Origin of the sequence: Paenibacillus allorhizosphaerae (assembly GCF_042659105.1) — a bacterium.
Lineage (GTDB): Bacteria > Bacillota > Bacilli > Paenibacillales > NBRC-103111 > Paenibacillus_G > Paenibacillus_G allorhizosphaerae.
Map to the genome: position 1 here is coordinate 1 of NZ_JBHSRV010000007.1, position 57671 is coordinate 57671.

At 52.5% G+C, this 57671-nt stretch carries 56 protein-coding genes, 1 rRNA gene and 1 riboswitch (1 of these 58 running past the window's edge); of the genes, 10 read left to right on the plus strand and 47 right to left on the minus strand.

Annotated features, from left to right (window positions below; genetic code table 11):
• The 4 genes from ACFQI7_RS23185 to ACFQI7_RS23200 form a co-directional block, all read right to left on the minus strand.
• Positions 1-124: ribosomal RNA gene (locus ACFQI7_RS23185) — 16S ribosomal RNA — on the minus strand; the annotation flags it as partial.
• Between the two features lie 469 nt (positions 125-593).
• On the minus strand, positions 594-1367 hold the full coding sequence (locus ACFQI7_RS23190; RefSeq protein WP_218099946.1) for a thiazole synthase: 774 nt from the start codon (positions 1365-1367) through the stop codon (positions 594-596).
• Between the two features lie 30 nt (positions 1368-1397).
• Complete coding sequence (thiS, locus tag ACFQI7_RS23195) at positions 1398-1598, minus strand: sulfur carrier protein ThiS (RefSeq protein WP_218099947.1); 201 nt, start codon at positions 1596-1598, stop codon at positions 1398-1400.
• Positions 1599-1831: 233 nt separating this feature from the next.
• Positions 1832-2719: a nucleotidyltransferase-like protein gene (locus ACFQI7_RS23200; RefSeq protein ID WP_230415112.1), complete on the minus strand. Its 888-nt coding sequence runs from the start codon at positions 2717-2719 to the stop codon at positions 1832-1834.
• Positions 2720-2850: 131 nt separating this feature from the next.
• Between ACFQI7_RS23200 and ACFQI7_RS23205 the strand changes: the two genes are divergently transcribed.
• Positions 2851-3231: a DUF2614 family zinc ribbon-containing protein gene (locus ACFQI7_RS23205; protein ID WP_218099948.1), complete on the plus strand. Its 381-nt coding sequence runs from the start codon at positions 2851-2853 to the stop codon at positions 3229-3231.
• Positions 3232-3294: 63 nt separating this feature from the next.
• Here the strand turns inward: ACFQI7_RS23205 and ACFQI7_RS23210 are convergent, their stop codons facing one another.
• The 7 genes from ACFQI7_RS23210 to ACFQI7_RS23240 form a co-directional block, all read right to left on the minus strand.
• Positions 3295-5043 carry a glycosyl hydrolase family 18 protein gene (locus ACFQI7_RS23210; RefSeq protein WP_218099949.1) on the minus strand — a complete coding sequence of 583 codons (1749 nt, stop codon included), beginning with the start codon at positions 5041-5043 and terminating at the stop codon, positions 3295-3297.
• A gap of 121 nt (positions 5044-5164) precedes the next feature.
• Entirely contained in the window at positions 5165-5599 is a 435-nt protein-coding gene (locus tag ACFQI7_RS23215; protein ID WP_218099950.1) for a Fur family transcriptional regulator, read from the minus strand.
• A gap of 64 nt (positions 5600-5663) precedes the next feature.
• Complete coding sequence (locus ACFQI7_RS23220; RefSeq protein WP_218099951.1) at positions 5664-6908, minus strand: DUF4097 family beta strand repeat-containing protein; 1245 nt, start codon at positions 6906-6908, stop codon at positions 5664-5666.
• Between the two features lie 13 nt (positions 6909-6921).
• Positions 6922-7548 carry a hypothetical protein gene (locus ACFQI7_RS23225; RefSeq protein WP_218099952.1) on the minus strand — a complete coding sequence of 209 codons (627 nt, stop codon included), beginning with the start codon at positions 7546-7548 and terminating at the stop codon, positions 6922-6924.
• 14 nt (positions 7549-7562) lie between these two features.
• A complete protein-coding gene (locus tag ACFQI7_RS23230) occupies positions 7563-8024 on the minus strand; it encodes a cupin domain-containing protein (RefSeq protein WP_218099953.1) in 462 nt (153 codons plus the stop codon).
• Complete coding sequence (locus ACFQI7_RS23235) at positions 7975-8586, minus strand: RNA polymerase sigma factor (RefSeq protein ID WP_377517676.1); 612 nt, start codon at positions 8584-8586, stop codon at positions 7975-7977. The genes ACFQI7_RS23230 and ACFQI7_RS23235 overlap by 50 nt, the downstream gene beginning before the upstream one ends.
• Before the next feature lie 72 nt (positions 8587-8658).
• Complete coding sequence (locus ACFQI7_RS23240; protein ID WP_218099954.1) at positions 8659-9360, minus strand: MgtC/SapB family protein; 702 nt, start codon at positions 9358-9360, stop codon at positions 8659-8661.
• A 158-nt stretch (positions 9361-9518) separates the two neighbouring features.
• On the opposite strand from ACFQI7_RS23240, the gene ACFQI7_RS23245 reads away from it, so the two are divergent.
• Positions 9519-11216 carry a hypothetical protein gene (locus ACFQI7_RS23245; RefSeq protein ID WP_218099955.1) on the plus strand — a complete coding sequence of 566 codons (1698 nt, stop codon included), beginning with the start codon at positions 9519-9521 and terminating at the stop codon, positions 11214-11216.
• On the opposite strand, the gene ACFQI7_RS23250 is transcribed toward ACFQI7_RS23245, so the two are convergent.
• The 5 genes from ACFQI7_RS23250 to ACFQI7_RS23270 all read right to left on the minus strand — a co-directional run bounded on the left by ACFQI7_RS23250 (position 11201) and on the right by ACFQI7_RS23270 (position 15959).
• On the minus strand, positions 11201-11674 hold the full coding sequence (locus ACFQI7_RS23250) for a GNAT family N-acetyltransferase (RefSeq protein WP_218099956.1): 474 nt from the start codon (positions 11672-11674) through the stop codon (positions 11201-11203). The genes ACFQI7_RS23245 and ACFQI7_RS23250 overlap by 16 nt on opposite strands.
• Before the next feature lie 129 nt (positions 11675-11803).
• The gene (gatB, locus tag ACFQI7_RS23255) at positions 11804-13252 is read right to left on the minus strand and encodes an Asp-tRNA(Asn)/Glu-tRNA(Gln) amidotransferase subunit GatB (RefSeq protein ID WP_218099957.1); all 1449 of its coding nucleotides are present in this window, start codon (positions 13250-13252) and stop codon (positions 11804-11806) included.
• Positions 13253-13383: 131 nt separating this feature from the next.
• Positions 13384-14838 carry an Asp-tRNA(Asn)/Glu-tRNA(Gln) amidotransferase subunit GatA gene (gatA, locus tag ACFQI7_RS23260; protein WP_218099958.1) on the minus strand — a complete coding sequence of 485 codons (1455 nt, stop codon included), beginning with the start codon at positions 14836-14838 and terminating at the stop codon, positions 13384-13386.
• Positions 14839-14876: 38 nt separating this feature from the next.
• Positions 14877-15164, minus strand: a complete 288-nt coding sequence (gene gatC / locus ACFQI7_RS23265; RefSeq protein ID WP_218099959.1) for an Asp-tRNA(Asn)/Glu-tRNA(Gln) amidotransferase subunit GatC — start codon at positions 15162-15164, stop codon at positions 14877-14879.
• Between the two features lie 411 nt (positions 15165-15575).
• A complete protein-coding gene (locus ACFQI7_RS23270; protein ID WP_218099960.1) occupies positions 15576-15959 on the minus strand; it encodes an ATPase in 384 nt (127 codons plus the stop codon).
• Between the two features lie 224 nt (positions 15960-16183).
• Between ACFQI7_RS23270 and ACFQI7_RS23275 the strand changes: the two genes are divergently transcribed.
• Together ACFQI7_RS23275 and ACFQI7_RS23280 are read left to right on the plus strand one after the other, a co-directional pair.
• Positions 16184-17158 carry a HupE/UreJ family protein gene (locus tag ACFQI7_RS23275; RefSeq protein ID WP_218099961.1) on the plus strand — a complete coding sequence of 325 codons (975 nt, stop codon included), beginning with the start codon at positions 16184-16186 and terminating at the stop codon, positions 17156-17158.
• An 80-nt stretch (positions 17159-17238) separates the two neighbouring features.
• Positions 17239-17754: a YfiT family bacillithiol transferase gene (locus ACFQI7_RS23280; protein ID WP_218099962.1), complete on the plus strand. Its 516-nt coding sequence runs from the start codon at positions 17239-17241 to the stop codon at positions 17752-17754.
• Here the strand turns inward: ACFQI7_RS23280 and ACFQI7_RS23285 are convergent.
• From ACFQI7_RS23285 to ACFQI7_RS23350, 14 genes are all read right to left on the minus strand, one after another.
• A complete protein-coding gene (locus ACFQI7_RS23285; protein WP_218099963.1) occupies positions 17741-18946 on the minus strand; it encodes a M24 family metallopeptidase in 1206 nt (401 codons plus the stop codon). The genes ACFQI7_RS23280 and ACFQI7_RS23285 overlap by 14 nt on opposite strands.
• A 217-nt stretch (positions 18947-19163) precedes the next feature.
• Positions 19164-26120, minus strand: a complete 6957-nt coding sequence (locus tag ACFQI7_RS23290) for a glycoside hydrolase family 78 protein (protein WP_218099964.1) — start codon at positions 26118-26120, stop codon at positions 19164-19166.
• Between the two features lie 54 nt (positions 26121-26174).
• The gene (locus ACFQI7_RS23295) at positions 26175-27266 is read right to left on the minus strand and encodes an S-layer homology domain-containing protein (RefSeq protein WP_230415114.1); all 1092 of its coding nucleotides are present in this window, start codon (positions 27264-27266) and stop codon (positions 26175-26177) included.
• Positions 27267-27365: 99 nt separating this feature from the next.
• On the minus strand, positions 27366-27926 hold the full coding sequence (locus ACFQI7_RS23300) for a hypothetical protein (RefSeq protein WP_230415116.1): 561 nt from the start codon (positions 27924-27926) through the stop codon (positions 27366-27368).
• Positions 27927-27971: 45 nt separating this feature from the next.
• Entirely contained in the window at positions 27972-28436 is a 465-nt protein-coding gene (locus ACFQI7_RS23305; RefSeq protein WP_218099967.1) for a hypothetical protein, read from the minus strand.
• 11 nt (positions 28437-28447) lie between these two features.
• Positions 28448-28609: a hypothetical protein gene (locus ACFQI7_RS23310; RefSeq protein WP_218099968.1), complete on the minus strand. Its 162-nt coding sequence runs from the start codon at positions 28607-28609 to the stop codon at positions 28448-28450.
• Positions 28610-28620: 11 nt separating this feature from the next.
• The gene (locus ACFQI7_RS23315; protein ID WP_218099969.1) at positions 28621-28797 is read right to left on the minus strand and encodes a hypothetical protein; all 177 of its coding nucleotides are present in this window, start codon (positions 28795-28797) and stop codon (positions 28621-28623) included.
• A gap of 30 nt (positions 28798-28827) precedes the next feature.
• On the minus strand, positions 28828-28968 hold the full coding sequence (locus ACFQI7_RS23320) for a hypothetical protein (RefSeq protein WP_218099970.1): 141 nt from the start codon (positions 28966-28968) through the stop codon (positions 28828-28830).
• A gap of 22 nt (positions 28969-28990) precedes the next feature.
• Entirely contained in the window at positions 28991-29869 is an 879-nt protein-coding gene (locus tag ACFQI7_RS23325; protein WP_218099971.1) for a hypothetical protein, read from the minus strand.
• 27 nt (positions 29870-29896) lie between these two features.
• Positions 29897-30883, minus strand: a complete 987-nt coding sequence (locus ACFQI7_RS23330) for a type II secretion system F family protein (RefSeq protein WP_230415118.1) — start codon at positions 30881-30883, stop codon at positions 29897-29899.
• Between the two features lie 2 nt (positions 30884-30885).
• Positions 30886-32298, minus strand: coding sequence for an ATPase, T2SS/T4P/T4SS family (locus ACFQI7_RS23335; protein WP_230415143.1), 1413 nt, complete (start codon positions 32296-32298; stop codon positions 30886-30888).
• Between the two features lie 25 nt (positions 32299-32323).
• Entirely contained in the window at positions 32324-33331 is a 1008-nt protein-coding gene (locus ACFQI7_RS23340) for an AAA family ATPase (RefSeq protein WP_218099973.1), read from the minus strand.
• Between the two features lie 240 nt (positions 33332-33571).
• Positions 33572-34462 carry a CpaB family protein gene (locus tag ACFQI7_RS23345; RefSeq protein ID WP_218099974.1) on the minus strand — a complete coding sequence of 297 codons (891 nt, stop codon included), beginning with the start codon at positions 34460-34462 and terminating at the stop codon, positions 33572-33574.
• 279 nt (positions 34463-34741) lie between these two features.
• Complete coding sequence (locus tag ACFQI7_RS23350) at positions 34742-36463, minus strand: serine/threonine-protein kinase (RefSeq protein WP_218099975.1); 1722 nt, start codon at positions 36461-36463, stop codon at positions 34742-34744.
• Positions 36464-37037: 574 nt separating this feature from the next.
• On the opposite strand from ACFQI7_RS23350, the gene ACFQI7_RS23355 reads away from it, so the two are divergent.
• Complete coding sequence (locus tag ACFQI7_RS23355) at positions 37038-38324, plus strand: LysM peptidoglycan-binding domain-containing protein (protein WP_218099976.1); 1287 nt, start codon at positions 37038-37040, stop codon at positions 38322-38324.
• 131 nt (positions 38325-38455) lie between these two features.
• Here ACFQI7_RS23355 and ACFQI7_RS23360 read toward each other — a convergent pair whose 3' ends face one another.
• The 12 genes from ACFQI7_RS23360 to ACFQI7_RS23415 all read right to left on the minus strand — a co-directional run bounded on the left by ACFQI7_RS23360 (position 38456) and on the right by ACFQI7_RS23415 (position 50276).
• Positions 38456-38908 (minus strand): GyrI-like domain-containing protein, encoded by a 453-nt coding sequence (locus tag ACFQI7_RS23360; RefSeq protein WP_218099977.1) that lies wholly within the window; start codon positions 38906-38908, stop codon positions 38456-38458.
• 307 nt (positions 38909-39215) lie between these two features.
• A complete protein-coding gene (locus ACFQI7_RS23365; protein ID WP_218099978.1) occupies positions 39216-40001 on the minus strand; it encodes an alpha/beta hydrolase in 786 nt (261 codons plus the stop codon).
• A gap of 235 nt (positions 40002-40236) precedes the next feature.
• Complete coding sequence (locus tag ACFQI7_RS23370; protein ID WP_218099979.1) at positions 40237-41574, minus strand: UbiD family decarboxylase; 1338 nt, start codon at positions 41572-41574, stop codon at positions 40237-40239.
• Between the two features lie 54 nt (positions 41575-41628).
• On the minus strand, positions 41629-42462 hold the full coding sequence (locus ACFQI7_RS23375; protein WP_230415145.1) for an ABC transporter permease: 834 nt from the start codon (positions 42460-42462) through the stop codon (positions 41629-41631).
• A 3-nt stretch (positions 42463-42465) separates the two neighbouring features.
• A complete protein-coding gene (locus ACFQI7_RS23380; RefSeq protein ID WP_218099981.1) occupies positions 42466-43290 on the minus strand; it encodes an ABC transporter ATP-binding protein in 825 nt (274 codons plus the stop codon).
• Positions 43291-43308: 18 nt separating this feature from the next.
• On the minus strand, positions 43309-44361 hold the full coding sequence (locus tag ACFQI7_RS23385; protein ID WP_218099982.1) for an ABC transporter substrate-binding protein: 1053 nt from the start codon (positions 44359-44361) through the stop codon (positions 43309-43311).
• Positions 44362-44412: 51 nt separating this feature from the next.
• Positions 44413-46512, minus strand: coding sequence for a methyl-accepting chemotaxis protein (locus ACFQI7_RS23390; RefSeq protein ID WP_218099983.1), 2100 nt, complete (start codon positions 46510-46512; stop codon positions 44413-44415).
• 417 nt (positions 46513-46929) lie between these two features.
• Positions 46930-47017, minus strand: a riboswitch (cyclic di-GMP riboswitch).
• A gap of 321 nt (positions 47018-47338) precedes the next feature.
• Positions 47339-47608, minus strand: a complete 270-nt coding sequence (locus ACFQI7_RS23395; protein ID WP_218099984.1) for a hypothetical protein — start codon at positions 47606-47608, stop codon at positions 47339-47341.
• Between the two features lie 87 nt (positions 47609-47695).
• Complete coding sequence (locus ACFQI7_RS23400) at positions 47696-48295, minus strand: TetR family transcriptional regulator (RefSeq protein ID WP_218099985.1); 600 nt, start codon at positions 48293-48295, stop codon at positions 47696-47698.
• A 169-nt stretch (positions 48296-48464) separates the two neighbouring features.
• Positions 48465-48605 carry a hypothetical protein gene (locus ACFQI7_RS23405; RefSeq protein ID WP_218099986.1) on the minus strand — a complete coding sequence of 47 codons (141 nt, stop codon included), beginning with the start codon at positions 48603-48605 and terminating at the stop codon, positions 48465-48467.
• A 260-nt stretch (positions 48606-48865) separates the two neighbouring features.
• Positions 48866-49144, minus strand: coding sequence for a hypothetical protein (locus ACFQI7_RS23410; protein WP_218100194.1), 279 nt, complete (start codon positions 49142-49144; stop codon positions 48866-48868).
• 235 nt (positions 49145-49379) lie between these two features.
• A complete protein-coding gene (locus tag ACFQI7_RS23415) occupies positions 49380-50276 on the minus strand; it encodes an AraC family transcriptional regulator (protein WP_218099987.1) in 897 nt (298 codons plus the stop codon).
• A gap of 214 nt (positions 50277-50490) precedes the next feature.
• On the opposite strand from ACFQI7_RS23415, the gene ACFQI7_RS23420 reads away from it, so the two are divergent.
• Positions 50491-51813, plus strand: a complete 1323-nt coding sequence (locus tag ACFQI7_RS23420; protein WP_218099988.1) for an ABC transporter substrate-binding protein — start codon at positions 50491-50493, stop codon at positions 51811-51813.
• 226 nt (positions 51814-52039) lie between these two features.
• Here ACFQI7_RS23420 and ACFQI7_RS23425 read toward each other — a convergent pair whose 3' ends face one another.
• The 4 genes from ACFQI7_RS23425 to ACFQI7_RS23440 all read right to left on the minus strand — a co-directional run bounded on the left by ACFQI7_RS23425 (position 52040) and on the right by ACFQI7_RS23440 (position 55029).
• Positions 52040-52678, minus strand: coding sequence for an MBL fold metallo-hydrolase (locus tag ACFQI7_RS23425; protein WP_218099989.1), 639 nt, complete (start codon positions 52676-52678; stop codon positions 52040-52042).
• Positions 52679-52719: 41 nt separating this feature from the next.
• Positions 52720-53286, minus strand: coding sequence for a thioredoxin family protein (locus ACFQI7_RS23430; protein ID WP_218099990.1), 567 nt, complete (start codon positions 53284-53286; stop codon positions 52720-52722).
• A 147-nt stretch (positions 53287-53433) separates the two neighbouring features.
• Entirely contained in the window at positions 53434-54048 is a 615-nt protein-coding gene (locus ACFQI7_RS23435) for a DedA family protein (protein ID WP_218100178.1), read from the minus strand.
• Positions 54049-54108: 60 nt separating this feature from the next.
• A complete protein-coding gene (locus tag ACFQI7_RS23440; protein ID WP_230415121.1) occupies positions 54109-55029 on the minus strand; it encodes a LysR family transcriptional regulator in 921 nt (306 codons plus the stop codon).
• A 176-nt stretch (positions 55030-55205) separates the two neighbouring features.
• On the opposite strand from ACFQI7_RS23440, the gene ACFQI7_RS23445 reads away from it, so the two are divergent.
• The 4 genes from ACFQI7_RS23445 to ACFQI7_RS23460 all read left to right on the plus strand — a co-directional run bounded on the left by ACFQI7_RS23445 (position 55206) and on the right by ACFQI7_RS23460 (position 57400).
• Positions 55206-55682 carry an HPP family protein gene (locus ACFQI7_RS23445; protein ID WP_230415123.1) on the plus strand — a complete coding sequence of 159 codons (477 nt, stop codon included), beginning with the start codon at positions 55206-55208 and terminating at the stop codon, positions 55680-55682.
• Positions 55683-55773: 91 nt separating this feature from the next.
• Entirely contained in the window at positions 55774-56235 is a 462-nt protein-coding gene (locus tag ACFQI7_RS23450; RefSeq protein ID WP_218099992.1) for a cupredoxin domain-containing protein, read from the plus strand.
• 72 nt (positions 56236-56307) lie between these two features.
• A complete protein-coding gene (locus ACFQI7_RS23455; protein WP_218099993.1) occupies positions 56308-56622 on the plus strand; it encodes a dehydrogenase in 315 nt (104 codons plus the stop codon).
• A gap of 82 nt (positions 56623-56704) precedes the next feature.
• The gene (locus ACFQI7_RS23460) at positions 56705-57400 is read left to right on the plus strand and encodes a class I SAM-dependent methyltransferase (RefSeq protein ID WP_218099994.1); all 696 of its coding nucleotides are present in this window, start codon (positions 56705-56707) and stop codon (positions 57398-57400) included.
• A gap of 86 nt (positions 57401-57486) precedes the next feature.
• On the opposite strand, the gene ACFQI7_RS23465 is transcribed toward ACFQI7_RS23460, so the two are convergent.
• Positions 57487-57671, minus strand: the 3' portion of a protein-coding gene (locus tag ACFQI7_RS23465) for a hypothetical protein (protein WP_218099995.1). Its footprint extends 40 nt past the window's final position; the window shows 185 of its 225 coding nt (coding positions 41-225); its start codon lies beyond the right edge, outside the window; it ends in the stop codon at positions 57487-57489.

The window sequence follows — 57671 nt, forward strand, 5'->3', positions numbered from 1 at the left end:
ACAGGCAGGTTGCCTACGTGTTACTCACCCGTCCGCCGCTAGGGTCCGAAGACCCTCGCTCGACTTGCATGTATTAGGCACGCCGCCAGCGTTCGTCCTGAGCCAGGATCAAACTCTCCATTAAAGTATCATTTTCGGACCGAAGACCGAAATTGATACAAATCGCTCCCATCACCCGAGGGCAATGCTCGCTATAATGTAAGTTGATTAGCTCAAAAATTCATCGTTGACAACTGACGCCGGCGAAAAATCGCCGTAACAGTTGCAACATGCTGACGAGAATTTTCATTCTCTAATTCACTCACTCGTTGTTCAGTTTTCAAAGGGCAATTACAATCGACACAATCTTCTGTCGTTTGTTGTCATCCGTTTTAGCGGCGACTTTTTTAATATACCACATTCGCCTATCTCAATGCAAGCATTATTTTTATCAAAACTCGCAACGCCTGCTTATTAAGCTTTCGGAATGGACATGCCGTCTTAGCGGCGAAGACTAATTTATCACATCCTTCGAGCGAAAGTCAAGCCTCGGATTTTATAAAAAAAGAAAAAGGAGCGGAGCCCCTATAAAGCCCGCTCCATTGCACATCAATTTACTCAATCATCCCTTCAGTCGGGCTGCTCGCGGAAGCGAACCGCTTCTTCGGGATGCGCCCTGCCAGAAAACCTTTGCGTCCCGCCTCTACTGCAAGCTTGAACGCTTCCGCCATAAGTGCAGGATCATTTGCACCTGCCACCGCCGTATTAAGCAGCACTCCGTCTGCCCCAAGCTCCATGGCAAGCGCAGCATCGGCCGGACCCCCAATCCCGGCGTCGACGATAATCGGCACCTTCGCCTCTTCAATGATGAATCGCAAATTCCCTTGATTTACGATGCCTTGACCTGATCCAATCGGAGAAGCCCCAGGCATGACAGCCGCCGCGCCGGCCTCTTGCAGCTTCCGAGCCAGAATCGGGTCATCGGACGTATAAGGCAGAACGATAAAGCCTTCTTCAACAAGAATCTTCGTCGCTTCCAACGTCCCTACCGGGTCCGGGAGCAATGTCCGGGGATCGCCGATGACTTCTACTTTAATCATGTCGCATAACCCGGAAGCTTTGGCCAGGCGCGCAATGCGGACCGCTTCCTCTACCGTGTAGGCTCCCGCCGTGTTGGGAAGCAGGGTAAATTTCTTCAGGTCCAGAGACTCCAGAAAATTAGGGGCGTCCGGATTGTCGATCGGCAGTCTGCGAATCGCAAAGGTCAATACTTCCGCGGCCGAGGCTTTCACAGCTTGTTCCTGTACATCGAGTGCCGAAAATTTGCCTGTTCCGAGCAGCAGGCGGGATTGAAATTCATATGGCCCGATTTTTAACGTATCACTCATTATAATATCTCCTTCTGTTGCGAGAATAGGTCAGCCGCCGCCGACAAAATGCACAATTTCCACCCGATCGCCATCGTTCAAACGGGTCTGATCATAAACGCTGCGATCAATGATCTCCCGATTCAATTCCACTACCAAAATTTTGTTCTGCAGCTTAAACGCCGCCAGCATCTCGGCAACCGTAGATACGAGCTCCAGTTCCCTTGTCTCTCCGTTTACGACCAACTGCATAAGGTCACCTCCTCTAGTCGCGGACAACAAAAAAAGCCAACCCGTATAGGTTGACATGAACGAAAGTAGATCCGATCCGAAATTCGTCCACTTTCCTACGCTGGTATAATCCAGACACGCCTCCATGATGAAGACGCCGTCAACAGGTTCCAAGGGTCAAAGATCCGCTTCTTTTTCTCAGCCCAGCACGGCAGGGCTCCCCTAGTGGCTATGTAATTATCGATGCAAGTATATCATAATTTGCTTCTTTTGGCATCCGTGTATCGCAGTTCAAGGACGGATAATTCGGTATCGTCCGTAAAAACAATTTCCTTCACAAGCGACTTTTTAACCAGCTTGCTCATCAAGAGCGGAAGCTCCATGCGAATATCCGCCAGCTTCGGCTCCTGCTGCAGCTCCTGCAAAGTCCAAGCTTCTTCCCGGCTGCCGAGTACGTCAAGCAGAGGCGTACAGCACCGCTCCATCTTGGACATGACGGAAAATTCGCAAGCCAGGAGCACGAGCTGCACGCGCTGCTTGACCGTTTCCACGCTGAGCGTCAATTCTTCATACAACTTGTAGACTCCCGGATTGATCGACTTGATTTGACGCCATACCGTTACTTCGGGATGATGGCCCGACTCGATGATGACGATTCGCGCCCAGTGGCGCAGCGCCTCCAGTACGTTATGGTATGCATCCAGCGTATGGTCGTCGAGCAAGTACTCTTTACTTTGCAAATAGCTTCTCAAAAACTTGGAAAACTCAATGAGCAGCTTATGCTCCCTAAGATCGTCGGGGAACTCGAGCACCTTATGCCGCAAGCTTTCCAAATACATATTACGATCCAAAAGTATCTCTCCCTTTAAGATCCAATAAATAATGCTCCGCTGCTCCCCGTGTAAAATAAAGCCGTTCAGCGCATCCGGACTAATCCATCTTTCTTGTATACGACGGTTCTCTTTTATATAATGATACTGTTGATGGGCTCGTTCGGTGTCGCTGCTTATAACCAGCAGCAGCAAATCAAAACCGTCGGTAACGGCGGAAAACAGCGAAGGATTGTCAACAGCCGCCACACTGATAACGGCATCGTCCCGACGGAGCTCTTCCACCCGGTATGCTTTTAACGATTCCAACATGAAAAGAAGCCTCCTGTCATAGGGACACTTAAATCGATGCAATCATCTATTTCTACATCCCACAGCCTGTTTCCTGCAACAGGTTGTGACAAAAAGTACAATTCTTACGCGAAAGAAGTGAATATTCCATCATGAGACTAAGATCCAGCAAAGTGAATGAATTCCGGTTATGGGGGCTGCTGCTGACGATGGGCGGCATGCTATTGATGATTTTGGGACTGGCCGGGATCGTGTTTGATTGGGGGACGACCGGTCGTTGGGTCGCCGTCATCAGCATGCTGGTCGGTGCAATCGCGATGCTGGTCAGTATGGGGGTTTATTTTGCCGCGGGCATGATGTCCACAAGCGCGACGGTAGTAACGTGCCCGGAGTGCGGGAAACTGACGAAAATTCTCGGCAAAACGGACCGGTGCATGTATTGCAAAACGATATTGTCCTTGGATCCTCAGCACGCGCCTAACGAAGGCGCTGAAGATCATCCCGTGGCCGGCACGACCAAACCGACCCCTTAAGCTATTCCTTAAACTTAAAAGGATCGCCTTCAAAGTTCGAAGGCGATCCTTTTTGGTATGGCGTTACGGCGCATCGAGTACCGATTGAATCCATTTCCAGGCCTCCGGATTTTCATAACCGCGGGTCCACGAGGCAACGCCGGCCAAATCGTACTTGCGGACAAGCGCAATCCGCGCTCTTACCGACGTTTCGTCTTCAATCCAGATTCGTTTCAAATTGCCGTCTTCTTTGTATTCCACATAATTTTGTCCTGTTTCCGGGGAAAAGACCGGGGTCAACTTCATTTCTTTGATGACCCGCTGCGGCATATCCATGTATACCGACCTCGCGCTGACCTTCGTTTTGCCGTCCTTTTGAAGCTCCTCGGTCCACACCCTAGTGTAAAAGGGAATACCCAAAATAAGCTTTTGCGGCGGAATCTTCTCCTGGTTCAGCAAATCGGCGACCGATTTTTCAACCCAAGGCAGCGACGCAACCGATCCGGCTTTCGGACTGCTGGCCCAATGCTCATCGTAAGCCATCAGCACCAAGTAATCGACCACTTCCACGAGCGCTTTTCGGTCATAGAACATCGACCACGATTCGCTGCTCGAGAGCGCCGTTACATCGATGGATACAATGAGTCCCTGTTCGTGAAGCAAGGGTGTCATTTCCCTTACGAATTGAACGAGATTTTGCTTATCCTTCAGATTGACATTTTCAAAATCGATGTTGATGCCTTGCAGCGAATACATTTGCGCAAAACTGAGCAGCTGCTTGATCATTTTCATCCGCTTATCGTACGTCGCGAGCGCTTCCGTTGTCCGTTTCGGCTCGAAACCGTTGCTGAATAGCGCCCACACCTGGTACCCGTTATTATGCGCCCATTTAACGTAGGCCGGGTCTGCATTATTCTTAATGTTCCCCTCGCCGTCCTCCAACTGAAACCACGTAGGGCTGACGACATCGAGTCCCGGCATCGGCGGAATTTTCGATGTATCCGGATTTTTGTTGAATACCTGCTCCCAAGTCATATTAATCTTGCCGGCAACGGGCTGTTTGGGAACAAACTCGGGCTGCGGCGCTTGTTTCGGTATAATCTCTTCGCGGCTCGTCTCGAGATGATCTTTGCGAACGTACCCCATATGTCCGTCCTTGCGCTGCACTTGAAGCCACTCGTCCTGATCTTTCCAGACCATGACTTCTTCCCCCTGCTTCAAATCGGCATAGATCGGCGATTTGATCGACGGATCGCGGCGCATCGGAACCGTCCGTTCCGGCTTGCCAGGATAGGTGATCGCACGTTCCCAGCGAATCTTCTCCCCTTCCTTGAACAAAAAGACGGCTCCCGTTTCGGCGGCTTCGCGCAGCTCGATACCATATAGATCTTTGAGCGGATCAATGGGAAGGTATACCCCGTTGTCCGCTTTCTCAAGCGGAAACTTGAGTGTGAACGGCTTCTCGTTCACCATGCCGGTCAATTGGCTGGTGCGCAGCCGCATCACTTTATCTTGCGTCGTAATAATAACGGATTCGCTTGCTTTTTCATATATGAGTGCAGGATCTATACGCTCTTTCACAATTTCAAAGGAAAGTTTCAAGCTTTCGTTATGCCCGATCGCCGGCTGCTCCAATTGCATGCCGTTATAAAAAACGGGCTTAGGGTTGCCGCTGAAATCCGGCTGCACATGTTTCGAGTTCGGCATATATACGATATAGGCATACGTGCCAAGCAGTGCTCCGCAAATGATCGCCAGCGTGAATAAAAACCACGGCCATTTGCGTCTTCTTCTCCGGCGGATTGTGCCGGACCTATCCATCATTGACTCCATCTCTTCACTCCTGTAGCAAGATGCCTTCCCGTATTGCCGTATTAAGCAAAATGGACGTATCCGGCTCCGCTGCTGGGCAGATGGCCGAACACGTCCATTATACCGTAAATCTATCAATCTATCATCCGTTATGAACCGCGCTGCAGTCCGAGCAAATGCCGTAAACCTCTACACGGTGGCTCTTGACCTTAAAGCCTGTCAGCTCGCCCGCCGCTTTCTCCAAGTCGTCGAGAGGCGTGTATGCAAAATCAACCAGTTTGCCGCATTTCTCACATAACGCATGGTAATGATCGGATAAGTCGGCATCAAACCGGCTGGAATGATCCCCGTACGTCATTTCGCGAACAAGTCCCGCTTCAATAAATACTTTCAGGTTATTGTAGACGGTAGCGACACTCATGCTGGGAAAACGCGGAGACAGCGCTTTATAGATGTCATCCGCGGTCGGATGCGACATAGTGCCAAGCAAGTAAGACAATATGGCATGCCGCTGCGGCGTCATTCGCACGCCCATCGTTTTCAGTTGATGGAACGCCTGCTCCATTCGGGAATTCATGCTGTTCACCGCCATTCCAGGTAAAAGGATTTCGCTTCATTTTACCCGGATTTACTGCGCCTTGTCAATTGGACGGCTGGATCGATACAGAACCGTTCGTCTCGAATCGGACGGCATATTTTCCGCTGCCGATCGTACCTTCGATTGTTTTTTTGTTGACCGTGAGGGGCAACGACGATTGGATTCCGTTCTCTCTGCCCTTCCCTGCCACACGGTAGTCTCCTTGTGTCGGCAGTCGAAGCTCGATTTTACCGTTCGAGGTTCTTACGTCCCAATCGCCGCTGATCGTATCGCTGGATGCTTCAACCGTGCCATTGGTCGTCTCGGCTTTCAGCTTCACAACTTTGCCGTCGACCTTGACGGAGCCGTTGGTCGTATGCGCATTGACATTGCCCGCAATCCCCTGAACGTTAAGCTCTCCGTTCGTAGACTCCAACATCGCGTCGCCCCGGTGATCCGTAACCGAAACACGTCCATTCGTAGTCTTCAGCGTAATCGGTCCCTCGGTTCTGCTGGAGGTGATGGAACCGTTCGTCGTTTCAAATCGAAGTTCTCCGGCCAGATCCGATATAGAAATCGCACCATTCGTCGTTTCCGCTTTCAGGCGCTGCTTGATTGGAAGCTGGGCCGCTTCGATTTTGCCGTTCTTCGTCTGCATCTCCAGATTGATCTTTTGCTGCGCCGGAACGGTAACGACAAGATCCATTCGCGGGTATTTGCCTCCGATGATCGAACCGTCGTATTGTTTGCCTGCCGCTTGAATTTCGAGCGTATCGCCGGACGATTGGTATTCGATCTTCGATTCGTCGGCAATGCTGCGCGCTTCTTTCTCATCCTTCACTTTTACGTACATTATAAGGGCGACCTGCACCTTATCCACGTTTCCTGGCTTGACGACAACGCTTCCGTCCCGGTCGTTGATCTTGACATTGCCGATCGCCGGGCTGATTGGAATTTCGGTAACGCCTTTGTCAAACTTATAACCTTCTCCAAAAGAGCCGATCACATCGCCAATATCAGATATTCCGTTTATTTTTTTGAAAATATCGGCTGATTGCGTACTGACGATGACCACCGCGGAAATGATCACGGCGAATATGATGCCTGGGATGTCCAGCTTAAGCGGTCTGCCGGTGCTTCCGTACTTCATATTGAAAAGAAGATATTCGACTCCTAAACATATGAACAACAGCGGCCACCAATCAATCAGCTCCGCGGTTAACCGGGTGCCCGTCGCTTTATCGATTATGACAGAGGCACCGACCGCCACGAGCAACAACGCCGCCGTATAACGTCCTGCTTTATGCATGATGTCTCGCTCCTTACTTCTTTTTCGATTCTTTATAGAACATGTATGCGCCTACGCCGATCAAAATAATAGCCCCCACCGACGATCCGACCATTTCGAAAACGTGTTCAAGCCAAGCCGGCTTTCCTCCTGCCAAAAACAACAGCGCCCCAATACCAATCAGAACGTATCCGATCAAGTTGCTCCCGCCGCGTCTTTCATTCGGAAAACCGCCTTCAGGCATGTCGCCGGGCATCGATTCACTGAAAAACCCCGGCATCTCAGCATGATTCACTTTGTCGGTCTGCTGCAGCGCGTCAAATATATTATAGAAATAAATCACAGGTACGAGCAGCGAGAACAGCACGACAAGCGGAATACTATTTCCGTTGGTCGCAAAAAATACAATGGCGAATATATTCAGGAAAAACAACAGCATCATGCTCAGCCCGCGTTGCATCAGCCCCAAATAAAATTGACCGGTCCCGGGAATGCAGCAAGAAAGCAAGCCAGCAATCCACTTGTTCTTCCTCAGTCTCGGGCGGAAAAACGGATCAAAGGGCACCTGCCGCCTCTGTCCGTAACGTTCCAGTCGTTCCCGCAGAAACTCCTCCTCCGTATCTTGTTCGGTTCCTGGAGTCTTTTTCGTATCATCCTGCATCGTTCCGATCCTCCTTATGTCAACAGCTGCTTCGATAACAATTCGATCGTTTGAAATAATAAGCGTGTGCCGCTGCGAACGCCGGCTTCCAGCTCGTAGGCGTCTAACGATATGAGCTTCCCCATAGCGCCCGAATAAATGAACAGGAACGTTGCCGCAGTGGCCACCAAACCGTTCGCAAGTTCCGTGCGCCAGAACGTTTTTTTTCCGGCCGTCTCCTGTTTGAGGGCAGGCCTCTCCACCGCCATCGGCGGCTCCTGCCGCAGCGCCTCCATCACCCGGTCGGACAATCCGCTGGGAGCATCCAGAAGCGGCATATTCTCGAGCAGCAGTTCCATATCCACGAAAGCGGCAAGGCGTCTGCGGCAGTCCGGGCATGCGCGAAGATGAAGGGCGACCCGTTTGTTCATTAGTTCGTCGATATGCTTATTTAGATACCGCTCTAGAGTCCGGTCGTCGGGATGCATGATGTTCATGCCCTCGCACCTCCATCCATTTTTCCTTCAAAAGCGATTTCCCACGGTAAAGCCGGGTTTCGATCGTTTTGAGAGGAAGCCCGGTAATATCCGATATTTCCTGATACGACAACTGCTTATAATGATAAAGATACATCACAAGCCGGTATTTGTCAGGCAAATCCGACAACAGACGCTGCATGGTTTCCTGCTCTTCCTTCTGCAAGGCTCGTGCTTCCGGCTCCTCCCTCCGGTCACCGAACCATCCCTTCACTTTGTCCAAAATGGCTTCATACGGCTTGCGGCGCTGAGATCTACGGTAGTCGGTCACCAAATTGACGGTTAACCGGTAAACCCATGTCTTAAACTTGGCGTCCCCCCGAAAATGCTCAAGCGAACGATACATTTTAATGAAAACTTCCTGCGTCAAATCTTCGGCGGTCTCACGGTGGCCGGTCATGCGATAGGTCAGCGTATAAATGTAATTTTGATGACGTTCCATCAAGTGCCGATACGCTTCGTCTTCGCCCTGGCGGACTCGATCGATCAGCTGCTCATCCGTCATTTGGTCCACCCGGTTCACCGCCTTTTGCTTCTTTCATAAGAGTTAGACGGCTTTCTTCGGCGTACCCCTTCATTTCTTCAAAAATATTTTTCAATCGCATACGACCGATTTCACGCCGTCCAAATGTTTCAGATCTTCTACGGTCTGCAGCAGCATTCCTTCTTTGGCAAGACGCAGGTTCAACATAATCAATACAGATTGATCCGTTTCGTCGCTTTCCGGCTGTTCTTCTACAGACAGCATTTTAATGACTCCGCCCCGATTCGCGACCACGAGCGATACCCGCGAGAGCAGGCCCGGCGTATCGGCCGCCCGCAGTTTGAAGTGATGCAGCTTTTTGCCGCGAAAATACTTTTTCTCAATGCGGTTTAAGACGAACAAGCTGATCAGTACAAGCAGCTCCGCCAGTACGGCCGCGTAGTAAAAACCAGCGCCGATCGCGAGGCCAATCGCCGCCACGACCCATAGAGAAGCCGCCGTCGTCAGACCGGTAATCGATTTACCCGTAAATAAAATCGTCCCAGCTCCGAGAAAGCCTATGCCGCTAATGACTTGCGCCGCCAGGCGGGCGGGGTCGAGCCTTACATTATCAAGCGCAGCGAATTCGGAAAAACCGTACATCGACAGCAGCATAACGAGCGTGGCGCCGATGCAGACCAAAATATGCGTCCTCATGCCGGCGGCATGGCTGCTGTGCTCGCGTTCAAACCCGATCAAGCCCCCAAGCAAAAAGGCAAGCGCCAGGCGGAGCGTAATGTGTGCAGGATCGATAAACCATGGATTCGTTGCCACTTTTCCGCCTCCTTTTGAGACATTCTACTGCTTATTGTACCATGTTCCGCAGAAGTTAACGGTTTTCGGAAAAAAACGATTGACTTCACCGCGGCGCAAGGTAGACTTAGTATCAGTGAAACGTTTAAATCATCGAAAAAATGGGAGGCGTTCCCGAAATGCTGACGGATGTAATGATACGTAAACACCAGGTGCAGCGGCTCGCGGCGGAGCATGCGATGGCACTTCCGCTCTTGGCAAGCGGCTACTGGTTTCATAAAGATGTGCGCGACAACTTTTACTTCGCGATCCACTTGTTCGGATATACGGCGGAAGGTGCGCCGGATTGGACGGAAGCGAAACGGGTCGAAGGCCAGGCGCTTGCCGTACGGATGCTGCAACATGTTCTCAAGCTGCAGATGCAGGATGCAAGCCATCCGATGTACGGACATTGGCCGTTGAATTTGGGGTCGGATCCGGCATCGGCCAAGCCTCACGTATTGCCTGTAGAATTGATGGGCTGCATGCTGATGTTTTTTTATGAGAAATACCGGGAGGCGCTGCCTGCGGAGCTGAAAAGCGAAATCAGCTTGTCCATTTTGCACATTTACCAAAGCAGCGTGTACCGCCATCCGCTGAAGTCGATGCACCATCACGAAGCAAAGCATACGGCGCTCAAGCTGCTGCTCGGCCATGAATTCGGCGACGAAGCGCTGCTTGAAGAAGGCATTCGCTGCGCGCAGCGTTTGCTGCAGCATGTACGTACGTTCGGCTTCAAGGAATACGGCTGCCTGCCATGGCATTGGCACTGGATTCAAGCGTTCACCTGCGTTTGGGACACCGTTCAGGACGAAGCGGCGCGAGCGGTGGCGGGAGAGCTGCTCGACTATTTGTGGAGCTTGCGGGCGGAGGCGTACTTGCGCGGGACGTGGGTCGGTCCGCATTCGCGGATCTGGCCTCACGACGCGCCGAAGGATACGAACACGCCGCTCGATTATATCGCCTTCGGCGACTTTCCGGCGCCGAATACGTTCCCGCGGCTCGAGGGAGCGGCGCTGTACACCTACGAGGTGTCAGCGGCGGTACGCGAGCGCGCCATGGCGCAAGCCGAGCCGCGCGAGGTGAAGCGGCTGATTCGCTTCGCCGCAGAGGACGGCGAAGTCACGTCTGCGGCGCACACGTATACATACGTGACGCGGGATTATGCGCTCGGCGGTATTTACGAGCGCCGCGAGGAGTTCGACAACGAACAGCTCCGCTGGGACGTGTCGCTGCCTCTCGATTCGGAGCCGGCCGCAGCTGGCGTGAATCAGCTGTATTTCTTCCATCCGGGCAGCAAGTATGCGCCCGGCGATGATCGGCACGCAAGCCCGTACGGCGAAGTGCTCTTCGACAGAGGCGCCTCGCTGCAGCTTTGGGCGATTCCCGAGGAAGCGGCCGGCGAAGCCTTCGACTCGCTTGTCGGCTGCCTGCCAAAAGGCGAGTGGCGCTTCGACAAATTTGGCGGCTGCGGCAAGCTGGGCTCCGTCTACGCCGCCTTTCACGCTTATGGCGGCGAGCCTGTCGCTATAACGGAAAAAGCAGATCGCTACTCTGTAGCCGTGTCTCTCGAGGAGGGCCGCCGCGCAGGCATCATTGTGGAAGTGATGTCGACCGACGAAGCCGACGCTCAGGGAGTCCACAATCTCGACGATTGGTTGTCGGCTGTGAGAGAACGATTCTCTAATGCTTTCAAGCCGCAACAGGATTCACTGGCCGTGTCGTACCCCTCTATACGCGGAAAACAGCTTCATCTCGCAGTCGGCAACGACGGTCTTTTGACGTCTCGGAACATCAACGGAACGGGTATCGCGTTCGACGATTATACTATTTTCTGAAATTGCGTTAGCGTAATGCCGGGAGCAACGAGCCTCACCCTTACCGGCTCATAGCCGTGCTTGCCGTACAGCTCGATGGCCGGCGTATTATTTGTGCCCGTCGATACTTTGATGCACATGCCGGGAACGGCGAATTGCTCCGCATGCTTCAGCAGGCCGGTCGCGATCCCGCGGCGGAAATAATCGGGATGCGTCATCATGCGGCAAATCGTCAGCTCTTTCGCGCTCTGCTTGCAGGAGACGGCGCCGACCAATCGCCCTTTGCCGTCCGGCTCATCTATTTCATCATAATAGCCGAAGAACGATTCCTCCGACTCTCTCAGCGTTTGCGGGGAATCAAACAGCGGCGGTATCTCGTTGAAACCGATTAGCTCCGCTTCGATCCGGTATGCAAGCTGCTGAAGCGATAACAGTTCCAACGTTTCGTGCAGGTCGGTCAAATCTATTTTTCGAATCATGGCGCAGCTCCCTTCTTGGTTGGAAGGACTTTGTAAAGAAAAGCTTCTAATCGTAGTTTAAAAAAGTGGTATGTCCGCGGGACCGACTTTCGGAGTCGTGCCCGCTGGCATACCACTTTATTTATCCCGCTAACAATTAAGGCGGTCAATGATTAACTTGTTTACTAATCCCGGGTTCGCCTTCCCTTTCGTTTCCTTCATCACTTGCCCGACAAGGAATCCGACCGCCTTTTCTTTCCCGGCCTTGTAGTCGGCAACGGATTGCGGATTATTGGCCACGATCTGGTCGACGACCGCTTTGATCGCACCTTCGTCGCTGATTTGCACAAGTCCTTGCTCCTCAACGATCGTCTGCGGCGCTTTGCCGGTTTCCAGCATCGTTTTGAACACCGTCTTTGCGATTTTGCTGCTGATCGTCCCTTTCTCCATCAGGCCGATCATTTCGCCAAGCCCCTGGCCTGTCACTTTCACGTCCGACAGCTCCAAATTATTCGCATTCAAATAGCCGAGCAGGTCACCCATAATCCAGTTGGACACGGCTTTGGCGTCCTTCGTATACTTCAAGCTTTCCTCGAAGAAGTCCGCCACTTTGATCGACGAAGTGATCACTTCCGCATCATAACTCGGCAAGGCATACTCGTTCACATAACGCGATTTGCGTGCATCCGGCAGTTCCGGGATGGACGCCTTTACGCGGGCCTTCCAATTGTCGTCGATATGCATCGAGACGAGATCCGGGTCCGGGAAATAGCGGTAATCGTGCGCCTGTTCCTTGCTCCGCATCGTAAGCGTCTTGCCTTGGGCTTCGTCCCAGCGGAGCGTTTCCTGTACGACGGTTCCACCGCCGTCCAGCACATCCGCCTGGCGCCACTCCTCGTACTCCAGCCCGCGTTGCACGCCGCGGAACGAGTTCATATTCTTGAGCTCGGCTTTCGTTCCGAACTCCTTCTGACCGTACGGGCGAAGGCTGATGTTCGCGTCGCAGCGCAGCGAGCCTTCCTCCATCTTCACATCGGACACGTCGCAGTATTGCATGATCGCTTTCAGCTTCTCCAAGTAGGCACGCGCCTCTTCAGGGGAGCGCAAATCCGGTTCGGAGACGATTTCGATCAGCGGCGTTCCGACCCGGTTAAAGTCCACGAGCGACGCATAGCCGCCGTCAACGTGCGTCAGCTTGCCCGCATCTTCCTCCAGATGGACGCGGGTGATACCGATCCGTTTCGTCTCGCCGTTCACTTCGATTTCGATCCAACCGTGTTCTCCGACAGGTTGATCGTATTGGGAAATTTGATACGCCTTAGGCGAATCGGGATAAAAATAGTTTTTCCGGTCGAACTTGCTTACCGTCGCAATTTGGCAATTTAGCGCCATCGCCGCTTTCATGGCATACTCCACCGCTTGCTTGTTCAGCACCGGGAGCACGCCAGGATGCCCGAGGCAAATCGGGCACGTATGCGTATTCGGCGGAGCTCCGAATGCAGTGGAGCAGCCGCAGAAAATTTTGGAGTTTGTATGCAGTTCAACGTGGACTTCGAGGCCGATGACCGTTTCGTATTTCTTATCGGTTGCTGTTGTCACGTAAGTTTGCTCCTTTCTATATTGCAACTTATGCTAGCGAAGCTATTGCATCCGTTGTCAATGATATTGCAACTTATGCTAGCGAAGCTATAGCATCAGTTGTCAATGATATGCAACTTCAATGTCCCTTTTTACAAATGCGGACGCTGCTTGTGGAAGTCCGTTTGCTGCTCGTATGCGTGGGCTACGCGCAGCACCGTGGATTCGTCGAGCGGTTTGCCGATAATTTGCAGGCCGATCGGGAGCCCGTCTGCAAAGCCGCACGGCACGCTAACGGCCGGAACACCGGCCAAGTTAACCGGAATCGTCAAAATATCGTTCAAGTACATCGTCAGCGGGTCGTTCGCTTGCGATCCGATTTTGAAAGCCGTCGTCGGCACCGTTGGTCCGATGATCACGTCATATCGTTCAAATACCTGGTCGAAATCGCGTTTGATCAGCGTGCGAACCTTTTGCGCCTTCAAATAGTACGCATCGTAATAACCAGAGCTGAGCGCGTACGTTCCGAGCATGATCCGGCGTTTCACCTCGTCGCCGAAGCCTTCGCTGCGGGACTTGAGATAAACGTCCAGCAAGTTTTTCGGGTTTTCCGCACGTTCGCCGTAACGAACACCGTCGAATCGGGCCAAGTTGGAGGAAGCTTCCGACGAGGCAAGCAAATAATAGGTAGCGACGGCGTACTCCGAGTGCGGCAAAGATACTTCTTCGACGATCGCCCCTTGCGCTTCCAACACTTTCAAAGCGGTCAACACCGCGTCCTTCACTTTCGGATCGATGCCTTCCCCGAAATACTCCTTCGGCACCGCGATGCGCAAACCTTTCACATCGCCCGTCAATGCGCTCAAATAGTCCGGTATATCCGCGTTCAACGACGTCGAATCCATCGGGTCGTGTCCTGCGATCGCCTGCAGCAGGTACGCGCTGTCTTCCACGTTTTTGGTCAGCGGACCGATTTGATCGAGCGAAGACGCGAAGGCGACGAGCCCGAATCGGGACACAAGACCGTACGTCGGCTTCAGCCCGACAATGCCGCAATAGGACGCCGGTTGACGAATCGATCCGCCGGTGTCGGAGCCGAGCGAGAAAAATACTTCTCCGGCCGCAACCGCTGCTGCGGAACCGCCGCTCGAACCCCCGGGCACATAATCCTGATTCCAAGGATTAAAAGTCGGATGAAAGCTTGAGTTTTCATTCGAGCCGCCCATCGCGAATTCATCCATGTTGAGCTTGCCGATGGTAACGGCTTGCGCTTCCTTCAGCTTTTTCACGACGGTGGCGTCATACACCGGATTGAAATTGCGCAAAAATTGGCTTGCGCATGTCGTCGTAAGGCCTTCGGTCACAATGTTGTCCTTGATGCCGATAGGCAACCCGAACAGCAGCCCTCTCGCGCTGCTTTCCGACTGCTCGTCCAACGCTTTGGCGTTTTCGCGCGCGCCGTCCTCATCCAACGTTAAAAATGCCTTCACCTTGCCGTCCACGGCGGCAATTCGTTTATAAGACGCGTCTACCAAATCGGAGACGGTAATTTCTTTGGAATGAAGCTTGTTATGCAGCTCCTGCAATCGTAAATCAAACAATGACAAGCGGATATCCTCCCTTCAAAATCGCGGCGCAAAACGGATTATTCCAGTACGGCCGGCACCTTAATTTGTCCTTCCTCTTCATCCGGCGCGTTCAACAGCACCTTCTCGATCGGCAGCGACGCTCTAACGGCATCTTCGCGCATCACATTTATGAGCGGCATCGCGTGGCTCGTTGGCTCAACGCCTTCCGTATCAAGCGCGTTCAACTGCTCCGCATATTTTAAAATTGCGTTTAGCTGCTCGGTGAACTGCTCCTTCTCGCGCTCACTCAGCTCAAGTCTGGCGAGGCTTGCAACGTGCTCCACATCCTTGACGGTAATACTCATCCTTTTGCACCTCACTCTATGGCAATCATTTTTCCTATTATAGCTTAGATGGAATAGGTTCTCAATTGCCGAAATCGGGTTCGCATGCCGAGACAGCCGGTACGAGCGATAGCAGGTGCGAAAAAACGATAGCCATGGCTAAACGGCTTCGCCGACCCGATACGACATCCATTCCGCTACCGCCACCGGGTGAATGATTCGATGTTGCCGTTGCAGCACAGGCCGCGCGAAGCGCATAGAGCCAGCTTCCTCACGTCACAATGAACAGAGAGTGCTCCCCCGTTGCATTGCCGGTTTGGCGTTGCACTTTCTTTATAACGCTAAAAAAACCGGCTGCAATCCTTCTCCAGGAAACGCGCCGGTACAGTTCTTTTTAAAAGAGGATCGCTCTCTTTATTACAAAAGCCGGGATTAAATCCATGCTTTCAAATTGATCTGCTTGATAAAATCTTCCTTCGACTGCACATCTTTAGTGGCCTCGGCTTCCGCTCCGGCATCGACGTTCTCTCCGTTCATAATACGGCGAAACATCTCCTCATTACGGGTGGCAAGCGCAAAATCGATCAGCGCTTCCTGCTCCAGCCGGTCGACTTCCTGTTGAATCAGCACTTCCTCCAGCTCGATATCCGCACCGGGCACAAAATAATGTTTATTCGTTTTCGGCACCCGTACGACGTAATCGAAAACGTTATCCGCGTTACGGTCGTAAGCGATAATATACCCGTACTCCCCGATCGGCAAATTTTGTTCAAAGCTGTCCGCGATAACAATTACCTTTTGTCCCAACCGCAGCATGGACATTTCCCCCTTGGATCTACCGGCCCTCGCTCTTGATTCATGCTGAATTTCGTATATGATGGATTCAGAAAATGTTGTTGCAAATGAGGTGCCTCATGAATCGTGCCCGCAATGGTCGCTTAGTATGGATTATAATTCTATTAATCTTAACATTATTCTTTTGGTTAAGCAATGCTAGAGTACCCGCTCAGGCACATCCTTTAAACAACGGATACTCGCAATTGTCCGTTACCGCCAAAGGCGTCGACTACGAATTGTTTATACCGGAAAACAGTCTCCTTATGTTCGATATCGATCACGACAACAAGATAACGGAGAGGGAATTGACCGATAAACACAGCGAGATGACTCGCTATGTTACGGACCGGCTTCGACTCGAACAAGATATGGAACCGATGACTGTGACGATGAAAAGCATCCATTTGGACGAAAAAGACACGATTCCGGGCGTCAGCTTTTCCCTGAATTACGATGCGTTCAAACCGATTCAACGCTTTATCATCGACTACAACCTGTTATTTGACGATGCGGACCCGGCTCATCTGAACTTCGTGCTGATCACGGAAGGAGACGATATCGACCAGGCGGTGCTGGACAGCGCACATCGCTCCTACCATTACGAGTCGTTTCATCCCGCGACGCCGGGGACGGTGTTATGGAACTTTTTTATGCTGGGCGTGGAGCATATATTGACCGGTTACGACCATTTGCTCTTTTTATTCTCCCAGCTGCTCATCGCCGTCCGCACCGCCGAGATCGTCAAAATCGTGACCGCCTTCACGATCGCGCACAGCATTACGCTGCTGCTCGCAGCAACAGGCATTATTCGGTTGCCGGGTACCTGGGTCGAGGTCGGCATTGCGCTGACGATTTGTTATGTCGCCATCGAAAATATCGTTGTGAAAACAAGCCGATTCCGCTGGCTGCTCACGTTCGCCTTCGGCCTCATTCACGGGATCGGCTTTGCTGGCGCATTGGGAGAAATCGGTCTGCCGCAGTCTTATTTTCTCGGCTCGCTGCTTATTTTCAATCTCGGCGTGGAGGCCGGACAGCTGGCGATCGTCGTCCTGGTGCTCCCTCTACTCGTTCGGCTGCAGCGATTCGGATGGTACGGGAAAGCGGTCATTATCGGCGGTTCGGTACTGATTTTTGTATTGGCGGCCAAATGGGCGTTGGAACGGGCAGGGCTATTGTGAGGATGAACTGGACATAAGCCTGTTTGCAGCTTTACGATATGAAGAAACGCAAAATTACAACGAGGGGATGGAATGGTACAATGACGGATTCATTACGTTATCCGATCGGCCGATTCGTGAAGCCGGAGAAAATGGACATGGCACAGGTTCAAGGATGGATTCGCGATATTGAGGAGCTGCCTCAGCGGGTAAGGGATGCGCTGCAAACGGCGAGCGCTGCGCAGTACGACACCCCTTACCGGCCGGGGGGATGGACCGTGCGGCAAGTCGTGCATCATTTGGTCGACAGCCATATGAACAGCGTCATTCGTTTCAAACTTGCACTGACGGAGGACAATCCGACCATCAAGCCTTATCGGGAAGAGGCTTGGGCCGAGCTTCCGGACACATTGTATGCACCGGTCGAACTGTCGCTCGCATTGCTGGACGTATTGCATGCGCGCTGGGTTCTGCTGCTCCGCGCCTTGTCGGAAGCCGACTTGCTGCGCACGTTTCACCATCCCGACTCCGGCAGCGTTCCGCTATATGAAAATATCGGCATCTACGCGTGGCACGGCCGGCATCATCTCGCGCATATCCGGCTTATAACCGGATAAGCCCCTCTCGGGAAACCGTGAGCTTCTCGAATCCGGTTTCGGTCACGACATAGCTGTTCTCGATGCCGACTACCCCCCGCTGCGGGAACGTGAATTTCGGTTCGATCGCGATCACCATACCCGGCTCGAGCGGATAGCGAAAGCCTCTGGCAAGCACAGGCAGTTCGTCGATTTCGAGGCCTATGCCGTGGCCCAAAAATTTGACCTGATCGTCCCCGTACCCCATGTAATGGTCACTTAGCCCCGCTTCATGCGCCATCTGCAAGGAATGCAAGTACAGCCGCTCGCATTCCGTTCCCGGTATCAACATCACTTCGACGCTGCGAATGATCTGTTCGGACGTTTCATAGGCGTCCGCCAGATCGTCCGCAAGGTTCCCGATCACGACGGTTCGCGTCTGATCGATGACATAGCCGTCGATGCAGCAGCCAATGTCCATCAAAATCGGCTCGTCCCGTCCGATAGGACGGCGGCTCACACTCTGCGGTACCGCCGGACCGAGGCCTTGTCCGCCTGCCGGGCCGTCGAAGTAGGTCGGCACCGCGGCAGCCGCTCCCGCTCCCAGCATCCCGGTAATGACCTCCTGGTTGTAGCCGCGCATCCGCATCGTGCCGATGTGGCCTTGCCGCCGGATGAAATATTCGATCCCGGCCATCACCTCAAGCTCGGTCATCCCGGGCTGCAGACGGCAGAGCGCATCCTCGAAGGCGGCGTCGATGACCCGGGCCGCCTCACGGATGCTGGCGAGTTCCAGCGGCGATTTGATCATCCGCGTCTCGCGGATGATCGTGGAGCCGTCCACCCACTCTGCATGCGGGAGGACGTTTTGCAGCCGCTGATGCTGCTGTACGGGCAGCACGTCGAATTCGGCGGCAAGCCGGATCGTCGACTTGCCCTCGCCCTTCGCTCCCCGCGCGAGCTGCGGGAACGCCGCCGCTATCCGCTCGCCAAAGGCTCGGAACGAGCCGAGCGGCTCTACGGTTGCATTGGCTTCCTGCTGAGCACGCATGACGCTGCGGCGCACAAGGAAAAGCGGCTCGCCTTCGGCGGGCACGATTAAGTAGCCCGTCTGCATCGAGCCGGTCAAATAATACAAATCCACATTTTGCGTTACGATAAAGCCGTCGATTTGCTGAGCCTGCATCTTTTGCTGCAGCCGGTGAAGACGCTGCTTGTATTCGGTCCGATTCATCGCCGAAATCCTCCGATTGTAAATAAGGTTATGATCATCATTGTACATGACCGGCGGCGGGAGGAAAAGGCCGTGCACGGACGAACGTCGGCTTCCGGCGCATCCATAGAAAAGGCGGATACCCTCTGGGCCGCACTCCCGTGTTGATTCAAATAGAGATGCAGGCTTTGGCGAAGGCATCCGCCGTTTCATCGGGAGGTTCCCCTCAGCGAATTTGCTAGTGGCGAATTTGTGGTACAATGACGTCCCAAATCGAACCTTTGATCATAATCGGAACATCAACATTTTGGACCAATCCGTTGCTCCAATGGACAACAAAGCGGAATGTATGCGCTCCGTCCTTCAGAAGGCGGTCGTGATCCACGTTGAGGAGCCTGCCTGTGAAATCGATATGCCCGTTTGAGCTGAGCGTAACGGTTTCGGACGACGTGAGAAGCGTCGAAGTAACCGAAACCGGCTTTGTCGCACTTGTACCGGTATCCGTCACCGACGCAGCAAGCACGAACGCTTCGCCGGCCCAAAAATCGGATGCAGCCCGCTGCTGCCCCGGATGATCCGAGTTCCATTGCTGCCGGTAGCTTTCCCATTCCGCAGTGTGATTTACCCACCCGGTAATGCCAAGCGGTAATACTGTATATGAGTATGTCTGTTCGAATGTTCCTCCTCTGCCGTCATCCAGCGTCATTCGCAGCGTATAGGTTCCTTTTGCAAGCGGCCCGTAAGTGAACATTGTCGTCTGACCTGATGGTACATCGGTCCACTGTTTGATCACGGTATAACCGCTCCCGTTTAAACTGCTCTCGATCGAGATAGCTAGCACATCCCCGTCCGGATCCGTAGCAGTCAGTGTAAATGTAGGCGTATCATTCTCATATATCGGTACGGTATAAGTCAAATTACCGATCGGTGCTCGGTTGATGTACAGCCAGCCTTCGGCTGACCATTCCGACTGCGCTCCGTAAGCATCCCATACCATCACTCTCACTCTCAGTTTTTGCCCGGCCGGAAGTCCGCTCGTCACATTCCAGCTGCCGCTGCCCGCTGTGATCCCTTGCCATAGTTTCCCGGAATCTAGCACAATATGATTGGTCTCATTAGCGATTTGCACTTGAAAATAGGTAAACATCGTTCCCGGATCCGGATCCGATTGGTTCCATGTGATGGTAGGCATAGAAGAAGCTATGATGTTTGGAGAAGTCTGCGTACCATATGGAAACGTCAATGTGACCGCCGGCGGGCGATTGATTACCATCCACGCATCCGGTGAAAATCCGGACCAAGCGAAACCGTCTGTTGCTTGTACGCGGACGCGCAGCGGTTCGTTCGTCGGCATGTCTACTCCCGGCGTATAGCTGCCGGATGTCGATGTCGTCCCTTGCCACACGTTACCCGTATCCAGTATGACCCCATTGGCTGCATTGGCTACTTGAAGCTGGAAGTAGGTGAATGTCGTCCCCGGATCAGGATCGGTCTGTGACCATTGGAATTGTGGCCGTGTTGTCGTAATGTAAGTAGGGTTTGCTTGTGTGCCGTATGGGAAGCTCATAAACGTAACCGGTGCCCGGTTCGTAATCATCCATCCCACGTTTGACCACTCCGAAAATGCTTCCCCATCGGATACCCTTACCCGAACCTGGTACTGGCCGCCCATTTGCAGCGCCGTATCCATCGTCCACGCCCATGACGTATTGGTCGTGTTCATCGAACGATTATAGATGCACTCATAGCAATTTCCCCAGATGTCCTTGATCTCAATATCAAAGACAGTAAAGATCGTTCCGGGATCGACATCGCCTTGATTCCATGTAATGGTCGGACGCAAAGTGACGGGACTCGGATTGGTATATCCCCCATTCGGAAACGTCAGCGATACGGTCGGCGGGGTGTTCGCTACACAAGGGGAGCAGTTGATCGTGACGGTTTGCTCCATCCAATCGCTCCATGCGTAATATTCGTCTCCTACCGCTTTCGCCACCGTATACGTTCCCGGCTCGGCCGGATGCACCAGCTTGCCGTTCACGGTATAACCGCTTGGCGTGATGTAGTAGTACTTTTCAAACTTAATTCCGCGATCCGTTTGGTAGCCATTTTGACAGCTGCTTGCGTTGTAACAATGATCCGGGTCATAACTGATGTCCGTCCATTGAAGGGTGTTGCTGGCCGTTGGCGTGACTGTAAAGTTTACAATCGGTGCCCGATGGACAATAAGCGGCTGTAAATACCAATTGGAGTACCCCGAGTAGCCTTGGAATGACGTATCACCATTTGATAACCGATGATTCGGATGCGGATCGTCCGGTGCCCGATATTCGACGTTGTATTTGCCCACTTTATCAAAGCTCATGATCGGCGTCGTGACGAGCGCCCCGTTCTTGCTGGACCAACCGCTCTTTCCGTCGCCTACATCAAGGAACATGAACGGATCAACGTGGGTATATCGCCATTGGGTGCCGTTATCAAACCTTGGATCGTTTTCCGGGTCTTCGTAAGTTGTTTCATAGTTCACTGTCGTATCGACTACCGCCGCGCCGTACGTTTTCGTAACGAGTTGCGGGCTTGTCAGCACGACGGCCATTTCTTTAAATTCCGTCGTTTCGTGAACGGAATACGGCCCGTACGTGCCGGTAGCAAACGTATTGTCATACACCGTAAACAAAGGCGTGCCGTTTTGGTACACTTTGATTTCGTTACCGGTTAGCTTGACGGAATACGCGGCCCATGCGCCGCTCGGCAAATACCGCAAGCTTTCTGCGAGAAGGGTCTTTTCTCCGTTTACGATTTTGATAAGTCGAAGCCGGTCTTTCATGGACTCAATCCGATACATGTTCCGGTTATCTTGAATCCGGAAGGACATGCCGGCAGGAACATAATCGTACTTGAGATGATTGATCCGCATCGACCATTTCAGCGTTCCGTTAACAAGCGGCTGCTGCGACGAATTGATCAGCTGCCCGTAAGTAAAGTACTCTTTACTTTCAGGTAAATGCGTGTCCGCATGAGGGAAATTATATAATTTTCCACACATTACCATAACACCCGGAGCATATATTTTGGGAATTTGGTCAGGACATGATTGGCCTATATTCCAGAGATGTTGCTCTGTTTTTGCATTTCCAAGCCACCAATGTCCGCTGTAAGGCCAAATACTACCATCGTACTTGTAGATTGGCGTGTATCCGTCTATCGGTTCTCTTATATATCCATTTGCATTAGCTGGGACGTAATTCTCCAAAGCCTGCAACTGATCTGGCGGAATATAAGCTGGCCCGAAACTACATACCCAATCTCCAGAAACCCAGCCCGGATTTCCTTCATCATCCAAGTTATCGTAGTCAGGGTACCCTCCTACTTCTCCACAGGATTTAACACCGATTTCGCCAGTTGTTAAATTCCCTATATAAAGATCAGGGCTATACGACGATGATTCGTAATACATAATGTAGTTCTCGTCAGGACTGATAGCATGAGGTAATGTTCCGCTATGCCATTTAGTACCCGGTCCGCTTAGCTGTTTATTTGGGTCAAATGCTTTTAATTTTCGATCCTTGTCATCCCAGTAATAAATCAATGCGCTCTCGCCGTGCTTATCGAATATGTTTCCTCCCGGTGTACGGAAACCCTCCCTAAAGTATTCATATGTCGGGTAAAATACACCTGAATTCCACGTTCCACTATTATACATAGCGGGAATATCTGTGTACGTTTCAGTTTTGTACGGCGTAATAATGTTATCTAAAGTGTAGTACTCAACAACTCTCGTAGATAAGTTAATTCGCACATATCCTGACGTGGTTTTAATAAGTTGATCTAAGAAATCTCCAGTTCTACTATCACTGAATTTGACGTACGCTCCCCAGTCCGGATACTCGCGATTATTGATAGTAAAAGTTTGCTTAAAGCTGTAGTCCGCAACCGTGTTTCCTGCTTTGAGGTTAGATATTTTATACCGCTTGTACTCAAGCCCTACATACGAATTAAATGATTCCGTCTTATTTTGGAGAATAATTTCATCTAAGTCTTCTCGAACGATTACGGTACCGTATCCGTCATACTGCCCTTGATAAATTAATATCGGGTTCGGTAGATGCGGTGCTGCTAAGTAAAACTCTATTTTAAAGTTTGATCCCCAGCCAAATAGCTGGTATATGAACATATTGTCCCCGAGGTAATACACAGGATTTTTACTGTTAAACGCGTTCACTCCCGGACTAGCCCCTTGAATAAATCCCAAACTGCCAACGTAGGATATAGACGACTGACTGTGAGGATATGTTAGGTTTGGATCGTTGGAAGTCTGATTATATATCGTTGTTTCCCCGGTATACATTGGTAGTCTCATCCCAATAGACGTACTTTTCAACCTCGGAGTAGTAGATAACGTTCCATCAGGCGTGAGTATCCACATCTGTTTATTCATGACGTACTTATCTAGGCTAGTGTTGACCCACGAATTGCCTAGCAACGAGGAAGTTGGAAGCGGAACGGTCGTGACCGGAACCGGTTCGTTCGTTTGGCCGCTGACCATAAAGCTCACTTCCGGATTGTCGTTCGTCACTTCAACGATATAATCCTTCCAGCTGCTGAGCCCGTAGTCTTCTTCGGCATATAAACGGAAACAGTACTTCCCGATTTTGCTCGGGTGAAATGCAAAGTTGTTATTGTCCGTCGAGATCAAGTTTTCGTATGGGTTACAAGAGCCGTTGTTATTGGCATCATAGCCATACCACGTTTCGTATTTAACGATGGTGTCTCCGTCCGGACTCCGCGAATTATTTTTGAAATAATTCGGTGCAACCCTAGAGATCGTGCCGCTGTACAAAAAGTCAATAACAGGCGGCTGATCGGGTATAACCGTCAACTTCCATGTGTCCGGATTTAACGATTTCAAACCCGTATTATCGAATACATTCAGACTTATGGTATGCTCGCCCACCATCGTATATTTCGTGAGAGCGTTCGTCCATTCGTCGCGGGAATGATTGATCGTTCTTCCCTTGACCGGGGAATAACTCTGACTCGAATCCCACGGCGGATTCACCGGCCTGTTCACTTTGATGACTTGCGGACCGTTAATTTTCGGGATCGGGTTCGGTGGTATGACGTTCAAGTTCGCACAAGATTGCGTAGACTTGACCCCATCGGAAGCTACTGCACAAACGAGCTGCAAACCGACGACATCCGCGGTCATTCCGGTATAACTCATTTTGTTGAACGGTGACGTCCATCCGTGCTTGGCCGGAAGCCTTTTAATCCAATCCGTAGGGGTATCGCCCGTAAAGAGCCATTGCAGCGTGAGCGGATCGCCGTCCGCATCGAACAGCCGCGTTATCTTCATGTCCACCCGATCACCGGCGATCACTTGGCCCGTTTCGCTGCCGTCTGTCGGATCGATGAACGTAATCCGCAGTTCAGGCGGCGTATTTGGCGGCGGTGGCCCAATCACGAAGCTTTTGGGGCCGATGGTGCTTTCATTTCCGCAGCTGTCGAGCGCGATAAACGAAACGGTAACGGTGCCGTCTTGGATATTGCCCGGATACATTCTTAGAGCTGTATCGAATTTCCAAATGTATCCTGCTTGACTCTCGTGGTTGTTGTTGGGATACCAGCCCGTAGAAGGTACCGTGACCGATCCACCGTTGCCCTTCATATTCCATTTGAATTTCTCCAGTGTGCATCCTTTTTCGTCTACGGTTGCAAGAAACAGATTATCGTCCTTCCATGGAATATAGTCTTTTTGAATCGTAAGGGTGCCGGTCATGGTGCCGCCGCCCCCGGGATCGGGATCGCCTCCACCACCGCAGGATGATTGAGGAGAGAAGGTTTCGCTGATGGTATTGTTAGAACGATTGCTGTCGTTGATGCTCATTTCGGGATCAACTACGAGCGTAAAATCTTTCGGCGCGCTTGTGCTGAAGGTATAGGAATATGTGCCTCCTAGTAAAATGCCCGTATTGGCGCTTGTGGCCGGATCGGATTTGACAATGACTCCATCGATTTTCAGCTGAACGTCGAAAGGAGTGGGTGTGTCTACTCCGATATTTTTGAAAGCGTAGCTAATTATGACCGTGTCCCCAACTTCGATGCAAGCTTTGTTGGCTTTGATGTAGAGAACCGCCAGGTCGGGAGTCGAAGGTAGTTCATATGTTACGGTGACCGAGCCACGATAGGTATAAGAATCGGCTTCCCAGTCGGTGTAAACTTCCATTACGTAGTTACGGAGCTGACTGTGATCCTTTCTCGGGTCATCGTATTCTGTTTCATCGATGTATTCACTAGCAGAAACATCACTACTACAATTGCCTAAACTGTCATCTTCACATAACATACGACGCACTGCAACTTGGTTTTTACCTCCAACATTTCCCCATGCGAATGCTTCTATTTTACCAGTCGCGATGTCTGAAGCATGCACTAGCTTTTCAGAAGAAATTACGTAATCAACCTCTATTCCATTCTGATTTGTCGCTTCAGATTCAGTAGCATAAAATTCAGTTGGTGGACGGACATCATAAGAACGCGTTACAGCCGCACCAATCATATTCCAATTTGGCGCCATATCTCCCAAAGATTTTGAAGGCAATGGTGCCGTAGGATTAGGAATATAGCGCAAGTCATTGCCAAAATAAGGCGAGCCTTTATCGTAAGGTATCGTTGTATTCTCAGCATTAGCGTTCCCAACGGAACGGATATACCCGGAATTTGGGATTTTCCCAGGATAAACCGAAACCCCTCCTTCAACAGCCAATGGGTCTACAAACTGATATATAGCAGTTTCCGACCCTTTATGCTCCCATCGTTTCCCATCCGGCAGTCTGTAAATTTGGTGTCCTGGGTTTGTCTTGTTTTGACCATAGACCTTTTTCTTTTGCCCTGCTATATTCACGCTGATTTTGGTGTCGATGAAAGTGACATTACCGCTTCCAGATTTCAGATCGAGTACAGCACCGGTAATAACACCCGCAACATGAGAGCTAAAGTCAATGCTTTTACTCCATGAACTAGAACTCGAGTAAAAATCATCTGCAATGTCCGAAGTTGAAACTTCTCCGTCTTTAGAAAAGTCAATATAAAAGGTACTCGATGAAGCTGCGTATGTTTTTGGCGGAATGAAAGGGAGCATCATCTCCAAAATCACAAGCATTAGCATCAACCGAACCAAGAAAAATCGTTTCATTGAAGACCTCCAACGAGCGCGACTACAAACTGCTCTCCTCCTTCAAGCTTAAATCTATTTGTTGATAACTATAGATTTTGATCCGGAAATCATTCGAAACCTTGCTTTATTTTGAGAAATATTGTTATCAGTAGATTCCTTATCAGGAGTTACAAAAAACAGATAGCCGTTTGTCTTGCCGACTTTCGTCCTATAAAACGCATGGAGAACACTTTCACCAGTTGCATTGATCCACGTATTCATATGAAAGTAATCGTATACGCGACCGGCACCTTCCCCTTTGGTCAATACTTCAAGTGAAGTGTCGTAAGCAAACACATAGCAGTTACTAAACGGTTTCCCATCTTGCCGCCTTAGTCCCTGAAGCAATCCTAAATTCGGGTCATTTGGATTGTCACAGTCGATAATAATCAAACGATGTAATGTAAATTTGATGCCTTCTTCCCATGATGCGTCATAAGGAAATTGAATAGCAAGTTCTGCACCCATCACTGATTTCATATTTGTTCCGGTTAAGGATAGTTCCGCGGTATTCAATGCCTGTTTATCAACTTCCAGCTTCTCACCCTTCTTCAATGCTTTCATTCGTTCAATGACCGTCATCGACTGTGCACGTGTTGTTTTCTCGTTTATCCCTAATTCGCCTTTTGCAAGCCCTTGGATCAGTCCGCTCTTCACAGAAGTAAAAATGTATGCCTCATCCGACATAATCGCATTCGGATCCCTCACATCATCCCGAACTTCACGTAACGCAACTTTTGCCATTTCCAGCCGATTCATCGGAACATTGAAGTCAGTGAACTCGTCGTCTCGTAACAAGTTACGTTTTTTCAAATCATCAACATAACTCTGATACCAGTTTCCACCTTCCACAGCACTTGCTTTTGTCCCCGTTGCCATCGCGACGAGCTTAATAAACTCAGCCCGAGAAATGTCTGCGTCCGGCTTAAAAGTGCCATCCGGATAACCATCGACCACCCCGCTCGATACCGCACTTTGAATTGCCCCTTCAGCCCAATGACCCTGGGTATCGCTAAAACGAATCGGGGAGTCGCTCGCCATAGCCTCTTGAGAATCAAAGCTATTTCCTGCCGTCGCGATCACACACAAAACCACTGCCGCTGCAATAGATGTTTTCTTAAACATAAAACACATCTCTCCATTCATAGGAAAAATATCGATAATCAGCATCTTTAGTACTAGACAACCAATTATGTCATGGGTTATTTTTCCTAGTCAACCATTTTATTGGAATCGTATGCTGGCCACGCTGCTTAATACGATCGGTTCGTTGCGCCCATAGCCGATTAATGGCTGCCGCACTTCGATGATGGCAACGATGGACGGTCCGTAAATCGTGACCTGCACCTGACGTACGGTTGCGTCGGAGGTGCCGTTGTACAACGTGAGTGAGCGAGACAGCACGTACGGGTACGATGGGCTTGTCACATGCTCCAAGTGCTGAACAATGAGCCGATGTTTCAAGTGGCTCCCAGGCAAAGGATCAAGCGTGCCGTCCAGCTTCAGGTTCAATTGCAAATAGCGGTAAAAATCCGCTGTTCCCTTGGCGCTGTCCCACCCGATTCGCCCAAGTGCTGCCTCCGTCGGGACGATATGTAGCGCTGCGGCATGGGTAGCGTGATCCAATAGCGATTTTGTTTTGTTGGTGCTATTCGTCTGGAGCATCCAATTGAACGCTGTAGCCCATACGAAGACCGAGAAGATCATGCCCATCAGACCGAAGAGAAGGACATGCACGCCGCCCCGCTCATTGCGCAGAAAACAAGCCCACCTCCTCACAGACACCAACCGTCCCTTCTGGCAATACAGTGCAATACAATGCCAATGCCGCTACTCGTAAGCTTCACTTTTCCCATACAGAACCAAATAGTAAAACCCTTCATTCGTTGATGCCGTACCGCTCCCTCCTATCGCATTCAAAATGCGTGTCAAATTGGGAGCCGGGTACTTCAGCACGAGCTTGATCGTCGGGTCCGCGGAATTTCGGAACACTTTTACGCCGGTACTCCCGCTGTAGGACGGATAAGTTGTACCGCCGACTACTACGCCCCCCATGCCGAGTTGAGCTAGCCGTGAATTGGTTGCCGCCATCACCGACGGGCTTACGTAGCCTATGGCTTCCGCTTCTTTCAGTGCATGGTTCGCCAGCGTATTCAGATGATCCGCCTTCATGGAGTACACGAAGAACGGGACGATCGCCAAGGAAAGAAACAGCATAACCGGCATAACGTACAAGGTGACAAGAACGTTGGCAATTCCCCGCTCTTCCCGCAAAAATGCAATGGCGCTATTCATCCACTTCACCTTCAATTCGTCACATAATCGAACCCGCGTACCGTCCCCGTCAGCGTCGTATGTCCGTCGCGAACCTGCTTTTTTAAACCGTTCCCTCCGCTTGGGTTAAAAATATAAGTGCATACGCCAAAAATAAGAACAACGGTCAAACAGAGCGTAATCAGTTTACTCATGTCGCATTCCGTTATGGCGCCGACGTTGAAATCGTGCCGTCGGTCTGATTGACGGTTGCGGTCGTTATGCTCGTATTCAGGCTGGTGCCCTTCGTACTGATCGCGGGCGCGATTTTGTTAGCGGATAAATAAATGACGACGCCTCCGAGAAATACGGTAAGCAAACAAGCGACGACTAATTTTCCCATTCGAATCGACTTCCTCTCTCTGCATAGGTTTTATTGAAACGCCTGGTTGATTTGCGTTCGCGTCTGTATCCCTGCCGTAGCGGTCGCGGGCACGATCTGCCTGCCAATCGCAAACAGCGTCGCTCCCCCGATGAGTACCGTAATGAGCACGGTAATCACGATTTTGGACATCGATTGCCCCCCTTTCCAAAAATCAAGAGCCTTGAAAGCTGGATAGCAGTTGGCTTGAAATCGTCACGACCCACGGGTACAAAAACAAAATGACAATGATGCTGAACGGGATCATAATGTAAAAACTGATCCAGATCGGCGCATTTTCGATTTTGCGGTTAATTTCGGTCGACAGCGTCGCTTCTATGCCGGCGGTTTGCTGTTTCAATACGGTGACGACCGCCTTAGAATCAGCTTGGCTGATGGCCTCAAGCGCGTTGACCAGCGGAAACACTTCCGATATGCCGACCGCTTCTTTGAATCTCCAAATGGCAGCGCGCTGGTCTTTTCCCCACATGACGGTCAATTCCTGCAAATGCGGTTTGAGCAGCTTCAACGTCCGACTGGCGCGAATCAACATTTCCCGTATGTCTGCTTTATCGCTTACACAAACAGAAAGCCGGTGAGATAGCTTGGCAATTTCCATCATATAGCCGGTTCTCCGGCGAGCCGCCGCAGTCCAGACATAGATCGTAGGAATGTACCATCCAAATGCAACCGCCGTTATGGAGCGGATGAACCACATCAAATCCATTCCGCTTACCGGTGTCGTCCATAAACTGAGAAGCAGCAAGCATAACGCCACCCCGAGCCGCAAAAGCTGAAAATGAGCATAAGCCATTTCCGTAGGAAGTCCGGCTAGCCTTGCCTTTTCGCGGAATGCCCGCTCCTTCGTACCGCTCTTCGCCTCGTTCCGTTTGTTGTGCAGCCAAGAAATCCGTTCCGCGCTTCGGGCCTGCTCGAGCAGCATAGCAAGCCGGCTTGTCCGTCCATAGCGAAACGTTCCGGCGAGGGATAGCCACAATATGGCACTCCCGGCGGCAAATACGCAAACAAATAAAACCTTATACAACCACCACATCCTTTATTCCGTCCCTTCCGGTTCACCCTAAAACGCGCGCTGTCCCGATCGGATCACAAGCAGCATTGAAATAAACATAATCATAAAGGAGAGCAATAGCAGCATTTTGCCTGAAGGATCGACGAAATAATGGTGATAATTGGCCCCGTCCGCGTAAATGTTGAAACCGACGACAAAGAAAGAGAAAGCAACCATAAAGCAAGTACCGATCCGGTATACCGTAATCATGGCGAGCCGGTTTTCCTCCTGTCTTTTGGCCGTTTGCATTTTGCCGACGAGGTGATGAAGCGATTCCGTCAAATCCGTGCCGTAATGCGCACCGATAAGCAAAAGGTCGGCCAAATCGTCAGCCCATTCATTTTGGATACGGCGGGCAAAATCGTATAACGCTTCATCCACGGATTGCATGTGCAGTGCAAGTTCCAGTCTTCTCCACTCGCTGCGCACTTCATCCGGCATGGTCGGAGAAGACTTAACGATCATGTCGGCGAGTGTCAGATTCGGACGGTAATGGCCGATCACATTTTGCACCAGCATAATCATCCGGTAGGCGATTCGATGCCGCTTGCGTTGTACGCGAAAGCGAACGTAAAAGTAAGGCATCGCCCCGAGCAATAGCGCGATTGCGCCGTTTAATGCCCATACGTGCGTAACAGCGTCCCGATCGGCCCCGGTGGCAAAACGCTGCTGCAACATTTGTACGGCGGCATCTGCGCCGAAAAAACCGACGAGCGCCAAAACGAGCATGCATGCCAAAATCAGCTCCACGCCAAACCGAATTTCGGCAACTTCCAGTTCATCGGCAAAATGACGCAATGCCTGAATTCGGGAAAGTATCGGCTTACGCCGGCCGCCCGCATAATGATTCAGCAGCCGCAGCCTGATCCGTTTGGTAAGCCAGTGATTCGTCTTTCGAATCAGCAGCAGAACAACCATCAATGACCCGACAGTCCAAAGCGCGAGCAGCAGACCTTTGATGCTCCACTGGACGATGGCGATAGAATATATTCCCACCGCTACCATACCCCCAATGCGCGAAACGGCTCGGGGCTTGCACCGTTTGCCGTTAAATGATCTTTGAGGGGCCTGCTAAGCTTATGACCGGTAAACTGCCAGCGCTGCGCTCCAAAATCCCATTCCACGAGAGGGCTGATCCGCACTTCTTGCTGCCCATCGACAAACAATTCCGTAATTTCCGTCACGACGCGGTATGCCCGTCCTCCGATCTTGACCAGACGCAAAAATACAAGCAAATTAAAAGCCCTAGCTACGCGGCGCATCGTGTCGGACGAATCGTGCTGACGCCCGTCCTGCTTGATCATATCGACTACGTCGCTAATAAACGAATCGCGATATTTCGTATGCATCGTCCCCATCATGTCGTGCCCACGCAGCGCACCCTGCACCATCTGTGAAACTTCCGCGCCCTTCGCTTCGCCGACGATTACCCAATGAGGACTCATGACTAGCAGCGGTTTAAACGATTCCTCAATCGTGAGTCCAAGCTCCTCTACTTCCCGCACCGCCAAAATGTTCCGGCTGCCTCGGAGCCGTTCCCGAAGCGCCACCTCAAATTCCTTCTCCAGTGTACGAATCCGCTCGTTCTCGGGGATCTCCTGCGCAAGCGCAAACAGGAAGGTCGTCTTGCCGGTCGCTGTCCCGCCGCCGATCAGAAAGCTGGCATGGTACGTTACAAAAAGCCGGAGCAGCCGTGCCATCGGCTCGTTTATCGTCCGCATGCTCGCAAGCAAATCAAGAGTGACATCGCGAACGATAAAATTGCGGATATGAATGCTCGGAAGATCCGAATATGGAGGCCGGGTCATCACCAGACGGGAGCGGTTCCACAAATACGACTGGATGAACGGCTGCCGTTCGTTGATCGGCTTTTTCCCGCATAAGGACAGTCTGTCCTGGAGCAGAAGCACATCGCTCAGCGAAGCGAATTTGCGAGGGTGCATTGTCATTTCTCCGCCCCTCAGCAAAAAGATATCGCAGCCGATCACTTGCACTTCTTCCACATCCGGGAGCCGGTACAAATCTTCGATTAAACCGGCCCCGCACGTATCTGCAAAAACGCATTCCGTTGGGCGGAGCGGCTGCACGAGCGTTACCGGGTCAATGTCGATTCGGTATTCGAGCAGCAGCGTATCAATGACCGCCTTCATGCGCACTTGCGCCAGAGGTTCTCCGAGGCCCGCCTGTAAAATGTCTCTGTATAAATGCTGGTCTTTCTTGGAACGCTCCGTCAGATGTTCATAAATGATTTTGACCGCTTCGGATAACGGCATACGCTTCGTTCTGACCGCGACAACCGTCTGTTCCCGCTCGAACCGCTGCTGCGCTTGCAACAAGTCTTTCAAATACTGCCCTGCGTCGAACCGGACTCTGGGACGCATGCGCGGTGTGTTCGTCTCGCTAGGCGGCATCCCCTTCACTTGAAATTCTCCCCTCCTATGCAAACAAACCGGTCAAACGTGATAACCAGCCGCTTTTCCGCTGCAGCCCTGCCATTTCGCCGGCCTCCATCGTACGATCGCCCGCAACACCTACCGCAAGCTGCCCGATTGCCTCCACGAAAGCGGTCGCCTGATCTTGAAAATATAGCGGCACGCCTTCGTGGACGGAACGAAATCCGAGTCCTCCTTCTACATTGGGAATCGCCGCCAGAAGCGGCATGCGGAGTTGTTCGGCAATCCGCTCCGGCTTCTCTCCGGCAATCGTCCGATTCAGGATCAAGGAAATATCCGAAGGGGACAAACCGCAATATTTCCAGTAGCATTCGTACCATTCGCCCCAGCTTGTTTTGTAGGAGGCATAGTTGTTTTGACAGACGAGCCACCGCTGATCCGCCCCCCGAACGGTGCATATGGTTGCCGCGTTATCCGGGTAAGCATTCAAATCGATAATCGTAATGTCAAAAGCTTGCCGGGATACGTCCAGCAAATGCGTAATCATCTCCGGCGTCATATCGGGAGCCGTATCACGCCTCGGTGAACCGGACATAATGTGAAGCCGGGGCATATTCCGGTAAGTCGTGCAGGCGGCGGCCAGCTCTTCCGGATGGAGCGAATGCGTCTGCAGTTTCGAACGGAGCCGAAAATGATTCGGGCCGGCACCGGCAAGATTGAGACTGGAACGAATTTCCGGGTTGCGCAAATTGGCGTCGATCAGTCCCACCTTCAGCTTGCTGCCTGCAGCCAGTGCAATCGCCGTATTGATCGCTACCGTCGTAGCCCCATCCTTGCTCGCAGCCGCCCATACGGCAATGACTTGACCCCCGCCCCGCTCGATCTCCACTGCATCACGGAAGTTTTCTCCTTGCGCATCCGCTGCAAACGCAAGCCATTGCGCAAACACTTCTTCCGAAGTTTGTCCGGCATCGATAACGGCGAAGCCGTAATAAGCGGCCTGACGTACAATAAATTCCAGCAAAAACGAATCGTACACGGCATCATCCAATGCCAAAATGATCCGGGCGGAGGGCTGTTTCTGTGCAGCGCATGAAGCCAATCCCAAGGGTAAATATCATGAAACATCCCGGTATGCACCGCAATCATATCGAAATGGTTATCGATCGCTTGAAAAAATTGTTCCTGCGTCTTTACCGAAGCCATGTGGTTCCCGACTAGACGCAGCGGCTGCAAAGCCTCCATAGCGGCGGCATCCAAATCTCTCATCGCGAATAACATATTCATCGTTTCATTTGACCTCCGTCACTTTTGCTTCCGGAGCAGCGGACCATCCGGGAAGTTCCTGACCGCTCACCTCGCTTCGTTTGAGCTCGCCCCGCAAAGACACGGCATTCGGCGCTTTGGTAAAAGCGTCCGCTGCTTTTAGCTCGCGAAACAAGCCCGTAACCTTTGCCTTCGTTTTGTTCACTGCCGTAAGATCGGGGAGGGCGAGCTTAATCGTTCCGCCGATGCTTCCAAGGACGTAAGCGTCGTAGATTTCGTCGTTCATGATATAGGTATTGAGTTCCGGCTTGCCGATCGGTTTGGACCTGGCGTTTTGCAGCTGCGTCCGATTCGATTGAACGATCGTTTCCAGCGTTGCCGTATCGGAAACTTCCGCGCCTTCCGCTATTTTAACCGCGCTAACGGTCAGCCCTTCGATGATTTTCACCGCGCCCACGCTCCACAGCGTGCCATCTTTCGTTTGAATCGGTTTTGGCGCTGCGAATTCGACCCATACGTCCACACGGTCCCCTCGCCGAACCATATTGTTGACATTGGCTACGGCATCGGTTTTGAAGCTGAAATACCGCTCGCCCTCGAGTGGAACCGATGGCCCGTCGGATAATTTCCACTCTGCAATTTCTTCGTTATCCGCAATCGGCGCGACGACCGTTTTTCCCAAAACCGCCTTCGGATCCGTAATTGCTTCCGGATGATGCGCTGCCGTCGCGATAACGGCTTTCCTCAACATCGATGCTTCGATAACTTCTCCGCTCTGCAGCATGCGCGCGGGCATGACGGTTTCCATCACGTTCATTTTCCATTCCGCCCGCTTCATGAACAGGACAAAGCCGTACACCGAGCCAGCCATCAGCAGGCAGCCGGTCAGACCGAAAATCCATGTCCTGTACCGCATTCGTTCCTCCTTTCCGCCATCGAACGGTAAAGCGGCAAGCTTCCCGCTACAGCCTGTCTATCCCTGTACTCTTGGCCGACCTCATTGCTAACCATGTTTACATAAGCGTCACGGGCTTACCTTCTTCTACATCTTCCTCCATCTTCCGATATGTCTTATGCCCAGCTGTTTCGCATCGGAAATTGGAGTTCTTTTAGCCAGTTTCTCCATTTTTTTCTCCATTTGGCGCGAATCAACCCGAACCTCTCCCTTCTGACCTATATGTCAATCATTTAATAACTATTGAAAAATGTTGCGCAGCTTCGTCGCCAAACCCGGCCGTTCCGATCGTTGCTTCTTCGGAAACGAAACGGCATTGTCGCGCAGCCAAGTCTTAAGCCATGGCTGCATCGCCTGGCGCAGTGACTGCCGGACGGCCGGCACGTCGTGCGGCAGCCGGCCGATCCATCCGGCTTCGGCGATGGACACGGCATCGACAGCCGGCAGCGTGCAAGCCGGCGGCTGCGGCAGCAGCTGCAGCCACACCGCCGCCTGCGCTGAACGCGGGCGCTTGTTGGCGAAGCAGTGGAGCCGGCGGCCTGGCGTACGGCTCCACTCGCCAAGCTGCTGCAGCCGGTGCCGCGTCGCGGCCAGCTCCAGCTTGTGCAGCTGCGGATCGACGGCGTAGACGATGTCGGTCGCCGCCTCCAGCAGCCCCGTTACCGCGGGATGCTCCCAAGCTGCGCCAATATCGGCGATCAGCACCGGGCGGCGTATGGCATGCAGCTGCTTGAACCAGTAGGCGGAATCGTATGCCGCCGTCTCGCCGGATGCTTGCTGCTGCGGTGCGGCCTCTTCCGCAGGCATCCAGAGCGTGTGGCCTTCGATCCACGCGCGTTCGTCGTGGCGTTGGCCGCCGTTGTCCGGCACAGCAGCGGAAGCGTTGTAGCACCGGTAGCCCGGCGGTGCGTTCTTGGCAGCGAACAGCAGGGCGGCAAGTTCCGCCCCCGCTGTCGGCGGCTCGATCACGGCATGCGGCACGCCGTGATCGTGCAGCAGCCGCGCGAGCGCCAGCGCGGCGAAGGTGGCCCCGGCGCCCGGATACAGGGCGCCGACGGCCACGAGGAGCGGCGGTGTCCACGCCGCTCCCGGCGCCGCCGCCTGCGGCGGCTGCCGCGAGCCGAGCCAGCGCCGCAGCGCCTCGCCCGCCTCGCGGGCGCTGGCGTAGCGCTCGCCGGGGCTTGCGCGCAGCAGCCGAAGCACCAGCGGCGCGAGCCCTTCGGGCAGCGCAGCCGCCTCGCGCGGCTGCTGACCGGCGGCGGTATAGTACGCGCCGCCGGTCAGCAGAAAATACATCAGCGCCCCGAGCCCATACAGATCGGTGCGCGGATCGCTCTGCCGGCCGTCGTACTGCTCCGGCGCGGCGAACCCCACCGTCCCCAGCGCGACGGTGTCGGCGTCGCGGCCCGCCTTATACCGGCGGGCCGTTCCGAAATCGATCAACCGCACATGCCCGCTTGGATCCAACATCAGATTGGACGGCTTCAAGTCGCGGTGAACGATCGGCTCCGGTTGTAACGTGTGCAAGTAATCGAGCAGCTCGCACAGCTGCAGCGCCACCTTTGCCACCTGTTCCGCGGCCATCCGCCTTCCTTCCCGCTCAAACCGCTTAAGCAGCGTCTCCCCTTCGATATAATCCATTACAAGATACAAGTAGCCTTCCGCGTTGACAGGAAACACATCGACGATGTCGGGAAGGTTCGGATGGCTAAGCCGGCTCATCGTATCCGCTTCAGCAAGCAGCATCCGTCTCCGCAGGGCTGCTTCTTCCCCATTCCGTTCCGAACGATCGTCCCCCGCATACATTTCTTTAACCGCCCAACGCTTGCCCTCCAGCTTCATATCCTCCGCAAGCAGCACGCGGCTCATTCCGCCGCTGCCGATAACGGATACGATCCGATAACGGCCCGCAAGCACTTCGCCATTCCCCAGTCCGCCCCCCGAAACATTCCGATTCGACATCGTCCCCCTCCTCATGACAATGTTGCAACTGTTAGATCGGTTCATAATCTCAGTTGACAACTTATGTTTTGGTCCATTCTTGTTTCGAGTCGAAACGACAAAAACCGCCTTATGTTCACGCTAATATCGCGTGTCATAAGGCGGTTCTTCCGCTCAATGGATCGATTTGTTATTAAATTAGCATAATTTTCCTGTTGTTGCAACATTTTTTTACATAATATCGTTGTTTTTTCATTTTTTGTTAATAGATAGATCCGCCGTTATTGTCTTCTGCAGCGTCAATCGACAATGTTCTGAGTCAATGCGAAAAAGGACGAGGCTGCTTTACTTCATCCCAACGGCTCTAAACGCGCAAAACTAGACAGACACCCATAACTGCGTAACGGAATACACTATCAGAAGGCAAGGAGTAAGATCGATTTATTTATAATGATTTCAGTATGCCTACCCGTTCGGCAACACTTCTGTTCCAACGCCGCAGTTCATCGCTACAGACGGCATGTTACACCAATGCTCCGGCACGCATTTTAAGGAAGTCGGCATTATAACGTAATATCTTAAGGAGGAAAGAGCCATGCAGATTCACGTTGTTCAATCCGGGCAATCGTTGTACAGCATATCGCAAACGTATGAAACGCCTGTGCAAACGATTGCGGAAGCCAACCAAATTTCTACCGAAGACGCGCTAGTGGTAGGACAGGCACTCGTTATTCCGATCACCGGGAATTATTACTGGGTTCAGCGGGGCGACAGCTTGTATACCATTTCGCGAAAGTTCGGCACTACGGTCCAAGCGCTGGCTGCGGCTAACCATATTAGTGCAAGCAGCACGCTGCAAATCGGCCAGCGCCTGCTCATTCCGCAGCGTCCGCGCCGAAACGCCGAAGTGAACGCCTATATCGAGCCGAGAGGAACGACCATCGCTCCGGCGCTGTTAACATCAGCGCGGGAGGCGGCTCCGCATTTGACGTACCTTGCTCCTTTCAGCTTTCGCATTCAGCGTGACGCATCGTTGCAAGCCCCGGCGCTAACGGGTTTGAGTACGATTGCCGGCCAAAACGGCGTCACCTTGATGATGGTCGTCACTAACCTGGAGAAGGATCAATTCAGCGCCGAGCTGGGGGAACTGATCCTGAATAGCGAAGAGCTGCAAAACCGCTTGCTTGATAATATTATACAAACAGCCAAGCGGCTCGACTTTCGCGACATCCACTTCGATATCGAGCATCTGCGCCCGGAAGATAGGGACGCTTATAACCGTTTTCTGCGAAAAGCAGCCGATACGATTCACAAGGAAAACTTCCTCATGTCGACGGCGCTTGCTCCCAAAACGAGCGCAGCCCAGACCGGGGCGTGGTATACCGCGCACGACTACAAGGTTCATGGAGAAGTCGCCGATTTTGTGGTCATCATGACGTACGAATGGGGCTACAGCGGCGGTCCGCCCATGCCGGTATCTCCGATCGGTCCGGTTCGCAAGGTGCTTGAATATGCGATCAGCGAAATGCCCGCTTCCAAAATTATGATGGGGCAAAATTTGTACGGCTACGACTGGACACTCCCTTACGTTCCGGGCGGACCGTTCGCCAGAGCGCTCAGCCCGCAAGCAGCCATCGCGCTGGCACGCAATAGACATGTGCAAATTTTGTACGATTATACCGCCCAAGCGCCGCACTTTAATTATGAGGATGACGAAGGCAAAAGCCATACGGTATGGTTTGAAGATGCGAGATCCATACAAGCGAAATTCAATTTGATCAAGGAGCTCGGGCTTCGCGGCATCAGCTACTGGAAGCTCGGTCTCAGCTTCCCGCAAAACTGGCTATTGCTCGAAGATAATTTTAAGATTGTAAAACGGTAAGTCGGAATCTTCTCCGAGCGTTCCGACGGTCCAAGACTTCCTTTGCTGTCTGATAGGCAACATAAAAAGAGCGCTTCTCCCGGATTACGGCATGAAGTGCTCTTTCTTGCTTTAGACGTTGTTTTCCGTTATCAAGCACCGTTTTTAAGCGGAATGTACCATTCGGTAATCCCTTCCGGCTGAAGGTCTGGCAAAAATATTTCAAATCTTGGCTTCGACAAATCGATATTATATTTCAACTGATTTTCGTTGCTGCAGATCGAACCCCAAAATTTGCCGATAAATTTTTCCTCAAAGCGAAATACGGCATATCGTTCTTCGGGAATGTCTTGCGAGACCATTCCATGCGGTACGGCGTCCGATCCCGTCACTTCCAGTGCTACGAACGGAACGACTCGCGGCAATATGACCAAATACTCGTGATCGTTCATTCTCGATTGGATTTCGCTTTTCCGCTGTTTCATCTGTTGAAACAAACTGTGTTGATCTTCAAGCTCAATCCCTCGGAGTCCAACAAGACGGATCGGTCCAACGGTTACCGTTGTTACTTGCATTAAATCGTGAATACTTGTTTGCTCAGCCATCGCTTCGGACCTCCTGATTGCTTTAAGTACGTTTGGGACAGCTCGGGGGCGGTAACTATCTGCATTTTTCCGCTTATTGATTGATGAACAGTCTACTCGTTTTCCAGCGTTCTGGCTCATAAGCCCCCCCCCCTTAATCAACATGGGTTTTATTTCCAAATCGAATATATCATATAATGGATTGCGCCAAATATCCTTTTTTATCAAAAAAAAGAAATCGCCACGAACGTAAGGTACGTGCGGGACGATTTTTTTGCCATTTTTCTCGATTGATTACTGGAACACGGGTCACGGTTGTATTCGACGATCAGCTTTTGGGGCCGTTTAACGGAAGCCACTCGAGCACGCGCTGAATTTTTTTATCCCAATAGCCCCATTCATGAGTCCCCGGTTCTTCCTCGTAGGTAAGCTCCAGTCCTACGCTACGGCAGCGATCGCGAAACCGGATATTGGCACCGTATAAGAAATCCTCCGTCCCGCAGCATTGATACAAATTCGGTCTCGGGCGGTCGGAAGCCGCCAGCTGTTCGGCCAAATGAAACAGATCGTTGCCGCTGCCGGGAATCAGTCCGGTCGAGCCGAAAATGTTCCTCGCTTCGGCGTTCGACGCCCTTGTTGTCGCGAATTCGAACACGTCGGTCGCACCGGACAAGCTTGCCGCCGCCCCAAACCGCTCCGGATGCGTCAGGCCAAGCTTCAGTGCACCGTAGCCCCCCATCGATAATCCGGCGACGAACGTCCGCTCCCTCTCCTCCGCCAGCGGAAAGAAGGAACGGGCGATCCGGGGCAGCTCCTCGCTGACAAACGTCCAGAACTTCGGACCGTGCGCCATGTCCGCATAAAAGCTGCGGTGTACCGAAGGCATGACGACGGCAAGTCCCAAATTCGCGACATAGCGCTCAATCGAAGTGCGGCGCAGCCAAATCGTGTGATCGTCCGACATGCCGTGCAGCAGAAACAGCACCGGGTGCTTGTCGCCGGTCACATTGCCTTTCATGCCGATTTGACCGCTTGTCTTCTGCGGTAAAATCACATACATCGATGTAGATAACCCAAGCGTTTCGGAGAAAAAGTGACAATCGATAAATGCCATACGATGATCCTCCCAGGTTCAAAATACCGTTCTTTTAAATGGTAAATTTGAAAACAATGATCGATTCTATCATATCTTGATCTATATAAAATTCCAACATAAAACAGAACATCATTGTGATAAGCTCTCTGTTCAACGCTGCGCTGCATGCTTAAAAAAAAGACGACCCCAAAAACAGGAGTCATCCTTTTCCTACCCGGTCGCGACCCGAGATCTGCAATATCATCAATACGTCTTACTCCGTTTCGCCCAGCACACGCTTCATGATTTCCTCCGGCACGCCGGCCCTTGTACCGTAGCGCCCTTCCCGTTCGTCCATTCGAAGGGTAGCGTCGATAATCAACTTGCTGACCGTGCGGTTAATCGCCATCGGATCGATCGGATTCGATTTGACGTCGCGGATGATCTGTACATCGTCGTGCGCACGCATCCTGGTCGCCATCGCCCATTCAACATCCGTAGGATTCAAAATATCAATATCGTCGTCGACGACAATTATATATTTAAGCAGGTCCTGCGCTGTGATGGCAGCCAGAGCGGCCAGCTTCCCTTCGCCCTCGGTGCGTTTTTTGATCGAAATGATGGCATGAAACCGGCACACGCCGCCTTCCGGCATGGACACGGATTGTACCGTCGGAATGACCGCCTGCACCGAACGCAGCAAAGTCGCTTCACGAGCAATCGCCCCTGTCCACAAATGCTCGGGATGGTTGCTTCCGACAATCATTTGGAACAGCGGATTTTTCCGTGTCGTCATCGCTTTGATATGAAGCACCGGATTCATCGACGAACCGGAATACGTTCCCGGAAACTCGCCAAACGGGCCTTCCATCACACGCTCGTCATGACGGATGACGCCCTCGAGTACGATTTCGCCTTCGGCGGGAACTTCCAGATCGATCGTTTTGCATCGAACCATGCGCACCGGCTCATGGAACAATCCCCCGGCGATTTCCATTTCGTCGTTAGGCACGAGCATTTGCGAAGCAACCATAATAGCGGGGTGGTTGCCGATCAGCACCGCAACTTCCAAGTCCCGGCCAAGCTCCTTGCATCGCTGGTAGAAGCTGAATAAGTGCGTCGGCGCCATATGTAAGGCAACCTTATTGCCTTCCAGCACGTGAATTCGGCAAATCGACACGTTCCGGCGTCCCGTCTCCGGATGCTTGGCAATAAACACCCCTGCTGAAATATAACGGCCGCCGTCTTTCTCAGAGATAATTGGAATCGGCAAGTCCCGTAGCAAATCCACGTCGGTGGTCACGACTTCTTGCACCGGTCCCGTCTCGACGAGCTCCGGCTGAATCCCATTTTCAATCGCCTCCAAAATATACGGCTGGATTTGCTTCTCTTCCAGACCGAAGGCGTGGCCGAATTTACGGCGCTCGTTGAGCAGATTGCCGATAATCGGAACGTCGTAGCCCTTCACCTTATCGAAAATGACGGTCGGTCCGTGCTTGTATTTCCATAAATGCGCAGCGGCTTCGAAGTTCCAGTCTACTTCCTTGCTGATCCGCAGCAGATCCCCTTGCTTCTCATACGCCTCCAAGGCTGCCCGCAGGCTTTGCTCCATATGACTTCCTCCTTTGCGTTTCTCATGAAAGTTCATGATATGCATCCTGCGGTCTTATTCCCGACCGACGTTTCCATTTTGCCAAGGCGCGATTTTTTTCTCAAGCATTCCAACCAGTTTGGTCAATCCGACCCCGAGAATCATGAGCACAATGACCGGCACGAACATCGTAGCGGTTTGAAAGCTGTTGCCGGCGTTAATAATTACGCCGCCAAGACCGCTGATGGCCGAGAAAAACTCAGCGATAATCATCGCAATGATCGCTTTCCCGACGCCTAGCCGCAAACCGGTCATAATGTACGGAATGGTCGCAGGTATAATAATTTTCCACATGATACCGGACTGATTAGCCACGAAAGCGATCCCTACTTCGATCAGCGCTTTAGGCACCTGCTTTACGCCATCCGACGTATTGATGATGATCGGAAAGACGGTCAACGTAAAAATGATCGCCATTTTTACCGTAAATCCAAGGCCGAACCACAATGTAAACAGCGGCATTAACGCGACAAGCGGAGTCGCATAGCCGGCCAAAACATATATATTGATCGCCGCTTCCACAACGCGATAACGTCCGATCAATAGCCCTACCGGGATGCCGACGACCGCTGCCAGGAAAAAACCGGCCGCAAGCGGTTGAATGCTTTGAAAGAACGCTTTGACGAGCACGCCGGAACGCAGCAGTTCCCAGAAAGCAGTGGCGATCGCCGACGGATACGACGAGAAGATCGGAGAAATTTGCCGGCCGAAAAATTCCCAACATAATAAAACAATGATTACGGAAAGAACCGTAACGTAGCCTAGCTTAAACGGTTTACTTTTGGTGCGCCGTTTATGCGCCGACGCCGTTTCGACACGGCTGGCAAGCGCCTCAGGGAAATCGTTCATCACTCACCGCACCTCCGCCGGAATGGGATTTGCCTGCAATGTACTTGCCGTCTTGAGCGTTTTCCAGATATGGTACCTTTTCTGATTAAATTCTTCCGAACCGCGAACCGCAATCGTGTCCGTCCGGGGATGAGGAATATGAATGTCGACGATTTCGTGAATACGCCCCGGGCCCGGGAACAATACCAACACTTTATCGGCAAGCAGCACGGCTTCATCCAAGTCGTGCGTGACGAATAGGATCGTCTTGGTCGTCTGTTGCTGAATGCGCAGCAGTTCTTCCTGCATCGATTCGCGCGTCTGCGCATCCAGCGCGCCGAATGGCTCATCCATCAGCAATACTTCGGGGTCGATAGCAAGTGCCCGTGCAATGCCTACGCGCTGCTGCATCCCGCCGGATAACTGATTGGGCCGATGATGCATAAAGTCTTTCAAACCGACCAGCTCGAGATAATGCTGTGCCGCCTCGCGCCGTTGCTGCTTCGGAATCTTCTTGACTTCAAGTCCGTACTCTACATTTTCGAGCGCGCTGCGCCATGGCAGCAGACCCGCATGCTGGAAAATCATGCCCCGGTCGAACCCGGGGCCGTTCACCTTGTTGCCGTCGATCTCAACTGTACCGGACGATGCTTGCTCCAGACCCATTAAAATCCGGAGCATCGTCGTTTTGCCGCAACCGCTCGTTCCGGCCAACGCCACGATTTCGCCCGCATTGACACTGAAGGAAACGTTGTCCAAGGCGCGGATGACTTGTTCTTTGTCCTCGACCCACACCGTAAACTGCTTGCTGATATTGCTGACCCTGACCTTCGGTACTCTAGTGTCCATGAGATCGCCCCTTTCAGTTTATTTGGAGCCCGATACTTTTTTAAGCGCTTGTTCCCGGAATGACCCGTCCACAATGGAATTGACGTCGACTTTGCCCTTCATGCGGCCAAGCTCGATTTGCAAATCCTGCAGCCACTCGATTTTTTTCACCGGAATTTCCAGGTTCGGCGAAACGAAGTTTTTGTTTTTAAACTCATCGTATACTTGAATGATGCCTTCGTTATCCGTCGGCACGTTCATCGTTTTAGCTGCCAGTGCAATCGCTTCGCTGCGGTGTTCCAGCGCATAGGTTAGACCTTCGCTCTGAGCCGCCAAAAATCCGACCGCTCCCTGCGGTCTGTCCTTAAGCGACTTTTCGCTGGCGATGACTACAAACCGCGGATAGTCCGGAATCACGTCGGACGCATAAGCCAACACCTTGATGCCGTCGGAAGCGGCGTTCACCACGTAGTCGCTGTTTGCCGCCGTCGCGTCCAGCTTGCCGGCTACGAGTGCTTGGTAACGTTGAGCGTCTGCTCCTGCATTGACGATCGTAACCGAATTGACATCGATTCCTTTTGCTTTCAACATCGCTTTGGCCGACATCTCCGGCATCGAACCCGGAGCGGAAGTACCGACGGTTTTCCCTTTCAAATCATCAAAGCTTTTGATGTTGCTTTTTACGTACAGCACGAACGGGTTGACCGATAACGTGGAGCCGATCACTTTGAGCTTCGCGCCTTGCTGTACGGCCGTGAGTGCCGAAGCCGGGTTCGCTTCCATCGAATCGATTTGGTCGGCGACGAGCGCCTGCAGCATCGTAACGTCGCTCTCAAACTCCATGTATTCGATATTGACGCCGTGCTTTTTGAAGAAGTTTTTCTCTTTCGCCATCAGCTGGTACGATGCGTCGCCTCTGGCTTTAACGATCCCGTGCTTCCACTTGACCAATTCCTGCTGATTCTGCGCTTCCCCTTTGCCGTCCTTCCCGCCTGATGCCGGCGTCGCTTTTCCACCGCAGCCCGTTAAGGCCAGAGCCATGACGAGCAGCCCAGTCACCCAAATTCGTTTTGTACCTCTCCATCCCAACATCAATAAGTCCCTCCCAATCGTTACTTTGGATCTTTTATATAAATCCTGCTCCTACACTTTAAAACGCCCCATATCGGTTTGCAGACTCATCGCAAGCTCATTGAGCTTCCGTGAATACGATTGAATGGTTTCGGCGGATTTCAACTGAACGGAAACCGAAGAGTTGGCGTCCGATGCCTTATCTCTGGCGACTCCGGCGATATCCACCATCTCCTCAAGCGATGCGGAAACTTCCTGGGAGCCTGCCGACATTTCTTCCGCTGCTGCGGAAATTTCCTGAATTTGCTCCGCGACTTCCTGTACGGATTCCAAAATATGACGGAATGAAGCTTCCGTCTCTTTCATCATGTTGGAACCGATATTGACATCCTCTACGCCCTGATTCATGGCTTGTACCGCTTGGTTGACGCTGTCTTGAATGTCCTTGATCAATCCGTCGATGCTTTGCGCCTGGTCTTTGCTTGCGTTCGCCAGCTTCTTCACTTCTGCGGCTACAACGGCAAAGCCGCTGCCGTGTTCGCCCGCTCTGGCCGCCTCGATCGAAGCGTTCAGGGCAAGCAGATTCGTCTGATTCGCGATTTCGCTGATCATTCCTACGATTTGGCCGATCTCGCTGGACCGCTGCCCTAACGTATGGACGATTTGCGCCGCCAATTGCACGGTTTGATGAATCGAATCGATCTGACCAATTGCCGATTGCACGAGCGTATTCCCGTTCTCCGCTCTTGTGGACGCCACGATGGCGGCCTCCGATACGGTCGAAGAGGATTCCGCAATGCGCTGAATGCCGGCAGCCATTTCGACCATGGCCGTGGACGATTGCTGCGCCGCCTCCGATTGCGTATACGATCCTTGGGCAATGTCCCCGATCACCTGGTTGAAGTGTTCCGTCGAAGCCGCCGATTGGTTCGAGGTTTCGAGCAGGATCGTGGATGACTCCGCCACCTGGTCGACGACCTTCTTGTTCATCGTAATCAGCTTCTCGAGAGAGGCCGCCATTTCGTTGAACGACTGGGCGATGTAGCTCATCTCATCCTTGGTCTGAAGCCGGATTTGCGTACGCAGATCCCCGGCCGCAAGCGTCGCCGACGCTTCCGACAACTGACGAATGGATCGGATCACCGAGATGTAGAACCCGGAGAACAAATAAACGGATAAGACGATCACGAATACTACCAGCAGCATGACCCACACGATCGTGCTCCGGTTGCTGTCCATCCGCTCCTTCGTTATTTCGTCAAGCGTCGCCGAAAGCGCGCTCAGCAAAGCGGCATTCGCCTCTTCCGTCTTGGAAACGACGATGTCGAATTCGGATTTTTGGCTCATCATTTCGGCAGCGTTGAGCATTTTGGTCCCAACCAGATCGGAAAATGCGTTGGATGCCGAAATCGCTTGTTCCGTCGGCTTTTGAAGCCGCTCTGCGTACTCCGGATTTGCCCGGAAAAACGTATCCATGGAAGTTTGCAAAGCGTTCATTCGCGACTTCACGGAGGCTGTGCGCAGCCATAACTTCTCATCCTCCGTCAAAGAGCCTCGCGCTAATACGTCGGGACCGATGCTTTTCATCACCGAGGTATTGTTCGTTTGCGGAAGCATTTGGCTGGCATACGCGTTAAAGAGGTAAGAGGTTCCTTCATAGCTGTCGAAGTTGACATTCGAAGCGTCGCCGACCGCCGTAATCAGGTTGTTAAGCTCCGTCATGAGCACGGCGTACAGATCTACAATTTCTTTCTTATCCTTAAGCGCCGCCTCTTTCAACTTGGCGTGCTGCTCCAGCACCTTCTCCAACTTTTCACCCGTAGCGGCTCCGCTGCTATACTTGCGCTCGCTCACGGATAGTTCGTCAATCGCCGCAGCCAAACGTTTCTTTGCCTCATCCGCTTTGCTCGCATCCGATGACAGTAACGCTTCGCGGGAGGATATCGTTTCATTTACCGCCAGTTGAATCGACTTCACATAGCTCAGTCCCCGCCCTACTTCGGATCCAAGGCGGATTTGCTCCATAATCTGCTTGCTTAACAGCAGGCTGATGACAATGGCCGGAATGATCAAAAACAGACCGATCAACGCAAACTTCAAGGAAAATTTTAGTCTGTTCATGGCAAAGACTACCGGTTGAAAAATCGTCGTCAGCAGCTTGAAAGATTTCATAAATGCTCGTCCTCTCATCTCTTGTTCCAACCCACGCCGCACCGAAGTTATGTAGTAACTTGAGTGAACTCCGCTGCTGTTGTGGTGCCCTTGTCTATCAAGGTCCTCCGGTCATTGAATCTATCAGGCTTGAAGAAACCGACGGGGAGACGTGGCACAAGCTTTTCTTCTAATCTGGTTCTGTCGAAACATGGTGACTACAACGGCAAGACGATTGACATCGTTCTGCAAAATCCAACATAAATTTTACCGTTCACTTGCGAAACCCTATCATTGCCGTAACTTCATGTCTGCTTTTATATCACTCTTGCAGCAATAGCGAAAAAGCGATGCAGCATTTTTTCAAAAATATGCATGATAAAGAACCATCCGGGTCAACAACGGACAGATTCAGCAACGATCATTCGTCCTACCTCCTTTGGAAACCCAGCCGCCATAGAAAAATTGATCCTTTAGGCCTGTGGCTTTGCGTCCCCTTCTTTCGAAGAGTCTGCCTTTATCAGTAAAGTAGTTAGTCATTATTCCTCATTACCATAACACAGCAATTTACAACAATCAACATCTTTTGCAATATTTAGGGCACTTCAAATAAAAGTTGTCCTACGAAAGAACTACTCAATTCGCTGATACGATTAAGCTCGTGCAAATTATGACGAATTAGCGAACACGGTCGCTACGACCGTAGCGGAGGAAGAAAACCGGGGCAACCAAGTTTGATATATTGGGAATAACATATGATAGATTCCAGTATAACCCATTTGGGAGAGTTTGCCAACCAAAAAAAGCCAGGTTGGCCGGAACCTGGCTTTTTCCTCGTTTATTGGGTTTACCAAACGCGCCTTATGCCGCGGGTTGAGGACGGCTTTTTCTTTTTGGCACGGGCCGTATGAACTTGCCCTTGCCTGCTGCGGCCTTCGCTCGTTCGTACCGGCCCGGAATTTCCCGCTTTCGCGTCGGCCAGCAGTTTGGCGACCTGCTTCACCATTGGAGACATTTGCTCCGCCGACTGATAGATGGCATTCACTTTATCAATAGCGGTAATAATCTCATCCAGACTTTCGTTGACGCTGCGGATCATCATTGGAAATCGATTCATGATACGGATCACCCTTTGGAAGCTAGTTAATGTATATTATGCAATTTCCAGGGCGGGCGGTGTGGGCGGATGTCCCCTATCCGTCCGTTATGTTTCCTGTTCTTTGACCTCCAGCGCTTTGAAAATAAAATCGACGGCATGATCCGCCATCCATTGCGGATTCGACTCCGTTACGGACATGATCGGTTCGAAATGCGGAAATTTTTTATGCCCCAGCGCGACCCCGATAATGAACATGAACGTGTGATCCAACGATTCGAACCGGAAAACGCCTTCACGTCTGCCTTTCTCCAGCAGCTCGCGCACCTTTTCCCATACGGGGAACGTGATGGCGCGTATCGTATCCGACCGGGGGCTTCTGCGAATCATTTCCTGCTGTATGATGCCGCTAAGCTCCGTATCCGTCATGCTGAAAAGGATGATTTCCTTCACGATCAGCCGTAAGCCCTCTACAGGTTGGTTAAGCGTTTCCTCATATTGCTGCATCCGCCGGCCCGGGAAAAAGTAGTCGAATACGGCATGGAACACTTTCTCCTTGCCTCCGAAATAATAGGACACCAGCGCCACATTGGCGCCGGCTTCCTCGCAAATTTGCCGGACGCTCGTCCCGTCAAAGCCTTGCTCGGAAAATAGCTTTTTAGCGGCGTGCAGTATGCGTATTTTCATTTCCGAATCTGTCTGCGCCATACAACATCCCTTCCGTAAATGCGGCCACTCTTGCTTGCACGACTGGCTGAAAGCCTTTACTTTATAACCATTATGAAACTTTGCACCGGGAAGTGCAAGCCACCCGGGAACGCCGGTGGCAGGAAGGACAAGCTTGGCGCTGAGCGAAACCCGGTCTAAGGCCAGCCGTCTATGAATTCGACGGCGCCGGCGACGCCGACCGCGCCCCTCCGGGAGCGAACGAAACGTCTTTGCGCACGGCCGTAGCGAGCAGCCCGACCACGGCGCAGACGACGAGAATCATCGCCAGTGCGGAAGCGTCAGTAAGCATTAAACGTTATTTTAAATCAAACGTTTGATTTAATAAATACTCAACGAATGGAAAATGCTAACCTTTTTATAGATTGCCTATGTACCTTGCTTGTGAATTCGGACGGACACCATCACGTGTCTTACCACCTTCGCAAGGCTCCCTGCCAGCATACGTTGTCGCTAATATAAGTAAGCTGTAATAACGCAGGGAGCCTCGGTCGCGGCTTACGGCGGAGCCGGATTCATACTACCGGACGGACCGCCGGCCTCGGCGATGCATCAGAGGCGATGCGAGCTGCGCAGAATGATGACGAGCAAAATGTACAATACCAGAATCGCTCCCGTCGTCGTCCATACGCCATGGATACCGTGGTGATGGTGATGCTTTTTCGGCGCGTAAATATTGATTTCTTCATAGCTTGCATGCACGTTAACCGGAGAAGCGTAGATCGGTTGAGACGGCATGACAGCCGGGGAAACCGCAGTAGGATAAGGAGCCGGCATCGGATTCGCCATCGGACTTACCATCGGGTTCGCCATTGGTTGATACTTTTCCATTGAAATAGGCACCTCCATGAATTGGGCAGGCTGCACGCCGCGTTGGTCAGCTGAACGGGCAGCCCGCAGTCGCTTCGACTGTTTGCGTGTTCCCTATCGAACACATCATTAGTCTATGGAGATCTACCTATCGGGAACACGGTATTCACCCATATTTCGGCAAAATTGGACTCTCGCCCGCTGCAACGGTCCAAGCAGGCTTCCATTTGCTGGACGCACGGCCGAAGCGCAGTGCTCAGCGCACGTTCCCCCGTTCATCCGTTTCCGCTATGTGACAGCGCTTGCGGTATTCCGCCGGGGTCACGCCTTTCGTCGCACGGAAGATGCGCGAGAACGATTTGAGGGAACCGAAACCGACCTCTTCGGCTACATCACAAGCGCTCATGCTCGTGGAAGCGAGCAGTCCGCAAGCATGGCGGATCCGGACCTCGTGGAGAAAATGAATGAAATTCATGCCGATATGTTTTTTGATTTCTTCGCTCAAATGCGAACTGCTCATTCGAAAACGGTCGGCTATGCCTGACAGCGAGATCGGCTCCCGATAATGATGATGAATATATTGGATGATCGGCCATACCGAACTCATCCCCGACTCTTCCTTCGGTTTCGCGCCCTCTCCGTTCCTTCTCAAGCGATCGAAACGCACGAGAATTTCCGTCAGCTTCGCCAGCATCAGGCAGTTTCGCCACAGTCCACTTCGGTTGTACGCTTCATGATGCAGCTGAGCCAGCATGCCGGTCATCCATTCAAGCTCCTTACCGCAAAAGTGTATGTAGGAAGGCAGTGATTCCTTCGAAAACAACAGCTCCCGAAAATCCATCCACACCATGGGCGCCTGGAAAAGATCGATGCCGAACATACAGTTGTACAAACGCAGCGGCTGCGGCGATGAAACGAAGATTTCGTGGATTTGGTACGGCAGTAAAAAGGTGAACGTCCCGGGCTGCATCGGATGCTTGATCCCGTTGATTACTTCATAACCGCTCCCTTCGATTACCAGTGAAAATTCCAGAAAATCGTGCCGGTGCGCAGGAAAATGACGGTATATTTGATTAATCGTAATATCGAGCGGAAACGACTGCGAAATATGGGGGTAGTCCGTCAGCTGTTTGTTGATCGGAAAAAAAGTCATCTTGTTCACTCCTCACGAAAAAATGGGATCATTAGCGAAATTGTGTCCTACGTGATCCTGCCTATTTCTTTACAATGAAAAGAAGTTAGAACGAAATGAACGCTTACTACCCGCCGTCCCTCTCCGCTGCATAGTGTTTTGACTTCCTTACTGACGGCACGTTTTGCAACCGCATACATAAAATTATATATGTTTTATCGAAAGGGGTATAGCTATGAAATTAACACGAGCTTGCCTGGCTGCGACCGCTTTTTCGCTTATGCTGTGGGCGACGGCATGCAGTTCCGGATCGGGCGGCAGCACCGGGAACGGACCTGCGGATGCAGGCAAAAACGCAGTGCCGCAAGTGTCCACCGACCCTGTCACGCTGAAACTCGCCATCAACATCGGATGGCTTGGCCCGGACGAATTTCAAAAATATTTCGAAGAGCCGGTCAAAAAGCGCTACCCTCACATTTCGTTTGAAATCTTGGATATGACCAAGCCTGAGCTCGCACTCGACAAGCTGCTGGCCAGTGGAAACATACCGGATCTGGTCATGTCGGCCTCACCTATCATTTACCGCTACATGGGCACCGGATTGGAGGAAAATATCGAGCCGTTGATCAAAAAGTTTAATCTGGATCTTTCCCGGCTTGATCCGGTGGCCGTCGAATCCGTCAAAACGTCAAGCCAGCAGGATCATCTGATCGGCCTCCCTTGGACGATGCATTTCAGCGGCCTTTACTACAACAAGGATATTTTCGATAAATTCGGGGTCGCCTATCCGAAGGACGGCATGACGTGGGAGCAAGTGAGGGAGCTTGCCAAAAACGTGACGCGCAGCGACGGCGGCGTGCAGTATCGCGGCTTGGAACCAGACAAATCGACCCGCGTCGCGTCCGTCCTCTCGTACGCTTTCGTCGACCCGAAGACGGAGAAGGCGACAGTCAATAACGACAATTGGAAAAAAATATTCGAATTGTTGAAGAGCATTTACGACATTCCGGGAAACAACCAGGTTCGTCTCGCCGGAGGCGGCACCGATCAGTTCATCAAGGAACGCAACCTGGCCATGTTCGCTACCAATAACATTTTGCCGAATCTGAAAGTCGCACAGGATTTGAACTGGGATCTGGTGCAATATCCTTCCTTTCCCGAGCGCGCTAACGTCGGCATGCAAACCGATGCCTGGATTCTTCATGTAACGTCGCAAAGCAAATATAAAGATCAGGCGTTCCAGGTCATTGCCACAATTCTCTCCGACGAAGTGCAGACGGAAGTCGCAAAGAACGCGCGCCTGCCGGTGCTCAAGGGCAAAAGCATCGAACAATCGTTCGGAACGAACCTGCCTTATTTGCAGGGCAAAAACGTCCAGGCCGCATTCAAGTCTTCCGCCGCAAAGGCGCTGCCCGTGAGCAAATACGATTCATACGCCGAGGGCTTAATGTCATCCAATATAACCCCAGTCGTGAAAGGCGAGAAAGATATTAACACCATTCTTCGCGAATCAGAAGAAGCCATTAACAAGTATATCGAAACGAACCGGACCAAATGACCGGAACATCTTCCAAGGGTGCCGCGGCATCGAATCGCCGCATTCCACTGCACCATCGAGTCCGGCGGGCTGCATGCAATTACTGCGCATTTCGACATTCGAAAAGCTTCTGATAGAAGCCCTTTCGATGAAGATACATTCGTGTCCTAGATGATGCTTTTCTTGAATAAATTGTGAGCTTATAAAAAAGAGAATCGCCCTGGTCAAACGGGTGATTCTCTTTGCTTTATACGTATGGGTTATTCTCGCGTTCAAATCCGATCGTGGTTCGCGGTCCGTGGCCCGGGTATACGATCGTATCGTCCGGCAGCTCAAACAGCTTGCCGTGAATCGACTCGAGCAGCTCGCGTTCGCTGCCTCCCGTAAGGTCCGTGCGTCCCACGGACAGCTTGAACAGGACGTCGCCGCTGAACAGATGCTGGCCATACAGGAAGCTGACGCTGCCCGGCGAGTGTCCCGGCGTGTGGAACACGCGAAAGACGACGCCGTCCAGCACCTTAAGCTGCTGGCCTTCATCCAGCGCGTATTCGGCCGGCTCCGCGACGATCGGTCCGCCGAGCTCCGGCCAATTGGCCGAGCCGTTGCGCTTCGGATTCGTCAGCCAATCGCTCTCGGCATCGTGCACATAGACGGGGCATCCTTTTTGCTTGCGCAGCTGCTCCACCCCGCCGATATGATCGAAATGCGCATGCGTCAGCAGGATCGCTTCGATCTCCATATCTTTCACCCGTTTCAGCAGCGGCTGCGGGTTCATGCCGGGATCGATGACGATCCCTTTATTGACCCCCGGCAGGGAAACAAGGTAAGCATTCGTCTGCAGCGGCCCGAGCGAGAATACTTCCACTTTCAATTCTTTCAAATCCATCGTTCTGTGCGTCTCCTTTGAGTAATGCGAGCTGCCGCGCGTTAGAACGAGGACAGCAGATCGCGCAATTCTTTGACGATAACGGCCTGATATCCGGTGCCCTCGCCGTATTGACGACCCATTTCTTCGCGGGCGATCTTGATTTTATCTTGGTAATCCGGCGCTTCGCGATCTGGGTTTTCCTGTTTGAATTTGTTCATGACCGCCTGTACATGTGCCGGGCGCGGTCCCCAGTGCCCCAGTACGTGACCGCTGAAATCGGTGAAGATGACGATCGGAATCGCTTCGCCGCCACCGGTCAAAAATTGCGCCATCACGTCCGGATGCTCTTCTTTGATCAGCACCTCCGTTGGGATCCCGGAAATCTCCAGCGCGCGGAATACGGCCGGAATATTGCGCACAACGTCGCCGCACCAATCCGCAGCCAAAATGAGGCATCGCAAGTCGTCGCGATTGTTCAGCGATTCGAAAAATTCCTTATCGTCTTCGTTCTCCCAGGAAAATTGATTGTACCAGTCTTGGAACCTCTCCTGGTTTTTAGTCATCCCGTCAATAAATTGCTGCGGGGACCGTCCTTTGCGCAGTTTCTCGGCCAAATTGGTGCTCATGTATATCCATCCTCCTCTTCAAGGTAACAACTATTGTGATCGTGGCGATAAAGCGAATGGAATTGCAACAATCGCTTGTCGCTTCCTATGGGTTATTGTACCAAAAAAATGTCCCCGCTCCAACCGGAACGGGGACGAATAAAAGCATTACGCTTTGGATTTGTCTCGTCTGAAATATTTCCACAAAATATATAATGCCGCACACACGATCGCCGCAAAAATGAACGGTTTTACATAGGGACGGGTCACTTCATCGATCTGCTCCCAGTTATCGCCGAGCGCTCGTCCGAAATAAACGAAGAGTACCGCCCAAGGGATCGTGCCGAGCAGCGTATAAAACAAAAATTTCAGCATCGGCATCCGTGCCATCCCAGCCGGTATCGAAATCGCCTGCCGAAGCACGGGTACGAAACGGGCGGTAAACACCATGCCGGCACCATATTTGTTGAACCAGCCTTCGGCGATGTCCAGATGCTTCTTCTTCAGATGCAAATATTTGCCGAACTTGTCCAGGAACGGTCTGCCGCCGTAGCGTCCGATCCAATATAAAATCACTTGCTGCAGCAAACAGCCGATCGTGCCGAACACAATCGCTCCGACCAGCGATATTCGACCTTGAGAAACAAGGTATCCCCCGAAGGAAAGTACAATTTCGCTCGGTATGACTTCCAGCATCAGCCCCAGCAGGATCCCCCAAACGCCCAGCCCTTCGATAAAATGAAGCGCCGATTGAATCAAGCCATGCAGCAGCTCACCCATGATATTCCAGCCTCTTCCTCTCCGCAATAAGTAGTGACGTCTTGTCCCTCTCTCAAACTCATTTTATTCTATCACAACCTCATCCTGCCGCCCAGAAACAAAATCGCCCCGCACATGCTCGCGCAACAGTTGTGCTGCGCGAGAAAGCTCCCGCCGCCGAAGCGAAATCAAGCCGTATCGGAGCGGCTGCCGCCCAAGAACCGTGCATTCGGCGAGCTTCTCTTCCGCAAGCTCCTTCGCCACATTCAATCGGGGCAAGCAGGCCAGCCCCAAGCCGCCCTCAACCGAACGCTTGATCATTTCGGCGGAAGCGAACTCGATGACCCCGCGGCAATCGGCATGGTGGGCGGCAAGCTGCTCCGCCGCATATTTCGAATAAATGCAGCGGGAGCCGAATCCGATCAGTTTATGCGGCTTCACCGCTTCCCATCCGAGCGCGTCGATCGCTTCCGCCGCTTGCGAAGAAGCGACCCAGACGAGCTCGTCCGTGAGGAGCGGTTCGAACGACAGCTCGGCCTCGGACGGGTCCTCCGGCACAATGCCGAGATCCGCCTGCCCGTTCATGACGGCTTCGACCGTATCCGACTGGAAGCCCGTGTCGAGCTGAAGCTCAACGGCAGAATAGGCGGACACGAACGACTGCAGCGTTTCCCACAGCAGGGCGGCGCCGAACGATTCGAGCACGCGCAGCCGAACGGGACCGGACGGCTCGCCCGTCTCCCGCAGCTCCGCCTCAAGCTCCGAGCCGAGCTGCAAAATACGCTGGGCATAAGCCGCCGCCTTCCGGCCCGCTTCCGTCGGCATGACGCCGCGCGGCAGCCGGTCAAACAGCTTGCGTCCGAACGCCTCCTCCAGCAATCGAATCTGCGTCGTGACCGTAGACTGTACGTAGCCAAGCCTTTCCGCGGCCTTGCTGATGCTCCTCTCCTCGATAACGGTGAGCAGCGTCCGGAACGTCCGGCCTTCCAAGCGGTCAATCATCATTTGCACTCTCCCCCTCCCAATACGATTCGCAGACGATGATGGTTGCACGTACGCGTCTATCTATCGATATTTCGAATGGATAACATTGATAACATTCATTATTCAAATACCATAATCGTATGCTAGCATAGGTTTCATCCCAAGGCAATCCGCCCGGCTCGAAAGGAATGAGATCCATGGAAATGAAACCGTTCTGGAAAAAAACGCTCGCGCTGCTTCTGCCTGGAGCAGGCGGCTTCCTGGCCATTTATGTCTGCATGGCCGCTGGCGACGCGGCAGGGCTCAGCCTGCTGATGGCTCCGTTCGGCGCCTCGTGCGTCATTGCCTTCGCGCTGCCCGATAGCCCCCTGGCCCAACCGCGCAGCATCATCGGCGGCCATGCGCTCAGCACAGCGATCGGCCTGCTGCTCCTGCATACGGCCGGCCTGAGCGTCTGGTCCGCGGCACTCAGCGTTGCGCTGGCCATCGTCTGCATGCAGCTTACGCGCACGCTGCACCCGCCGGCCGGCGCAGACCCGCTTGTCGTCATGCTCGGCGGCGCCGGCTGGAGCTTCCTGTGGACGCCCGCGCTGCTCGGCTCCGTCCTGGTCGTCGCCTCCGCTTTCGTCTTTCACCGGCTGTGCCGGCGCGCTTATCCGCAGCGCTGGCTGTAACATTCATCGCCCCAAACCGTGGCATGCGCTGACAAGCTGTCGCATAGAATGGGTACAAACCATTCTTTACGGCGAAGGGAATGCTCTGATCATGATCAAAGTACTGGTTGTCAGCAAAAAACGTCTCCGTTTGCTGAAAATCGGCTTGGCCGCTCTATTGTTCACGGCGGCGGCACTTATCTATATCAGCCGGGACGAAGTCCGTGAAACGCTAAGCCCGAATCCAGGGCAAGCGCGCACGATTCACCTCGTCACGGGCGAATTCAAATCAACGGGTCCGGACGGCAAGGAAATCGAAGCATACCGCTGGGATCCGGGAACCGTCTACGTGAAAAAAGGAGAAAACATCCGTCTCAGCATTTACGGCGTGAACGGGGCCAGCCACCCTTTTATCATTGACGGTCTAAACATCAAGGGGGAGGTGAAGAAAGGCCAGGAAACGATCGTCAGCTTCCGCGCAGATAAGCCGGGCATTTACCGCATCATCTGCCTGACTCACCCTGATATCGCCCATCACGGACCGATGGTCGGATACCTTGTGGTGGACGAGTAAATCTGAAATGATCCGTACCACCTGCCCTGCTTCCGCATAGCATATAGCAGGAAGGAGAGTGCGGATGCGAAGATGAATCCCGGAAACCAAATGAAGCACAGTCAGCCTCTGCCCACGGCGCGAGGCATACGGCGCGCATGCGGCAAGGAGCTGTATCGGGCGAGAAAGAAGCTTGGCGGCTACATCGCCGCAGATCTGGTGGCCCAAGCCGACGATTTGTATTACAAGAAAGTGCTGCTCAACTTGCCCTACATCGTGGAAAATCGCAGCAATCGCAAGCTGCTTGCGGACTGGTTCGACGACAACGTATGCGGGGAAATCGCCGAGCTGTGGAGCGTCGAGCCGAAAGCGCTCGCCAAAGCGTTTCGCGATTCTTTCGGGGGCTGACGCGGATTTCCGCGCCGGTCCTTCTCCGGGCAGCCGCGGACCGGCGCAGCGGACAAGCCTAATTCATTAAGGAGGAAACAGGATGGGAAGCTTTCATTTGAGGTACGGTCTCGATGCGCCGCGCTTAATGGCACTGCAATGGGGTGCGGGAACGGTTCTGCTCGGTTTGCTGTTCGCGGTCGATATGCCGTGGTTGTGGCTCAAGGCATGTATTGCCGCAGCGGGCGTAATCTCGCTCCTGTTCGGTGCATGGATGCTGCTCTATTCTGCCTGGATCAAGCTGTGGCACCGCAGGGTCGTGCTTGAGGCCGCCGAGGTGCGCAGTGCGCAGCGGGTGCTCGATGTGGGTACAGGACGCGGGCTGCTGGCGATCGCTGCGGCGCAGAAAGGCGCTCAAGTGACAGCGATCGCGCACAGTTCGCAGGCGGGTGCGTCCGGCAAGGAGCGCCAGGCGCTGCTACGGAACTGCGAGCTTGAACGCACGCCGAACGTTCGCGTCATGGACGGGGATGCGCAGCGGCTGCCTTTCGCCGACAAATCGTTTGAGGCCGTCGTCTCCCACGCCTTCCTGCACAGCCTCCCCTCAGCGGACGACCGGGAGCTGTCCGTGCTTGAGATGTGGCGTGTGCTTCGGCCAGGCGGTGTGCTGGTGCTGTCCGATTGCCGCCAAACCAAGCCATATGAGCAGATCGTGTCGACATTGACCGAAGACGTGAAGATACAGAGCTACCGTTACACTTTTCCATTTTCCAAAAACCTTATCGCCCGGAAAAAATAGCCGGTTCGGCAGACCAAGTTTATATCCCGATATACAGTCGGTCGAATAGGCGGCGGAAACTACGCATGTCATCGCAGCCTGACAAATCACTTCGCTGTCCACACAATTTCTTCACGATGCCCGTCCGTTAGCGTCACCGCACCCGACCATTCGATAAAGGACGGCTCCGGCTGAAAGTTCGCGCCAAGGAAGAATGTCCGGTGAATACGGCGAACCGCAATACGATATGAAGGGACTGGCTTCCCAACCGGAACGGTGAATACTTTGACCG

Coding starts and splice junctions, on each gene's coding strand:
- ACFQI7_RS23190 (WP_218099946.1), bottom strand. CDS start 1,367: ATGAGTGATACGTTAAAAATCGGGCCATATGAATTTCAATCCCGCCTG.
- thiS (WP_218099947.1), bottom strand. CDS start 1,598: ATGCAGTTGGTCGTAAACGGAGAGACAAGGGAACTGGAGCTCGTATCT.
- ACFQI7_RS23200 (WP_230415112.1), bottom strand. CDS start 2,719: ATGTTGGAATCGTTAAAAGCATACCGGGTGGAAGAGCTCCGTCGGGAC.
- ACFQI7_RS23205 (WP_218099948.1), top strand. CDS start 2,851: ATGAGACTAAGATCCAGCAAAGTGAATGAATTCCGGTTATGGGGGCTG.
- ACFQI7_RS23210 (WP_218099949.1), bottom strand. CDS start 5,043: ATGGAGTCAATGATGGATAGGTCCGGCACAATCCGCCGGAGAAGAAGA.
- ACFQI7_RS23215 (WP_218099950.1), bottom strand. CDS start 5,599: ATGAATTCCCGAATGGAGCAGGCGTTCCATCAACTGAAAACGATGGGC.
- ACFQI7_RS23220 (WP_218099951.1), bottom strand. CDS start 6,908: ATGCATAAAGCAGGACGTTATACGGCGGCGTTGTTGCTCGTGGCGGTC.
- ACFQI7_RS23225 (WP_218099952.1), bottom strand. CDS start 7,548: ATGCAGGATGATACGAAAAAGACTCCAGGAACCGAACAAGATACGGAG.
- ACFQI7_RS23230 (WP_218099953.1), bottom strand. CDS start 8,024: ATGAACATCATGCATCCCGACGACCGGACTCTAGAGCGGTATCTAAAT.
- ACFQI7_RS23245 (WP_218099955.1), top strand. CDS start 9,519: ATGCTGACGGATGTAATGATACGTAAACACCAGGTGCAGCGGCTCGCG.
- ACFQI7_RS23250 (WP_218099956.1), bottom strand. CDS start 11,674: ATGATTCGAAAAATAGATTTGACCGACCTGCACGAAACGTTGGAACTG.
- gatC (WP_218099959.1), bottom strand. CDS start 15,164: ATGAGTATTACCGTCAAGGATGTGGAGCACGTTGCAAGCCTCGCCAGA.
- ACFQI7_RS23270 (WP_218099960.1), bottom strand. CDS start 15,959: ATGCTGCGGTTGGGACAAAAGGTAATTGTTATCGCGGACAGCTTTGAA.
- ACFQI7_RS23280 (WP_218099962.1), top strand. CDS start 17,239: ATGACGGATTCATTACGTTATCCGATCGGCCGATTCGTGAAGCCGGAG.
- ACFQI7_RS23285 (WP_218099963.1), bottom strand. CDS start 18,946: ATGAATCGGACCGAATACAAGCAGCGTCTTCACCGGCTGCAGCAAAAG.
- ACFQI7_RS23290 (WP_218099964.1), bottom strand. CDS start 26,120: ATGAAACGATTTTTCTTGGTTCGGTTGATGCTAATGCTTGTGATTTTG.
- ACFQI7_RS23295 (WP_230415114.1), bottom strand. CDS start 27,266: ATGTTTAAGAAAACATCTATTGCAGCGGCAGTGGTTTTGTGTGTGATC.
- ACFQI7_RS23305 (WP_218099967.1), bottom strand. CDS start 28,436: ATGAATAGCGCCATTGCATTTTTGCGGGAAGAGCGGGGAATTGCCAAC.
- ACFQI7_RS23310 (WP_218099968.1), bottom strand. CDS start 28,609: ATGAGTAAACTGATTACGCTCTGTTTGACCGTTGTTCTTATTTTTGGC.
- ACFQI7_RS23315 (WP_218099969.1), bottom strand. CDS start 28,797: ATGGGAAAATTAGTCGTCGCTTGTTTGCTTACCGTATTTCTCGGAGGC.
- ACFQI7_RS23320 (WP_218099970.1), bottom strand. CDS start 28,968: ATGTCCAAAATCGTGATTACCGTGCTCATTACGGTACTCATCGGGGGA.
- ACFQI7_RS23325 (WP_218099971.1), bottom strand. CDS start 29,869: ATGTGGTGGTTGTATAAGGTTTTATTTGTTTGCGTATTTGCCGCCGGG.
- ACFQI7_RS23335 (WP_230415143.1), bottom strand. CDS start 32,298: ATGCCGCCTAGCGAGACGAACACACCGCGCATGCGTCCCAGAGTCCGG.
- ACFQI7_RS23345 (WP_218099974.1), bottom strand. CDS start 34,462: ATGCGGTACAGGACATGGATTTTCGGTCTGACCGGCTGCCTGCTGATG.
- ACFQI7_RS23350 (WP_218099975.1), bottom strand. CDS start 36,463: ATGTCGAATCGGAATGTTTCGGGGGGCGGACTGGGGAATGGCGAAGTG.
- ACFQI7_RS23355 (WP_218099976.1), top strand. CDS start 37,038: ATGCAGATTCACGTTGTTCAATCCGGGCAATCGTTGTACAGCATATCG.
- ACFQI7_RS23360 (WP_218099977.1), bottom strand. CDS start 38,908: ATGGCTGAGCAAACAAGTATTCACGATTTAATGCAAGTAACAACGGTA.
- ACFQI7_RS23365 (WP_218099978.1), bottom strand. CDS start 40,001: ATGGCATTTATCGATTGTCACTTTTTCTCCGAAACGCTTGGGTTATCT.
- ACFQI7_RS23370 (WP_218099979.1), bottom strand. CDS start 41,574: ATGGAGCAAAGCCTGCGGGCAGCCTTGGAGGCGTATGAGAAGCAAGGG.
- ACFQI7_RS23375 (WP_230415145.1), bottom strand. CDS start 42,462: ATGAACGATTTCCCTGAGGCGCTTGCCAGCCGTGTCGAAACGGCGTCG.
- ACFQI7_RS23380 (WP_218099981.1), bottom strand. CDS start 43,290: ATGGACACTAGAGTACCGAAGGTCAGGGTCAGCAATATCAGCAAGCAG.
- ACFQI7_RS23385 (WP_218099982.1), bottom strand. CDS start 44,361: ATGTTGGGATGGAGAGGTACAAAACGAATTTGGGTGACTGGGCTGCTC.
- ACFQI7_RS23390 (WP_218099983.1), bottom strand. CDS start 46,512: ATGAAATCTTTCAAGCTGCTGACGACGATTTTTCAACCGGTAGTCTTT.
- ACFQI7_RS23395 (WP_218099984.1), bottom strand. CDS start 47,608: ATGAATCGATTTCCAATGATGATCCGCAGCGTCAACGAAAGTCTGGAT.
- ACFQI7_RS23400 (WP_218099985.1), bottom strand. CDS start 48,295: ATGGCGCAGACAGATTCGGAAATGAAAATACGCATACTGCACGCCGCT.
- ACFQI7_RS23405 (WP_218099986.1), bottom strand. CDS start 48,605: ATGCTTACTGACGCTTCCGCACTGGCGATGATTCTCGTCGTCTGCGCC.
- ACFQI7_RS23410 (WP_218100194.1), bottom strand. CDS start 49,144: ATGGAAAAGTATCAACCAATGGCGAACCCGATGGTAAGTCCGATGGCG.
- ACFQI7_RS23415 (WP_218099987.1), bottom strand. CDS start 50,276: ATGACTTTTTTTCCGATCAACAAACAGCTGACGGACTACCCCCATATT.
- ACFQI7_RS23420 (WP_218099988.1), top strand. CDS start 50,491: ATGAAATTAACACGAGCTTGCCTGGCTGCGACCGCTTTTTCGCTTATG.
- ACFQI7_RS23425 (WP_218099989.1), bottom strand. CDS start 52,678: ATGGATTTGAAAGAATTGAAAGTGGAAGTATTCTCGCTCGGGCCGCTG.
- ACFQI7_RS23430 (WP_218099990.1), bottom strand. CDS start 53,286: ATGAGCACCAATTTGGCCGAGAAACTGCGCAAAGGACGGTCCCCGCAG.
- ACFQI7_RS23440 (WP_230415121.1), bottom strand. CDS start 55,029: ATGATGATTGACCGCTTGGAAGGCCGGACGTTCCGGACGCTGCTCACC.
- ACFQI7_RS23445 (WP_230415123.1), top strand. CDS start 55,206: ATGGAAATGAAACCGTTCTGGAAAAAAACGCTCGCGCTGCTTCTGCCT.
- ACFQI7_RS23450 (WP_218099992.1), top strand. CDS start 55,774: ATGATCAAAGTACTGGTTGTCAGCAAAAAACGTCTCCGTTTGCTGAAA.
- ACFQI7_RS23455 (WP_218099993.1), top strand. CDS start 56,308: ATGAATCCCGGAAACCAAATGAAGCACAGTCAGCCTCTGCCCACGGCG.
- ACFQI7_RS23460 (WP_218099994.1), top strand. CDS start 56,705: ATGGGAAGCTTTCATTTGAGGTACGGTCTCGATGCGCCGCGCTTAATG.